The sequence below is a fragment of the Hyphomonas oceanitis SCH89 genome, from assembly GCF_000685295.1.
Lineage (GTDB): Bacteria > Pseudomonadota > Alphaproteobacteria > Caulobacterales > Hyphomonadaceae > Hyphomonas > Hyphomonas oceanitis.
The window spans coordinates 1-57,671 of record NZ_ARYL01000025.1; the positions used below are offsets into that span (position 1 = coordinate 1).

The window sequence follows — 57,671 nt, forward strand, 5'->3', positions numbered from 1 at the left end:
CACCACAAGGGCGGGCAGACCGGACGGTTACTTCTTTCAAGGCGCACGGACAAACGAATTCAAGGATGGTCGTGGCGTAGGCCTCGGCTTAACAGTGAGCCGTAAACTCGCGCGTCAGCATGATGGCGACGTCCTCCTCGACAGCCAGGAAGGCCGTGGCACTAGTGCTTTCCTAGTTATACCGTCCAGCCGCTGCGTTATTCCAGGCGACAAACACTCCGCGGACCAGGCGCAGGAAGCCATCTGATAGAGCGTTAGGCAGCGTCGTGCGCAGAGCCTGCGAGGGCGCGGCCTGTTTCCGATTCGGCGATCATCGCCACAAAGCTCGCGTCCAGCCGGGGGCTTTCCGCCGGCGCTCCCAGCTCTCTCGCGATCCCATCAATACCGATCTTGACCCCTTTTCGACCAATGATCCGCGCCAGCATGCGGCTGACAGCGACGGTCTCTCCCTCCATATTAATATCGTGGGTGTAGCAAACATAATTATCCTGCCAGCCGACAATCCGGGTGACGATCTCGACCTTCGCAGGACACCTCAGTTCACCTGACAGGCTGATCGTTTCGACCTGTATGATCGGCATCCAGCCGTTCTTCCGGATCAGCCGACCCAGTCCGATACGAATGACGGAGTTGATTGTCGCAAGATCGGTGAACGAGCGGATCCGGTGCAGTGGCACAGCAGGCGCAAAGGCCTGATCAAGCCGCCAAACCGGGACAGTCACCCTTGTCGGCGCCAAAGGATCGCTGGCAATGGGGCTGCGCAAGGCAGACAGCAAAACGATCATGAATCGCAAAAACAGGTTCATTGGAGCCCCTCCATCTGGCGTGCTTATCGCGGAAGGGTGCCCCGGCCTTCGGCGCGTGCTCGCCTAGGAAGTGATGGTATCAGATAAAACGGCGTAACGCCCACCATGAAACAGAAGGGGGCGCGCTTCATGATCTGCAGCAATGCGGATGACCTCGCCGAGGAATATCACATGGTCACCGCCGTCATGCTGGGCGTAGGTTCGGCACTCAAGGCGTGCGGCACTTCCGGGAAGTATCGGAACGCCGCCCGCTCCCGGTTCAAATTCCATGCCTTCGAACTTGTCGATATCGCTCATCGCAAAGCGCCGGGACAGGTCTTCCTGATTTTCCCGCAGTATGTGCACACAGAAATGTTGCGCTTTTTGGAAGGCGGAGACATTGCGCGACGCCCGGCTCAGCGACCAGAGGATCAAAGGCGGGTCCATGGATACGGAATTGAAGCTGTTGGCCGTCACGCCGAAGGGAACGCCCGCCTCATTACGCGCAGTGATGATGGTGACGCCCGTGACAAACAAGCCAAGTGCGTCCCGAAGAGAGCGGGTGTCGAATTCCATACGCCACATCTAGGGTGCTTTCGGTCTGGGTCAAAGGCGATTTTCCCGTGCCTTTATTGCGTTGACCGCGAGATGGAATGGCCTTGAATGCGCTGGCTGGCGGGCTTTTGACGCCCGGACGCATGTGAGGACGAGATGGAACACGAACAGGACGACCAGCCGTGGTGGCGTGGCGCAGTCATTTATCAGATATATCCGCGCAGCTATCTCGACACCAACGGCGACGGGATCGGAGACCTGCCGGGCATTACCGCGAAACTCGAATATGTTGCGTCGCTCGGCGTTTCGGGAATCTGGATTTCACCCTTCTTCACGTCGCCGATGAAAGACTTCGGCTATGATGTTTCGGACTATTGCGATGTGGATCCAATCTTCGGAACCCTCGCCGATTTTGATCGCCTCATAGAAGAAGCGCATGCGTTTGGCCTGAAAGTTGTGATCGATCAGGTCATGTCGCACACGTCGGATGCCCACGCATGGTTTGCCGAAAGCCGGAGCAGCCGAACGAATGCCAAGTCAGATTGGTACGTCTGGCGTAATGCGCGACCAGATGGGACACCGCCTAATAACTGGCAGGCTGTCTTTGGTGGTGCCGCCTGGACATGGGATGCGCGACGCCAGCAATATTACATGCATAACTTCCTCAGCGAGCAGCCGCAGCTGAACCTCCACAATGAGGAAGTACAGGACGCCTTGCTGGCCGCGTCCCGCTTCTGGCTTGAGCGCGGCGTTGATGGTTTTCGCCTCGATGCCATCAACTTTTCAATGTTTGATCCAGGGTTCCGGGACAATCCGGCCTGGGAGGTTGCCGACCGCACCATCACGCGCCCCTTCGACCTCCAACATCATGTGAACAACCAGTCGCACGCCGATATTCCGCTCTATCTGGAACGCGTGCGCGCATTGACGGACGAATTTGGCGCCGTCTTCACTGTCGCCGAAGTCGCCGGGCCTGATCCGCTGCCAGAAATGCGGGCCTTCACAGTCGGCGACAGCCGCCTTAACTCGGCTTACAATTTTGATTTCCTCTATGCATCAAGTTTGACGCCCGGTCGCGTTCGGCGTGCCCAATCAAACTGGATGGGTCCGGTCGAGGAAGGCTGGCCATCCTGGGCTTTCTCCAATCATGACGCGCCGCGATGCGTTAGTCGCTGGTATGATGGGGCAGACAGAAACCGTTTTGCCAAGCTGACCAATGCGCTGCTTTCATGCCTGAGAGGCAACCCGATATTGTATCAGGGTGAAGAGCTCGGCCTGCCTCAGGCGGAGGTGACGTTCGACAAACTACAGGACCCGGAAGCCATTGCTAACTGGCCGTTGACACTCGGCCGTGACGGGGCACGCACGCCGATGCCTTGGGTCTCAAGGGCGCCTGTGGGCGGTTTCACGACAGGAGTTCCCTGGTTACCTATGGGGCAGGGCCATCTTGAGGCTGCCGTTGACGTCCAGCATGGCGATTCTGAGTCCGTTCTGAACTTCACACGCCGTCTCTTGGCTGTCCGAGGGGCTTCGGGCGCGCTGACGGAAGGCGATATAGAGTTCGAAGAGGTCGCGGCGCCGCTGCTGACCTTCCGGCGCTCATCCGGCGGTGAGACCCTTCTCTGCATTTTCAATCTCGGAGCTTCGGCGCAGGCGAGGCCTTCATGCATGCCGGAGGACGCGCAGACGCTGCTGGCGTCGGGTTGGGACGCAGACGGCATGACTGGCGCTGTACCTGAATATTCGGTCTGGATTGGTCGCACTTAGGCGAGTCCACAGGATTCCCGGACAATGAGTTCAGTGGGCAGGCGTTCAGACTGCATCGGGACGCCGTCGCTGGCGGCTAGGAGCTTTGAGACAATCACACGCCCCGCTTTGCCCAGATCCTGCGAGATGGTGGTCAACGAAGGCAGGCTGTAGGCGGCAAGGCCGATATTGTCGTAGCCGACAACGGACACATCAGTAGGCACCTGGCGGCCGGCCTGTGACAGGCTGCGTATGGCACCCAGCGCCACAAGGTCACTGCTGCCAAATACGCCGTCAAAATTCCGGCCGTCCGAAAGCAACGCATTCATTGCTGCCTCAGCCGACTCAATCTCGAAACGGGCTGCGACGATGAGTGTGGGGTCAACCTCTTCTCCGGCGCGTGCGTGAGCTTCAACATAGCCTTCATAGCGTTGCAGCACCTCAGGCACACGAATATCGCCGATAAAGGCGATCCGTCGGCGGCCAAGGTTGAGCAAGTGGCTCGTTGCGCGCATGCCGCCCTTCACATTGTCCGATCCTACGGAACAGTACTTCTGCCCTTGCAGCTGCCCGCCCCAGACCACGAATCGAGTCTCCGTTTCCGCAAGCTTGTTAAACCGCTCGTGGAAAAGGCTCTGGCCAAGAAAAAATACTCCGTCAGCGCGGTTGGTCGACATCACATGCGCAAGGTCATCGGGGCTTTTGGGCGCGAGGTGGGAGATCAGAACATCGCAATCTGCGCTGCGCGCTGCATCACTGATCCCGCCAACGAGTTCCTGAAAGAAGGGGGTCAAAGCCTGAGTAGGGCGGCCGGGTGATGTTGGAATGATGAGTGCGATCGTAGCTGTGGCGCCGGAAATAAGGGCCGGCATGCTTGGCCGAAAGCTGTAATTCTGTTCGCGCGCGATTTTCCAGACACGCCGCTTTGTTTCGTCGTTGACTGCCGAACTATTGTTCAATGCGCGTGATACGGTGGCGATGGATACACCAGCGATTTCGGCAAGGTCTTCAAGTCGGGTACGGTTGCTGGACATTCTGCCTCAAGTTCGGAAAATCGTAGGGGAATTCTCACGCCCGGTCGCCAAGGTGAGCGCCGCAATCTAGAGGGGTATGAAAAATACTGCAAACTGCTATGCCGATGCAGTGGGATCTATAATAAAATTAGATAGCGACTGGTGTAAACCTGATCATGGGCGCTAAAATGATAGGCGCTAACACAGTCTGCTTTTGCATGTTCCGCAAAATACTATAAGTCAGAGCCGAATTCGCGCATTGGCGCGAACATGTCTGATCGGGGAGTTCGAAATATGGCCAAGTTTATTCCGGTCGATCCGTTCGACATTGTCATTTTTGGCGGCACGGGGGATCTGTCACGTCGGAAGCTTCTCCCCGCGCTTTATCACCGCTGGCTTGATGGACAGATTCCAGAATCCAGCCGCATTGTCGGCACCGCGCGTTCCGAGATGACGACAAAGGAATACCGCGAAATGGCGCGGGAGGCCTGCGAAACGGCGTCAGGCAAGAGCTGGGACGCCAAGGCCTGGAAGGTTTTTGAGAAGCTGGTTGAATATGTGGCCATCGATGCCACGAACCCGGATGCAGACTGGCCAACCCTGAAGTCCAAGCTTTCTGCCAATGACCATCCGTGCGTGTTCTATCTGGCGACGTCGCCGCGGCTCTATGTGGACATTTCTGAAGCCCTTGGCCGGGCCGGACTTGCCACACCCAATGCGCGCGTTGTGCTTGAAAAACCGATCGGCACGGATCTCGATTCCGCCCGTGAAATAAATGATGGCGTTGGCGCTGTCTTCGCCGAGCGGCAAGTGTTCCGGATTGACCACTACCTCGGCAAGGAGACCGTCCAGAACCTGATGGTTCTGCGGTTTGCCAACATGCTTTTCGAGCCGCTCTGGTCGCGCAACTATATCGATCACGTTCAGATCACCGTCGCTGAAGACCTCGGGCTGGAGGGGCGCGCCGACTATTATGACAAGTCCGGCGCGCTACGTGACATGGTTCAGAACCACATGCTCCAGCTGCTTTGTTTGACGGCGATGGAGCCGCCAAACCATCTCGATGACGATGATGTTCGAACAGAAAAGATCAAGGTTCTCAATGCGCTGACGCCAATCACGGGCGATGACGCGAAGCGTCTCACAGTGCGCGGCCAGTATAAGGCGGGTGTGCGCGGCGATGAGCCAGTCAAAGGCTATGTCGACGAACTGTCGTCAGATACCGAGAGCACGACGGAAACATTCGTGGCCATCAAGGCGGCTGTCGACAACTGGCGCTGGGCTGGTGTGCCGTTCTATCTGCGGACCGGCAAGCGTCTCCCTTACCGCCATTCAGACATCGTCATCCAGTTCAAGCCCACGCCACATCCGCTCTTCGGAGAGGGGAATGACGCGGTAAATCGGCTGGTCATTCGCCTCCAGCCTGATGAAGGCGTGCGACTCTATGTGCAGATTAAGGAGCCCGGTCCGGGTGGCCTGCGGGTTAAGTCGCTTCCGCTGAACCTTTCCTATGCCGAGAGCTTCACGGTCCGTTACCCGGATGCGTATGAACGCCTGTTGATGGACGTTGTTCGCGGCAACCTTTCCCTCTTCATGCGTCGCGATGAGGTTGAGGCGGCATGGACGTGGGTCGATGGCCTGATTGAGGCTTGGGATCGCGGCGGCGGCGCTCCGGAGCTTTACGCGGCCGGAAGTAACGGTCCGCTTGCGGCAGCCATGATGATGGACCGTGACGGGCGCGCCTGGTTCGAAGGAAAGTAGGGTTATGAAGCACGAATTCCTCGCCCATGCGACGCGAGAGGAGGCCGCAGACTTTGCGGCACGTATGGCGAGTGGCGTGCTCGCGGCGGCTATCGAGGATTCGGGCAAAGCAAGCTTCATGGTGTCTGGCGGATCAAGCCCCGCGCCCGTCTTCAATCGCCTGTCAAAAACTGATCTGGCTTGGGATCGGGTGACGGTCGGACTCGTTGACGAAAGGTGGGTTGGGCCGGAACATGCCGGCTCCAATGAAGCGTTGGTGAGGCAAAATCTACTTACAGGCAAAGCTGGTGCGGCTGGCTTCCTCCCTATGAAGACGTCGGCAGAAACTGCCGGCGAGGCGGTCGCGGATCGCGTGCTCGCATATCAGCCTCATTGCGATCCGATTGACCTCATTCTTCTCGGAATGGGCTCTGACGGTCATACGGCGAGCTGGTTTCCCAATTCGCGCGGCCTCAAGGCTGCCATGCATGCGGGTGAGGGCGCGACTGTGGCAGCTATTGACGCCACCGGCTGCGAGATCGCCGGGCAATATGCCGATCGCATGACGCTGACGGGGCCAGCGATCATCGATTCCGATGCCGCTATCTTGCTCATATTTGGAGAGGACAAGCGCGAGGTGCTAGATTTAGCCCTCAAGGCGTCGCCGGAAGACATGCCAGTCAGGTATGCCATTGATGGACTCGGACCGCGTCTCACAATCATATGGGCCCCATAATGCCAGACATGAACCCGACAATCGCTGAAGTTACGGAACGCATCAGGCTTCGTTCGAAGGACACACGCGCAGCCTATCTCGAGATGATCCGGTCGCGGCGACCGACGAACTTCGCTCGTTTGAAGATGACAGAGGGCAATCTCGCACACGCCTCTGCGGGCTGCGCGGTGATGGAGAAGGCCGAACTGCTGGGCGCGGGGTGGCCAAATATCGGCATCATCACGGCGTATAATGACATGCTCTCGGCTCATGCGCCGTTCGAGCATTATCCGGACATCATCCGTAAAGCTGCCCGCGAGGCTGGCGCCGTGGCGCAAGTCGCCGGCGGTGTGCCGGCGATGTGCGATGGTGTTACGCAAGGCCAGGAAGGCATGGAGCTGTCGCTGTTTTCGCGCGACGTGATTGCCATGTCGTCCGCGATTGGTCTCAGCCATGACGTTTTCGACGCCGCTTTGCATCTCGGTGTTTGCGACAAGATTGTCCCTGGGCTCGTGATCGCGGCCCTGCGCTTCGGCTGGATACCGTCCGTCTTTGTGCCGGCAGGCCCGATGCCATCCGGCCTGCCAAACCCAGAAAAAGTGCGCATCCGCCAACTGTTTGCAGAAGGTAAGGTTGGCCGCGACGAACTGCTCAAAGCCGAAGCCGAGAGCTACCACACCCAAGGCACCTGCACCTTCTATGGTACGGCCAATTCGAACCAGATGCTGATGGAAGTCATGGGTCTGCATCTGCCGGGGGCTGCTTTCACCAATCCAGGCACGCCATTGCGCGAGGCGTTGACGCGCGCGGCGACACAGCGGGCTGCGGCTATTACAGCGCAGGGCGATGATTACCGACCTGCTGGTGAACTGGTGGATGAGCGCTCGGTCGTGAATGGCATTGTCGGGCTGATGGCAACCGGCGGCTCCACCAATCACGCACTGCACATTCCGGCCATGGCCGCAGCTGCAGGCATTCAAGTCACGCTCGAAGATTTTGCCGACATAAGCGCGGTAACGCCGTTGCTTGCGCGCATTTATCCGAATGGTCCGTCCGACGTGAACCATTTCCACGCGGCGGGCGGCATGAGCTTCCTGATGCGCGAACTGCTTGGTGCCGGGTTGATGCATGGGGATTGTGAGGGCGTTGCCGGACCCATGTCGGGGTATTGCCGAGAGCCCTTCCTTGATGATGGCAAATTGGTGTGGCGCGATGCGCCGAACGAGAGCGCTGACCTTGAGATATTGCGCCCGGCCAGTGATCCATTTTCGAAAGATGGCGGATTGCGCCTGATGAGCGGCCAGCTTGGCAGGGGGGTGAGCAAGGTCTCAGCCGTGAAGCCTGCCAACCGCGTTCTTGAGGCGCCAGCGATTGTCTTTGATTCCCAGGCCGCGCTGAAAGCGGCCTTCGAGGCGGGCAAGCTCGATCGTGACTTCGTTGCGGTGGTTCGCTTTCAGGGGCCTGCAGCCAATGGCATGCCGGAACTACATGGCCTGACACCTGTGCTCGGCATTCTTCAGGACAGGGGTTTCAAGGTCGCGCTTGTAACTGATGGGCGAATGTCAGGGGCCAGCGGCAAGATCCCGTCGGCAATCCATATGAGCCCGGAAGCCGCACGCGGCGGTCCGCTCGCGAAAGTACGCGATGGCGACATGATCGCTTACGACTCGGAGAAGGGCAGTCTCGACATCAACGTGGATAGCGCCACATTTGATGCGCGCGAACCGGCGCAATTCCGCCCCAACGAGTCGTCGATGGGGCTTGGCCGGGAAATGTTCTCCTATTTCCGCCAGTTTGCTGGAACGGCCGATGCAGGCGCCAGCCAGTTCGCCTTTCTGGGCGAGGAGCGCTGAGTGACGGGACATGAACTTCTGGTCGGCGATGTCGGTGGCACCAATGTTCGATTCGCGATGGCGCGCCGTGTGGATGGGCGCTTTAAGATCGAATCCTTCGAAAAACTCAAAGGCGATGATTTCGGCTCTTTCGATGACGCGCTGGCGAGCTACTTGGATAACACTGGCCTGAAGCCGAGCATGGCGTGTTTCGCCATGGCAGGACCTGTGAGCAAGGGTGAGGTCGTTCTGACCAATCGCGGCTGGCAGGTCTCAGCCGGCCGGATCAGCCGGGCTTTTGATATCGGCAGCGTCCATCTCATCAATGATTTCGCTGCAATGGCGCGCGCTGTGCCGGAACACGGTCCCGAAGACTTTGAAACCATCATTGAGGGCACGCCGGTCGATAATGCGCCAATGCTCGTGGCAGGGCCCGGAACGGGTTTTGGCGTTGCCACTTTGCTGCGCAATCGGACCGGTGGTTGGTACGTGCTGAACGGGGAAGGGGGGCATATTGCCTTTTCACCGAGGGATGCGACGGAGATCGAGCTCACACGCGTCCTGCTGAAGCGCTATGGCTATGTGTCGAATGAGCTTGTCGCCTCGGGCAGCGGACTTGAAGCCGTGCACGAAGCTTTCTGCGAAATCTATGGTCGCGCGTATGAGGACGTCAGCCCGCAGGAAATGCGCCGGCTGGCTGATGACGGCGATGAAATGTTTCTGAAGCTCATCAAGGTGCGCGCCAACACTGTTATGAGTGCAGTCGGTGATCTGGTGCTGGCGAATGGAGCTCTCGGGGGTGTCGTTGTGGCAGGCGGTGTCAGCGAGCGTATTGCTGACTTCCTCAAGACACCCGAAGCATGCGAAAGGTTTGTTGAGCGCGGTCCGCTCAGCAAATACCTGAGCACATGCCCCGTTAAGCTGATGCACGACCCGGAAGCGCCCCTGATCGGCGCAGCTGCCTATCATGAACAGGAGACACTAAAGACATGACCTTCCCGCTGAAGTCACTTGTCGAGGCTGCGAGCAAAGCGCCTGTTGTGCCCGTTCTGGTTGTTGATCGTATCGAGATGGCTGCACCGCTGGCGCGTGCACTGGTCGATGGCGGCCTGACCATTGCTGAAGTGACGCTCAGGACTCCATCGGGGCTGGCCGTGATCGAAGAAATGAAATCTGCTGAGCCGGGTCTCAAGGTCGGCGCGGGCACGGTGTTGACGGAAGCCGATGTCGACAACGCCCTCTCGGCCGGATCTGACTTCCTAGTATCACCGGGGATGTCCCCGAAATTGCTGGCGGGACTGGGCAATCGGCGGCGACTGATGATCCCGGGCGTTGCGACGGCCAGCGAGGCGATGAGCCGACATGAAGACGGGTTTGACCTGCTGAAGCTGTTTCCGGCCACAATCGCAGGCGGTGTTGGGGCCTTGAAGGCCATTGCCGGCCCGCTGCCCCATCTGCGCTTCATGCCGACGGGGGGAATTACCGAGGCAGATGCTGGAAAATACCTCGCGCTGCCCAATGTTGTCGCCGTGGGCGGCTCCTGGATCGCCACCGGTGCGGATATTGCTGCTGAGGACTGGAAGGGAATCAGCGCCAAGGCGCGCAAGGCGCTTGCGGCGATCTGACGAAAAACATGCGATTCCCGGCTCTCGGGAAGTCGTTCGCGCAATAGGCGCCTGAGCGCCGCGCACAATAAATGGTTTCAGGCTCTATGTCGTGCCTGCGCGTGACGCACCGCCGCAGCTGATGACCCGTGAATTCAGGGCTTTAACAGTATAGAGTCTCCGCTGGAGATATAATGTGGCTGTCTGTTGCGCGATGGGCAAAACCGTCCTAATCCGGCGCCAGACAAGGTCAGGAGAAACTGCACATGACCGAGATTGAACGGCTCGCGCTGGATTATCTTCCGGTGATCATATTCCTGGTGATTGGCGCCGCTATTTCGGGGCTTTTTATCGTGGGAACAACGCTTCTGGCGCCCTCGAACCCAGATCCTGAGAAGAACTCGGCCTATGAGTGCGGTTTCAGCGCATTCGACGATGCGCGGATGAAATTCGACGTGCGATTCTATCTCGTCGCCATCCTGTTCATCATTTTCGACCTTGAGGTCGCATTCCTGTTCCCGTGGGCCATCACGCTTGGGACAATCGGTCTTGTCGGCTTCTGGTCAATGGTCGTTTTCCTCGGCGTGTTGACGATCGGGTTCATCTACGAATGGCGCCGTGGCGCGCTGGAGTGGGAATAATGGCTGACGACGGTTTCAAGAAATACGCGCTCGGCGCGGCACGTTCGGGCGTCGAGGGCGGCTTTGTTCCTCGCGCCGACGACCCGTTCTATAACGGCCTTTCGGACGAACTGGCCGACAAAGGCTATTTCACTGCCGCTGCAGACGACCTGATCGCCTGGGCGCGCACCGGCTCGTTGATGTGGATGACCTTCGGCCTCGCCTGCTGCGCTGTTGAAATGATGCACGCCGGCAACCCGCGCTACGATCTCGAGCGCTTCGGCATGGCGCCGCGTGGGTCACCACGCCAGTCCGATGTGATGATCGTCGCCGGCACGCTGACCAACAAGATGGCCCCGGCCCTGCGCAAGGTTTACGATCAGATGCCAGAGCCGCGCTATGTCATCTCCATGGGCAGCTGCGCCAATGGTGGCGGCTACTATCACTATTCTTATTCCGTTGTTCGCGGCTGTGACCGGATTGTGCCTGTGGACATCTACGTCCCGGGCTGTCCGCCGACCGCAGAGGCGCTGGTCTATGGCTTCCTGCAATTGCAGAAGAAAATCCGCCGCGAAGGCTCGATCGAGCGCTAGGGGAAAAGCATGAGTATCGAAGCACTGAAAGATCTCGCTGCCCATATCGAGGCAACGCACAGTGATTCTGTGCGGGCGTCCCAGATCGTCGTTGGCGAGCTGACCTTGCTAGCCGAGCGCGACCATATCATATCCTTGCTGCGTTTCCTGCGCGACGACCAGCAGTGCAACTTCGAGACGCTGATTGACATTTGCGGTGTAGACTACCCCGAGCGGTCCGACCGTTTTGAGGTCGTCTACCACCTACTGTCGATGCGCATGAACCACCGTATTCGCGTGCGCATCCGCACGGATGAAGAAACGCCTGTACCAAGCGCGACCGTTCTCTGGCCAGCCGCCAACTGGTTCGAGCGGGAAGCCTTCGACATGTACGGCATCCAGTTTTCTGACCACCCCGACCTGCGCCGAATTCTTACGGACTACGGTTTCGAAGGTTATCCGCTGCGCAAGGATTTCCCGCTGACCGGCAATTACGAAGTTCGCTATGACGATCTCGAAAAGCGGGTTGTCTACGAGCCTGTGAAGCTGACCCAGGAATACCGCAACTTCGATTTCCTCTCGCCGTGGGAAGGCATGACCAGCCAGATCCCGGGCGATGAGAAAGCCGTCTCCGAAGAGGCATCCGAATAATGGCTGACACGATCCACACCTCAATCGAAGACGAGCGCAAGTTCACGCTGAACTTCGGTCCGCAACACCCGGCCGCTCACGGCGTGCTCCGCATGATCATGGACCTCGATGGCGAGGTCGTGACGCGTATTGACAGCCATATCGGCCTGCTTCACCGCGGCACTGAGAAGCTACTTGAGTACAAGACCTACTTGCAGGGCATGCCTTACTTTGATCGGCTCGACTATTGCTCACCGATGAACCAGGAACACGCCTGGTGTCTGGCAATCGAGAAGCTTCTGGGTGTTGAGGTTCCGCGCCGCGCCAGCCTCATCCGCGTGATGTACTCGGAAATTGGCCGCATCATGTCGCACCTTCTCAACATTGGCACAGGTGTGATGGACGTTGGTGCGCTGACGCCAATCACATGGTGCTTTGAAGAGCGTGAAAAACTATGCGTCTTCTATGAGCGCGCTTCCGGCAGCCGCATGCACGCCGCCTATTTCCGTCCCGGTGGAGTCCATCAGGATCTGCCTCAGGCGCTGATTGATGATATCGCGTCGTGGTGCGAGTTTTTCCCCACAGCGATGGATCGTGTGGAGTCCCTCGTCACAGAGAACCGCATCTTCAAGCAGCGCAATGTCGATATCGGTGTTGTCGACATTAAGACCATCATGGAGTGGGGCTTTTCCGGCGTCATGGTGCGCGGTTCGGGCCTCACCTGGGACCTTCGGCGTTCGCAACCCTATGAGTGCTACGACGAGCTCGACTTCAAGATTCCGGTCGGCAAGAACGGCGACAACTATGATCGCTATGTTTGCCGCATGGAAGAAATGAAGGAATCGACCAAGATCATCCAGCAGTGCATTGAGCTTCTGGCCAAGGAAGGTCCCGGACCGGTCCTGCCACGGGACTCCAAGCTCTCACCTCCCCGACGTGGTGAAATGAAGAACTCGATGGAAGCGCTGATCCATCACTTCAAACTCTACACCGAAGGTTTCCACGTTCCTGAAGGCGAATGTTACGCTGCTGTCGAAGCGCCAAAGGGTGAATTTGGCGTCTATCTCGTCTCGGACGGCACCAACAAGCCGTATCGCGCCAAGATTCGTGCACCGGGCTATCCGCACTTGCAGGCGATGGATCACCTTTCGAAGGGGCATATGCTGGCAGACGTCTCGGCCATTCTCGGTACGCTCGATATCGTGTTCGGGGAGATTGACCGTTGAGCGCATCAACCGATCTCGTACAGCGCCAACTTGATGCCTACAATGCGCAGGATATTGAGGCCTTTATGGCGTTCTATACCGAGGACGCTGAACTGGCGGGCTTCAACGGCTCCGTGAACCAGGCAGGGCATGCAGCCATTCGTGCCCGTCACCTTGAGCTGTTTGCAGAGTTTCCGGAGAACCGCGCCGACGTGGTCAACGAAATCGACCTTGGATCCATCGTCATGGTGCATGAGCGGGTTGCGCGCACACCGGGCGGTGACAGTTTTGAAGTCGCGGCCATCTATACACTCCGCGACGGCAAGATCTCCCGCGTCGACTTCGCGCGAGGCGGCTGAGCCATGGGCGCGTTTCCGGAACAGCGTGTATCGATCATCACCATCGGGGTCAGCGACCTCGCTGGCATGATCCATTTTTACACGGACGTTCTGGGTTTCGAGGACCGGGGCGTAAAGGGCGAGATCGCATTCTGTAATGCTGGCGGAATGGTGCTTGGCCTTTGGGACAGGGCGAAGCTCGCCGATGACGCCGGAATGGCGGCAGGTAGCGGCGAAGGATTCAAAGGCTTTGCGCTGGCATTCAATGCGCGGTCTGCCGATGAGGTTGACGAGATTTTCGGTAGGCTGGAGCGCGCAGGCGCGCGCATTTCCAAGCCACCGCACAAGACATACTGGGGCGGATATTCCGGCTACTTTGCAGACCCTGAAGGGAATGCCTGGGAAGTCGCGCACAATCCGTTCTGGCCAATTGACGAAGCAGGACACGTCACTGTGCCGCTTGCGAAGGAGCAGTAGATGGCATTGCGCCGGTTCGACATCGAGGCAGGCGGCGACAGCTTCGCCTTCAAGCCTGAAACAGAAGACAAGATCACCTTCTGGCGTGCCAAGTATCCGGCGGACCGCCAGCGCTCGGCTGTCATCCCGCTGCTTTGGCTGGCCCAGAAAGACAATAACGGATGGTTATCCGAGCCGGCGATGCGTGAAGTCGCTGACCGTCTTGAGATGCCGTATATCCGCGTCTACGAAGTCGCGACGTTCTACACGATGTTCCGCATGCAGCCGGTTGGCAAGTTCCACATTCAGCTTTGCGGCACGACACCTTGCATGCTGCGCGGTTCTGAATCGCTACGCGAAGTGTGCAAGAAGGAAATCGGCCCTGCGATGTACGTCACCGACGACAAGCGCCTCTCTTGGGAAGAAGTCGAATGTCTTGGTGCTTGCGTGAACGCTCCCATGGCGCAGATCAATGACGACTATTTCGAAGACCTGACCGCTGACAGCTTCAGCAAGATTCTTTCCAAGCTCAAGAACGGCGCCGACGTACAGCCGGGCCCGCAGATCGACCGTATCAATAGCGGTCCTGAGGGCGGTACGACCGTGCTGACTGAACCGCACCTCTTTGATGGCTCGCGCAACGAGGTTTCGGTGCTTCCGAACCTACCGGCTGCTGAACCTGCAGCGGATGCCGAGGGCTCCAAGGCGTTGCCGAAAGAGGATGCGCCGACCAATACGAAACGTGAAACACCAGAGGCAAAGCCGGGTACGAAAACGACCCTGCTGCCCAAGAAGGGTGATGAGGACTAGGACATGTTGCTCGACAAGGACCGCATCTTCAGCAATCTCTACGGGCTCCATTCACCGAGCCTGGAAGCCGCCAAAAAGCGCGGTGCGTGGCACCTCACGCGCGAAATGCTCGCCATGGGGCCAGACTGGATCTGTGATCAGATCAAGGCCAGCGGCCTGCGCGGCCGTGGCGGCGCGGGCTTCCCGACCGGCCTGAAATGGACCTTCATGCCGAAGGAAGTGCGCGAGCGCCCGCACTACCTCGTCGTGAACGGTGACGAGTCCGAACCGGGTACGTGCAAGGATCGCGAGATTATGCGGCACGACCCGCATCTTTTCATCGAAGGCTGCATGGTCGCGAGCCGCGCGATGCGCGCGCACAAGTGCTATGTCTACCTGCGCGGTGAATACATTGCTGAACGCCATGCCATGGAACTCGCGATCAAGGAGGCCTACGAGGCCAAGCTGATCGGCCAGGACAATGACAATGGCTGGGACTTTGATATCTACGTCCACCACGGCGCCGGCGCCTATATCTGCGGCGAAGAAACCGCGCTGCTCGAAAGCCTTGAAGGCAAGAAGGGCCAGCCGCGCATGAAGCCACCATTCCCGGCCAATGCCGGGCTCTATGGCTGCCCGACGACCGTGAACAATGTGGAATCCATCGCCGTTGCGCCGACCATCCTGCGCCGCGGCGCCGAATGGTTCGCAGGCTTTGGTCGTCCGAATAACTCCGGCACGAAACTTTTCTGCATCTCCGGCCACGTGAACAAGCCGTGCAATGTGGAAGAGGAGATGTCGATTACCTTCCGCGACCTGATCGAAACGCATTGCGGCGGCATTCGTGGCGGATGGGACAATCTGAAGGCGGTCATCCCGGGTGGTTCATCCGTGCCGATGGTGCCTGCCGAACAGATCATGGACGCCTACATGGACTTTGACACGCTGCGCGACCTGAAATCGGGTCTCGGCACAGCGGCCGTCATCGTGATGGACAAGGACACCGACCTGATCAAGGCGATCGCGCGCCTAGCATATTTCTACAAGCACGAATCCTGCGGCCAGTGCACGCCGTGCCGTGAAGGCACCGGCTGGATGTGGCGCGTCATGGAACGCATGGTCAAAGGCGAAGCCGAGCATGACGAGATCGACACGCTGCTCGACGTAACCAAACAAGTCGAAGGCCACACGATCTGTGCGCTTGGCGACGCAGCCGCCTGGCCAATCCAGGGCCTGATCCGCCATTTCCGGCCTGAAATTGAAGACCGCATCAACCAGTATCGTCTGCCTCGCGCCATGGTGCAGGGCGCGGTAATCGCGGCGGAGTAAGAAGACATGTCCGACACGTTCAAACTGAATATCGATGGCCAGGACATTGAGGTCCCCAAGCACTACACGCTGATGCAGGCGTGTGAGGAAGCCGGCGCCGAGATTCCGCGCTTCTGCTATCACGAGCGCCTGTCGGTTGCCGGTAATTGCCGCATGTGCCTCGTCGAATGGGAAGGCGCGCCGAAGCCGATTGCATCCTGCGCGCAGACCGTTGGCGACATGCGCCCCAACCGCGACGGCTCCGCGCCGAACGTGCGCACCAAGGGCGACTATGTCCAGAAGGCTCGTAACGGCGTGATGGAATTCCTGCTGATCAACCACCCGCTCGATTGTCCGATCTGCGACCAGGGCGGTGAGTGCGACCTGCAGGACCAAGCCATGGCCTATGGCCGTGGCGGCAGCCGCTATGAAGAGAACAAACGCGCGGTCGACGACAAGAACATGGGCCCGCTGGTCAAGACGATCATGACCCGCTGCATCCAGTGTACGCGCTGCGTCCGCTTCGTGGCCGAAGTTGCAGGCGTGGAGGAGATCGGCATGATCTCGCGCGGCGAGAATGCCGAAATCACGACCTATCTTGAAAAGTCGCTGACATCCGAACTTTCGGGCAATGTGATCGACCTCTGCCCGGTCGGCGCGCTGACTTCCAAGCCTTACGCTTTCAACGCGCGCCCATGGGAGCTGCGCAAGACCTCGTCCATCGACGTCATGGATGCGATGGGCGCGTCAATCCGCGTTGATGCCAAAGGCGATGGCGTTATGCGCATCCTGCCTGAAACCAATGAGGAAGTGAACGAAGAGTGGATTTCCGACAAATCCCGCTTCGTGTGGGATGGCCTGGCCCGCCAGCGTCTCGACACGCCTTATGTCCGCGTCAACGGCAAGCTCGTTCCGGCAACCTGGGGTGAAGCTTTCGAAGCCGCCAAGACTGCACTGGCAGCGCCCGCCGACAAGATTGGCGTCGTCGCAGGCGACCTCATCGAAGTCGAACAAGCCAAGGCCGCGCTGGACCTGTTCCGCGCCATGGGGGTCCAGAACACAGACTGCCGCCCCGCTGGCGCCGTTTACGGCACCGACGGCGTGCGTGAGCGCTACATCCTCAACCCGACGCTTATGGGCGTTGAAGAGGCCGATGCGCTACTCCTGATCGGCACCAATCCGCGTGTTGAGGCAGCCGTCTGGAACGCCCGTATTCGTAAGTCCTGGCTTTGGGGCGAACTGAAGGTTGGCGTGATTGGCGAAGCGGTCGATCTGACCTATGATTATGACCATCTCGGCGCCGGTGGCGACGCGCTCGCGAATGTCGCAAGCAGCGATTTCTTCAAAGTGCTGAAAGATGCCAAGCGTCCCATGGTCGTCGTCGGCGAGGGCGCCCTTTGCCGTGCAGACGGTCAGGCCGTGCTGGATGCGGCGCTGAAGCTTGCTCAAGATGTTGGCGCAGTGGCGGATGACTGGGCCGGGTTCGGTGTCCTGCATAATGCGGCTGGCCGTGTTGGCGCGCTGGATGTCGGTTTTGTGCCGGGTGAAGGTGGGAAGCCAACAGCCGAGGTTCTCGGCGGCGGCATGGAGACCGTTGTCCTGCTCGGCGCTGACGAAGTCGACCTGTCAGGTATTGGCAGTGCGAAAGTTATCTATGTCGGCTCCCATGGCGACGCTGGCGCCGCGCGCGCTGACATCATCCTGCCTTGCGCCACCTATACCGAAATGGATGCCACTTACGCCAATACCGAAGGCCGCATTCAGATGACGACCCGCGCGGTCCAACCGAAAGGCGAGGCGCGCGAAGGCTGGGCAATCTTCCGCGCCCTGTCACAAGTCGTTGGCAAAACGCTGCCTTATGACACCGCTGCCGCACTACGCGCCAGCTTGCGTGGGTCGGAAGGCGAAAACACGGTCTTCTCCGGACTGGGATTCGCGCCGGGAGCCAGTGGCGCGTCAGCACTCCAGGCTTCTGGTTCGGGCTCGGCTGGGACTATCTCCGCAGACGCCTTCAAAGCGCCCATCGAGGATTTTTACCTGACAAACCCGATCGCAAGAGCGTCGAAGACCATGGCGGAGTGTTCATCGCTCAGCACGGCTCTGGACACTCCGGTAGCAGCGGAGTAGGGCGGCGGCATGAGCAATCTCATCGAGTCTTTCGGCGATTTCACGGGCTTCTGGATGGTGCTTGGCCAGATTGCCTTGTTCACGCTTGTCCTGCTGATTTCCATCGCATTCCTGCTCCTGCTCGATCGCAAGATCTGGGCTGGCGTGATGATGCGCAAAGGCCCGAACGTGGTCGGGCCGTTTGGTCTGTTCCAGTCATTCGCGGACTTCGGAAAGTTCCTGCTGAAGGAAATCGTCATTCCGGCGGGCGCCAATAAGACCGTGTTCATTCTCGCGCCGATCCTGACCTGTACGCTGTCATTCGTCGCATGGGCTGCAATCCCCGTCGCGCCGGGTACGACATCCGGCACAAGCTGGGTTGTCTCGAACCTCAACGTGGGTGTGCTTTACCTCTTCGCCATCAGCTCGCTGGGTGTCTACGGCATCATCATGGGCGGCTGGGCCTCGAACTCGAAGTATCCGTTCCTCGGGGCGCTGCGCTCGGCTGCGCAAATGGTCTCTTATGAAGTGTCCATCGGCTTCATCATCGTCACGGTGATCTTGCTGACCGGGTCCATGAACCTGAGCGCAATTGTCGAGAACCAGTCTGGCGGCTTCTGGAACTGGCACATCTTCAGTTTTCAGTACTTCCCGATGATTTTTGTCATGTTCCCGATGTTCGTGATGTTCTTCATCTCGGCGCTGGCTGAAACAAACCGCCCACCGTTCGACCTTCCGGAGGCGGAATCAGAACTCGTGGCTGGCTATCAGGTCGAGTATGGCTCCACGCCGTACCTCCTCTTCATGCTGGGCGAGTATCTGAATATCGTCCTCATGTGCGCCATGATGACCATCATGTTCCTCGGCGGCTGGCACGGCCCGTTCGATCTTGGCGACGTGGTGAAAGACTGGCCACCGCTGCTGCTCAGTCTGTCCGGCCTGTTCTGGTTCATGCTGAAGATCCTCTTCTTCTTCTTCATGTTCGCCATGGTGAAGGCCATCGTGCCCCGCTATCGCTATGACCAGCTGATGCGTCTCGGCTGGAAGATCTTTCTCCCCACATCGCTTGCAGCCGTCCTCATCGTTGCAGGCTATGTTGTTTATACCGGAGTGCAGGCATGAGCATCGCACAGACCATCCGCGGCGCGCTATTGACCGACTTCCTTGGCGCATTCTGGACCGCCCTTGGCGAGATGTTCCGTCGCAAGGCGACCGTGAACTATCCCTTCGAGAAGAACCCGCTCAGCCCACGCTTCCGGGGTGAGCATGCGCTGCGCCGCTATCCGAGCGGTGAAGAGCGCTGCATCGCGTGTAAGCTGTGTGAAGCCGTGTGCCCGGCGCAGGCTATCACGATCGAGGCCGAACCACGGGCAGACGGCGCGCGCCGCACGACGCGCTACGACATCGACATGGTGAAATGCATCTATTGCGGTTTCTGTCAGGAAGCCTGCCCGGTGGATGCCATCGTCGAAGGACCAAACTTTGAGTTTGCGACGGAAACACGCGAAGAGCTGTTTTACGACAAGGATCGCCTGCTAGCGAATGGTGACCGTTGGGAACGACTGATCGCGAAAAACCTGGAGCTGGACGCGCCTTATCGATAGGGGCGTGCCTGTAGAATGACTGAACCGGAGCGGCAGGGCAGAGGCCTCGCTGTTTCACCAAATAGGGGCTTTGAGGGCTTTGGCAGTTTACGCTTTCTGGATTTTGGCCACGATCGTGGTCTTGTCCGCCGTGATGGTGATCGCGGCGCGCAACCCCGTGCACTCGGTTCTCTTCCTGATCCTCGCCTTCTTCACGTCGGCGGGGCTGCTCGTGCTGATCGGCGCTGAATTCCTCGCGATGCTGCTCGTCGTTGTCTATGTCGGCGCGGTCGCGGTACTCTTCCTGTTTGTCGTCATGATGCTCGACGTGGATTTCGTCGAGCTGAAGCAGGGCTTTCTGAGCTATCTGCCTTTTGGCCTGCTGGTCGGCGCAGTCTTCCTCGCGGAAATCGTGATGGCGTCGTTTGCTGGGCTCGAAAACCATGTCGGCACCTTCGATGCTTCGCCGGGCGCAGAAACGAATGCCGAGGCCATCGGTCAGGTCATGTATACGCAGTATATGCTGCTGTTCCAGCTCGCGGGAATCGTGCTTCTCGTCTCCATGATCGGCGCCATCGTGCTGACGCTTCGTCATCGTCCCGGGGTGAAACGTCAAAGCATCGCTCACCAGACAGCACGGCGCCGTTCTGACGCCTTCGAATTGAAAGACCCGAGCTCCGGGCAGGGGATCTGATATCATGGACCTTGGACTTTCCCATTATCTCGCCGTATCGGCGGCCCTGTTCACGATCGGTGTCGTCGGCATCTTCGTGAACCGGAAGAACATCATCGTCATTCTCATGGCGATCGAACTGATCCTTCTGTCGGTGAACATCAACATGATCGCCTTCTCGGTGTTCAATGGTGACATCACCGGGCAGATCTTCGCCATGCTTGTCCTGACCGTCGCCGCCGCTGAAGCGGCCGTCGGTCTCGCCATCCTCGTCGTGTATTTCCGCAATCGCGGCGATATCGCGGTCGAGAATGTTGACCTGATGAAAGGGTAACGGACACATGCTGCCGGACTTCCTCATCCTTTTCATCGTCCTCGCGCCCGGTATCGTAGCGCTGTCGGGTCTTGTTCATAAGCAGATCGGCGATGCGCCGGTGATGATCCTGACGACAGGTACGGTCCTGCTCGCGGGCGCCCTGTCGCTTTACCAGCTGTTTGCCTATGCCGCCGGAATTCATGGCGCTGAAGGTCATGCCGAGGAAGTCGGTCATGCGGTTGAGGCTGTCGCCACGAATGGGGCACATGTCATCACCCTGATGCCGTGGATAGACGTCGGCGCGTTCCACGCAAACTGGGCGATCCGTATCGACACGCTGTCCATCGTGATGATGGCCGTTATCACAGGCGTCTCCGGCCTCGTGCACCTCTATTCCTGGGGCTATATGAGCGAAGATCCGCACCGTTCGCGTTTCTTTGCCTACCTGTCGCTGTTTACGTTCGCGATGCTGTCGCTGGTCGTGGCGGACAATTTCATCCAGCTCTTCTTTGGCTGGGAAGGCGTGGGCCTCGCGTCATACCTGCTGATCGGTTTCTGGTACACGAAGAAGGCGCCGAACGACGCCTCCATCAAGGCCTTCGTTACCAACCGCGTTGGCGACTTCGGTCTGGCGCTTGGCATCATGGCCGTGTTCTTCGTGTTCGGCTCGGTCGAGTTCGAGCCGGTCCTGACCGCGATCCGCGAGAATGCGATCGTGACGCCACTCGCCTTTGCCAGCGCGGCGCCAGCCCAGGATCTCGCGATCGACTTCCTGGGACAGCACGTCTACGCGCTTGAACTGATCGGCGTGCTTCTCTTCATCGGTGCGATGGGCAAGTCGGCCCAGTTCTTCCTGCACGTCTGGCTGCCGGACGCTATGGAAGGCCCAACGCCGGTGTCCGCACTGATCCACGCCGCGACCATGGTGACGGCAGGCGTCTACCTCGTCTGCCTCATGTCACCGCTCTATGAGCACACGCTTTATGCCGCCGGCATGATCACGATCATCGGCGCAGTAACCTGTCTCTACGCCGCAACGGTCGGCATGGCGCAGAACGACATTAAGCGCGTCATCGCCTATTCGACCTGTTCGCAGCTCGGCTACATGTTCTTCGCGGCAGGCGTCGGCGCCTATGAGGCCGCCATGTTCCATCTCTTTACGCACGCCTTCTTCAAGGCGCTCCTGTTCCTCGGTGCCGGCTCGGTCATCCACGGTATGCACCACGAGCAGGACATGCGCCGCATGGGCGGTCTCGCGAAATACATGCCGTTGACCTATGCGGCGATGATGATCGGTACGATTGCCATTATCGGCCTCGGCATTCCGCATACGCTGATCGGCTTCTCCGGTTTCTTCTCGAAGGATGCCATTCTGGAGAGCGCCTTCGCGGCGGGCGAACATCATGTCATGTTCGGCCAGGTGGCTTTCTGGTTCGGTATCATCGCGGCCATGTTGACCAGCTTCTATTCCTGGCGCCTCATCTACATGACGTTCCATGGTCCGATGGCCTCTGCGGAGCACGATGACGATCACGCGGATCACGCGCACGCTGCCGCGAACGATCACGGCCATGACCACGCACACGATGATCACGCCCATGAGCCACACGAGAGCCCGGCCATCATGCTGGTGCCGCTCGCGCTACTCAGCCTGGGTGCCATGTTCGCAGGCTTCTACTTCCACGATTGGTTTGTCGGGGATGCCGAGAGCGCTTTCTGGGGCAGCTCGATCTATTCGGCGGTCGACAACCATGTCCTGCATGACCGCCATGATGTGCCTGAGTGGGTGATCCTGGCCCCGCTGGTGGTGACCGTCATCGGTTTCCTGATCGCCACGTTCACCTATTTCTTCAATCGCGGCTTCGGCAAACGTATCGCCGACAGCGGTGGTCCACTGCACGCCCTATTTGCGAATAAGTGGTATTTTGACGAGATCTACAACGCGACGCTTATCAAGGGCTCGGCTATGCTGGGTAACCTGTTTTGGAAGGCCGACAAGAAAGTCATCGACCGTCTTGGACCCGATGGCGTCACATCCCTTACCCGCTGGAGTGCGCGCCGCCTGTCGGCCATGCACACCGGCTACCTGTATCATTACGCCTTCGTGATCATCGGTGCGGCGCTCGTCTTCGGCGCTGTGATGTGGTTGCGGGCTGGAGGAGCTAACTAATGGGCGGGTTCCCCATCCTTTCAGCAGTCGTTTTCCTGCCACTGATTGGCGCGCTCATCATCATGGGCGTCCGCACGGCCACGGCCGGCAGCTTCAGCAAGGAGGAGGCCGGTAAAGACAACCGCGCAGCCCTGCTTGCCGGCATGATCATCTCCGGTGCGACCTTCATTGCTTCGGTAGCAGCGTTCCTGACATTCGATTCAAACGCAGCCGGCTACCAGCTGGTCGAGCACTATGCCTGGTATGGCGCCGTGACCTACAAGGTCGGTGTCGACGGCCTCTCGATGCCGCTGATTCTGCTGACGACATTCCTCACGCCGATCTGCCTGCTGGCGAGCTGGAACTCGATTCATACGCGGGTCACCGAATACGTGGTCGCCTTCCTTGTGCTCGAAACATTCATGCTCGGCGTTTTCGCGGCGCTGGACATCGTTCTCTTCTACATCTTCTTCGAGGCTGGCCTGATCCCGATGTTCCTGATCATCGGTATCTGGGGCGGCAAGGAGAAGATATACGCGGCCTTCAAGTTCTTCCTCTACACGCTGCTTGGCTCGCTATTGATGCTGGTTGCCGTCGTTTACATGTTCCAGGCGGCTGGCTCGTCGGACATTGAAGTTCTGGAGAAATTCGCCTTCCCGCCACACGTGCAGACATGGCTCTGGCTGGCGTTTGCGGCATCCTTTGCCGTGAAACTCCCTATGTGGCCGGTGCATACTTGGCTGCCTGATGCGCACGTTCAGGCACCAACGGCCGGCTCTGTTATCCTGGCAGGCGTGCTGCTGAAAATGGGCGGCTACGGCTTCCTGCGATTCTCGTTGCCGATGTTCCCGGATGCGAGCCACCTGTTCCAGCCGGCGATGTTCGCACTGGCCGTTATTGCGATCGTCTACACGTCGCTTGTCGCGTGGCGCCAGACCGACATGAAGAAGCTGATCGCGTACTCATCTGTTGCGCACATGGGCTTTGTCACCCTCGGCATCTTCTCGTTCAACGAGGTCGGTGTTCAGGGTGCCATCTTCCAGATGCTCAGCCACGGCCTGATCTCCGGCGCGCTCTTCCTGATCGTCGGAGTGGTTTACGACCGCATGCACACACGCGAGATCGCTGCCTATGGCGGCCTCGTCAATCGCATGCCGGTTTACGCAACCCTGTTCATGCTCTTCACGATGGCAAACGTGGGCCTGCCGGGCACCAGCGGCTTCATCGGTGAAATCCTGACCATGGTTGGCGGTTTCCAGGCGTCGACCTGGGCGGCTGCCGGAGCAGCCCTCGGCGTGATCTTCTCGGCTGTCTATATGCTGACGCTCTACCGTCGCACCGTGTTCGGCGAGATCACCAATCCGAAACTCGAAGGCATCCGCGACATGAGCATGATCGAACTGGTCTGTATCGTGCCGCTGGCCTTGCTTACCTTGCTGTTTGGCGTGGCGCCGAACCTGATTTTCCACATTACTGAAGGGGCGACCAACCGCATTCTGTCCCTGATGGTCGGAGGCTGACGGCCCATGCTCGACTATACTGCTATGATCCTGGCAATCGGACCGGAGCTTTGGCTTGCGGCAGCTGGCCTTGTGGGCGTCCTGCTGGGCGCCTTGCTCAAGGACCGGTTCAACAGCCTGTCATTCAAATACGGCGCGCTGGCCCTGTTCGGCGCTGCGGCAATCACGCTCATCTTCTATGAGGGCGGTGAGGCGTTCGGCGGCCTCGTGAGAACGAACACGTTCGTGAACTTCGCAAAATTCGTCAGCTTCTCTGTTGGCGGCTTCGCGCTGATCATGTCCGAGGGCTTCCTCAAGCGTCATGACACGATCCGTTACGAATACGTCCTGCTGACGATTTTCGCGTCGCTCGGTATGGGCATCATCCTGTCCGCTTCAGACCTCATGACCCTCTATATGGGCATCGAGACGCTGAGCCTCTCGTCCTATGTGCTGGCCGCGTTCCACCGCGACTCTGCGCGCTCTTCCGAAGCGGGCCTCAAGTATTTCGTACTGGGCGCACTGGCATCCGGCATGCTGCTCTATGGCGCTTCGCTTGTGTACGGCTTTGCAGGCACGACGAGCTATGCCGGCATCTTCACGGCTGACACATCCATTGGGCTCCTCTTCGGCATGGTCATGATGATTGTCGGCCTGGCCTTCAAAGTGTCTGCTGCCCCTATGCACGTCTGGACGCCCGACGTTTACGAAGGCGCCCCCACGCCAGTTGGCGCTTTCTTCGCGACCGCGCCCAAAATGGCCTCCATGGTCGTCTTCGCGAATGTCATGTTCACGGCCTTCGGCAACATTCTCGACCAGTGGCAGATGGTCATTTCGATCATCGCCGGCATGTCGATGCTTGTGGGTTCGTTCGGCGCGCTGACGCAGACCAACATCAAGCGCCTTCTTGGCTACTCCTCGATTGCCAACATGGGCTACGCACTTGTGGCCGTTGCTGCAGGACGTGAGACCGGAGCAGGGGCCCTGCTGATCTTCATGACCCTCTACGTGATTTCATCGCTCGGTCTATTTGCCGGCGTGCTGGCGATGCGACGCCGCGGTGGCATGGTTGAGAGCATTGACGAGCTTGGCGGCCTGATGAGCTCGCGCCCATGGCTGGCGATCGCCCTGTCTATCCTGATCTTCTCGATCGCAGGCCTTCCGCCTTTCGGTGGTTTTTTCGGGAAATGGGAAGTCTTCAATGCGGGCATTCAGGCAGGTCTTATGCCGCTCGCGATCATTCTGGTGGTCGCGTCGGTTGTGTCGCTGGGATACTATCTCCGCGTCGTCAAGATCATGTGGTTTGATGAACCGAAAGAGCGCTTCGAGCCGATTGACGGTTCGGTGACGCTCACTGTTCTGGTCTCGGCCTTTGTGGCGGGCATCGTGTTCCTGATCTTCATCAACGCGCTAGCCGAGTGGGCCAATACGGCCGCGTTGGGACTGCCCTCTTGAAGTTTGACTGGCCCGTCCATCATCTCGGCACGATAGACAGCACCAATACCGAGGCAAAACGCCGTGCCGCGACAGGGGGATTCACCGACTGCTGGCTTGTTGCCGAAACTCAGACAGCTGGTCGCGGACGGCTTCAGCGGAACTGGCTGTCACCGCCGGGAAACCTTTTCACGACAGTGCTCTACCGCGAACCAAGCGGCCTGGCTGTCGCCTCCCGTACACCGTTTGCCGCAGCGCTGGCCGTCAGTGATATGGCGCTGCAGTTCGCGCCTGATGCCGCTGTTCAGGTCAAATGGCCAAATGACGTACGTATCCATGGCGCGAAACTGTCCGGCATCCTGATCGAAACCGGCATGTCAGGCCCTGATACGTGGGTAGCCGCTGGCATGGGTATCAATGTCACACATGCGCCAGAGGGCGCAGGCCAAAGCGCAACTTCAATTGCAGCTTTGCGCGGAGACACGGTCATTACCGCGGCCATGGTGTTTGATGCACTGAGAGACGCCTTTTCAGCACGCCTCGTCGAGGCTCGCTCGGGCTTCTCAACGCTGCGAAAAAGCTGGCTGGAACGTGCGGAGGGGCTCGGTGGGACTATACGTGTAAACGCCTCGGCAGAGCCTGTTGAAGGCATTTTCGAGGACATGGACGAAACGGGTGCCCTTATACTCAGATTGCCCGATGGCACGCGGCAGACCATAAGGGCTGGAGACGTTGACCTGATAGGGAGAGTATAAGCGCGATGCTGCTTGCGATTGACGTAGGTAACACGAACACTGTTTTCGGCGTGCACGATGGCGACAAATGGGTCGTCCAGTGGCGCAGCGCCACTGATGCCCGCAAGACGGCCGACGACCATGCGGCATGGCTCTGGCGCCTGGCGGACATGCACGGCATGGATCTAAGCAAAATCAATGGCTGCGTGATTTCGACCGTTGTGCCGCAAGCGGTGTTCAACTTCCGCAACCTTGCACGCCGTTATCTGAATGTAGAGCCAATGTTCATTGGTGATCCAGCGCTCAAATCGGGCGTCGAAATCCGTATTCACCGCCCCGAGCAAGTCGGTGCCGACAGGATTGTCAGCGCGCTCGGTGCGCATGTCACCTATCCGGGCAACCTGATCGTCATCGATAGCGGTACGGCGACAACGTTTGATATCGTTGCAGAGGATGGCGGCTTTGAGGGCGGCATTATCTCCCCTGGTATCAACCTTTCTGTCAGCGCCCTGCACGATGCCGCAGCGCAATTGCCGCGCATCGCCATTCAGCGCCCCGCGCGGGTAATTGGCCAGGATACGATCAGTGCGATGCAGTCCGGTGTGTTCTGGGGTTATATCGACCTGATTGACGGGCTGGTGCGACGCATCAAGGCCGAGTATGGAAAGCCCTTGCAGGTGGTTGCGACCGGCGGCGTTGCCTCGCTTTTTGAAGGCGCCAGCGAAACGATTGACCACTATGACCCGGATATTCTCATCACGGGCCTCCTCGAAATCTATAAACGTAATAAATAGGACCTTATGGCCGATTCAGCACAAATCAGCGACGAACTCGTTTTCCTCCCACTAGGGGGATGCGAGGAAATCGGCATGAACCTGAACGCCTACGGCTATGGGCCGGCCCATGCGCGCCGCTGGATCCTTGTCGATGTGGGCGTCACGTTCGGATCGCTGGATACGCCGGGGATCGACCTCATCTGCGCCGATCCTGACTATCTCATCGGCGAGCAGATCGACGCGATCTTCCTGACCCATGCCCATGAAGACCATATCGGCGCTGTCGGCCTGCTTTATCCGCGCCTGCAGACCAAGGCGCCTATCTATGCGACGCCGTTCACAACGGAACTCGTGCGCTCCAAGATGCTGGAGCGCGGTGTCGATCCGCGTTGGCTGAAGCCGGTTGCGCTGGGCGGCACGGTCGTTGCCGGGCCGTTCTCGGTCACTTACGTGACCCTGACCCACTCCATCCCTGAACCCAACGCGCTGGCCATCGAGACCCCGGCAGGCATGATCCTGCACACCGGCGACTGGAAGATCGATCCCGATCCACAGATTGGCGGGCCGACGGACATCAAGGGCCTTACGGCGCTCGGTGATCGCGGCGTGCTGGCCATGGTCTGTGATTCCACGAACGTGTTCGAGGAAGGCGAGTCCGGCTCTGAAGAGACCGTGAAGCAGGGCCTGATCGAACTCATCGCCGAACAGAAGCAGGCCGTTGCCGTCACGACCTTTGCGTCCAACGTGGCGCGCGTGAAATCCATCATCGAGGCGGCTGAACTGGCCGGTCGCAGCGTCTGCCTCGTCGGGCGCAGCATGCACCGCATCACTGATGCCGCAAAAGCCGTCGGCATCCTGCCGCGCAATATGGAATTCGTGAACGAGGCGGACGCCAGTTCCATTCCGGCCGAGAACATTCTCTATCTCTGTACTGGTAGCCAGGGCGAGGCACGCGCCGCACTCGCTCGTATCGCCCGCAAGGACCACCGCAACGTGTCGCTTCATGAGGGCGACTGCGTGATCTTCTCGTGCCGCATCATTCCCGGTAATGAGCGCGAAATCTTCCAGCTCCAGAACTCGCTCGCCGACCAGGGCGTGCGGATCATCACGCCGCGCATGGTGAAGGATCCGATCCACGTCTCCGGCCACCCGTGCCGCGGCGAGCTGCAGCGCATGTACCAGTGGGTACGGCCCGAGATTGCCGTGCCTGTCCATGGCGAGCGCCGCCACATCGTGGAACACGCCGCATACGCCAAGTCGCTGCAGGTGCCGCAGTCAATTGCCCCGCGCAATGGCAGTCTTGTGCGCCTCGCGCCGGGAAAGGCCGAGATCATTGATCTTGTCCCTGCCGGGCGCCTTTATCTCGATGGCAAGTTCCTCGTGCCGGAAGGCGCGCAGGGCATAAACGAGCGCCGCAAACTTGCGGAGAATGGTTTCGTACTTGCCAGCGTCGTCATCGATGAAGCCGGTGACGTGATTGACGGCCCGGTCGTGGTCGTTCGCGGCTTCTCTGAAGCTGACGGGCGCCTTGCTGACGAAAGCCTCGATGAGCTGGATGAGGCAGCGGAAAATGCTGTCCAGAAAATGAAGCGCAAGACCCGGCTTGAAGATGATCTGGTTGAACGCGAGATCGGCCGCGCGTTGCGCAAGGCCTGCGATTCCACGTTCGGCCGACGCCCGATGATAGATGTGACCGTATTGAGGAGTTGAACACGATGAGCGAATTCAAACTGGGCCCGCTGAACCACGTTGGCGTTGCCGTTCCGGACCTTGAGGAAGCCTGCGAAACCTATCGCACCCTGTATGGCGCAACCGATATCACCACACCTTTCGACATGCCGGAGCAGGGCGTCAAAGTCTGCTTCGTCAACCTGCCCAACGCGCAGATCGAACTGATTGAGCCGCTGAACGCCGAATCGCCTATCGCCAATTTCATCACGAAAAACCCCAAGGGTGGACAACACCATGTCTGCTTTGAGGTGGATGATATCAACCAGGCCGTGGACGAGATGAACAAACGCGGCGCGACAGTGCTCGGCAAGCCGCGCATCGGCGCACATGGCACCATGATCATCTTCGTGCACCCGAAGAACTCGAACGGCGTTCTGATCGAGCTGATGGAAACGCCGAAAGGCCACCACTAATGACCATAGCGAGCGGCGTTGTCGTCTTCGTGTTGTGTTGGTGGATCTGCTTCTTCGCAGTCCTGCCGATTGGCGTTCGCGGTCAGTTCGAGGATGGCGCGCACACACCGGGCACCGAAGAAGGCGCGCCTGTCCGCCCCATGATCTGGAAGAAAGCGCTGTGGGCCAGTATCGGCGCAGCAGTTCTGACAGCCATTGCCGCCGTCGTTGTGCCGCTGCTCCTTGCGGAGTAGGGGCGGCTGCGGCTAGTTGAGCGCCAAGTCCATCGATAACGGGGAATTCATGCGCCTTTCCAAGTATTTTCTGCCGGTCAGCAAAGAGGCCCCGGCAGATGCGGCCATCGCATCGCACAAGCTGATGCTGCGTACCGGCATGGTTCGCCAGAACGGCGCCGGTATCTACACGTGGCTGCCGATGGGTCTGAAGGTTCTGACGCGGATCGAGCAGATCGTGCGCGAGGAGATGAACCGCGCGGGCGCCGTTGAAATGCTGATGCCGACGCTGCAGCAAGCCGATCTATGGCGCGAATCCGGACGCTATGACGACTATGGCAAGGAAATGCTGCGCATCACCGACCGGCACGACCGCGAGATGCTCTTCGGCCCGACCAATGAAGAGCTGATCACGGACGTGTTCCGGGCCTATGTGAAAAGCTACAAGCAGCTGCCGCTGAACCTTTATCACCAGCAGTGGAAGTTCCGCGATGAGGTCCGTCCGCGCTTCGGCGTCATGCGCGGCCGTGAATTCCTTATGAAGGATGCCTATTCCTTCGACCTGACGGAGGAAGACGCGCGCGTATCTTACCGCAAAATGTTCTGTGCTTATCTCAATGCCTTTGACCGCATGGGCCTCACGGCCATTCCGATGCGTGCCGATACCGGCCCCATCGGCGGCGACATGAGCCACGAATTCATCATCCTGGCCGATACGGGCGAAAGCGCCGTGTTCTGCGACAAGGCCCTGTTGGACCTGCCGCCGCCCGGACTGGACCTGGATTTCGACAGCGACCTGAACGCCGAAGTCGAAAAGCGCACGCAGTATTATGCCGCGACCGAAGAGATGCACGATGAGGCAGCCTTCGCGGCCATCCCGGCTGAAAGCCGGGTGTCTGCACGCGGCATCGAAGTTGGCCATATTTTCAACTTCGGTACCAAGTATTCGCTGCCCATGAACGCGGTTGTGCAAACGGCAGACGGCCAGATGGTGCCCGTGCAGATGGGCAGCTACGGCATTGGCGTATCCCGCCTTGTCGGCGGCATCATTGAGGCCTGCCATGACGAGAACGGCATCGTGTGGCCGGAATCGGTGGCCCCTTGGCATGTCGGCCTGATCAATATGCGCGTTGGCGATGCAGCCTGTGACGCCGCCTGCGACGACGCCTATAAGGCGCTGACGGACGCAGGCATGGACGTGCTCTATGACGACACGGACGAGCGCGCGGGCGGCAAGTTCGCCCGGATGGAACTGATCGGACTGCCATGGCAGATCGTTATCGGGCCGCGCGGCATCGAGAACGGGGTTGTCGAGGTCAAGCACCGCAAGACGGGCGAGAAGACCGAGATGCCCTTTGCGGAAGCGATCAAGAAAGTGGCGCCAAAATGAGCGAGCTGGGTCATCGCGCCGCGCCGTTCGGCATGCTGGAACGCACGCTGGCCTGGCGCTACCTGCGCGCCAAGCGGGAACATGGCGGGGCGTCGCTGATCTCGATCATTTCTTTCGTCGGCATCTTCTTCGCCGTGGCTGCGCTGATCATCACCATGTCCGTCATGAGCGGTTTCCGGGCGACCCTGCTGGATGCGCTGCTCGGTGGCCAACCCCATGTCTATGGCGTGGTCAGCAGCTATACGGAAGACGAGGCCAACGCCCTCGCTGCCAAGATCCGCGAGATCGACGGCATCACGAGCGTGACGCCCTATATAGAGGAATACGTCCTGATCACGGCCAATGGCCGCAAGACGGGCGCTGCAGTCCGGGCGATCCGCAATGAAGACCTGGCGACGATGCCCTTCCTCAAGGACGGTGGCAAAGCCGCCGTCGATGCTGGCTTCGGTGAGGGCCGCAATGGTGGTGACGTCATTATGCTGGGTGCCTTCCTCGCAGCCGGGCGCGAAGGCCTGGGCGTTCGTCCGGGCGACAAGGTTGAGATCATCACCTCGCAGCAAACTGCTGGTCCGATGGGCGGCACACCGCGCAGCAAGTCATACGTCGTCGGCGATATCTTCAAGACAGGCAGCGTCGAACTCGACAGCCTCTATGCCTTCATGCCGATGGAACAGGCGCAGATCCTGTTCCAGTCCAAGGGCCACTATTCCATGCTGGATATTAGGCTGAAGGACCCCGAAAAAACACACGAAGCCATGGCGGCCATCGCCAACGCGACCGGCAATGCGCTCTACACATTCGACTGGAAGAGCCAGCGCGAGAGCTATCTGAACGCATTGCGCGTTGAGCGCACGATGGTGCGCCTCCTGGTCATGGTCATCATGGCGATTGCGACACTTAACATCATCGTTGGCGTGGTGATGCTGGTGAAGAACAAATCCCGTGATATCGCGATCCTGCGCACAATCGGTCTCGGCCGGGGCGGCGTTCTGCGTGTCTTCCTGCTTGTGGGCACAGTGCTGGGCACGGCTGGGGCGCTTCTCGGCGTGCTTGTGGGCGTTCTCGTGGTGCTCAACATCCATTACGTGGAAGCCTTCATCAACCTGTTCGTCCAGGGCGAAGTCTTCGATGCGGAAACCTATGGCCTTGAAGGCCTGCCTGCGATCCTCGACTGGCATGAAGTGATCCGCACTGGTCTCTATGCCCTCTTCATGTCGATGGGCGTCTCGATCATTCCGGCCTGGTGGGCCTCCCGCCAGGATCCGGTCAGCGCCTTGAGGTTCGAATAATGTCCGGTCCCGTCCTCGAACTCATCGGCATCGACCGAACCTACCGGACCGAAGCGGGCGAACTGCCGGTCCTCCGAGGGACCGAGTTACGCCTGAATGCGGGTGAGCTTGTCGGCCTTGTCGGGCCATCAGGGTCAGGTAAATCCACGCTGTTACACACGGCGGGCCTGCTGGAGCGCCCGGAAGGTGGCAAGGTCATGCTCGATGGCATCGACTGCCTCTCACTCGACGATCGGGGCCGCACCGCTGTTCGGCGCAACAAGATCGGCTTCGTCTACCAGTTCCACCATTTGCTTCCGGAATTCAACGCGGCGGACAATATCGCCATGCCGCTGATGATTGCCGGCGTGAAGAAGAAAGCCGCGCGCGAGAAGGCTCAGGCGCTACTGGAAGTCATGGGTCTCGCTGATCGCGGCCATCACCAGCCGGGCCAGATGTCCGGCGGCGAGCAGCAGCGCGTGGCGATCGCCCGCGCACTGGCCAATGACCCGCGCCTCGTGATTGCCGACGAACCGACCGGCAACCTTGACCCTGTCACGACTGAGCGCGTCTTCGCGACCCTCATCAAGATGGTGCGCAATGAAGGCGCGGCGGTTCTGGTGGCAACGCACAATTTCGCGCTGACACAGCATATGGACCGCGTCCTCACCCTACAGGACGGCCAACTGGTCGATTACAAGCCGGAATAAGCTGTGGAACAGCCGTCGCTGACGGGTGGTCTGGTTGCGGCAGCAGCGGCATTGTACACTCTCCGCAGGAGAAATCGCTTTGCCTGAGTCGCCCTTCATCCACCTTGCCGTGCGGTCGAGCTATTCTCTGCTCGAAAGCATGATCACGCCCAAGGGCCTGAAAGGCTGGCTGCTGGAACACGGCATGCCGGCGGTTGCGGTGACGGACCGGAACAACCTCTTCGGCGCACTCGAAATCTCGCTCACCATGTCGGATGCCGGCATCCAGCCCATCATGGCCTGCTGCTTCGACCTGACGGACGGCGCTCATCGCAGCGAACCGAGCCGTATATCGCTCTACGCCCAGGACGAGACCGGCTATCAGCGGCTGATGCTGCTGTCGTCGCGCGCGTATCTCGATGCCGACGACGGTGTGCCGAAACTGCACCGCGACCTGCTGCTGAACGACACGGACGGCCTGATCGTTCTGACCGGTGGCTCCGAAGGAGAAATCGCCCGTCACTTGCTGAAGGGGAGGGTTGCCGATGCCCGCACTGAACTTTCGACGCTTGCGAGCGCCTTTCCCGGCCGCTGCTATGTCGAGATCACACGCCATGGCATGCCGGACGAGGTGGCCGTTGAGCCCGGACTGATCGATCTGGCCTATGAGCTGGACCTGCCACTGGTCGCCACCCACGACGCGCGCTTCATGAAGCCGACCGATGCCACGGCGCACGACGCACTGATGTGCATCGCCAATGGCCAGTATCTTGGTCAGGAAGACCGCAAACGGGTCTCCACGTCGCAATATCTCAAGTCTGCCGCTGAGATGACGGAGCTGTTCGCAGACCTGCCTGAAGCCATTGAGAACACGGCTGAAATCGCGCGGCGCTGCTCGGTCAAATCCGTCACCCGCGCACCGATCCTGCCTTCGTTCAGCAATGAGGGCCGCTCGGAGATCGAGGAGTTGCGCAAGCAGGCAACGGAAGGCCTCGAAGGCCGTCTCGAAGCGGCGAGCAAGCTCTACGCCGAGCGGGAGACCTATTTCAAACGCCTTGATTACGAACTCAGCGTTATCGAACGGATGGGCTTTCCCGGCTACTTCCTGATCGTTTCGGACTTCATCAAATGGGCCAAGGAGCAGGGCATCCCGGTCGGGCCGGGCAGGGGCTCGGGTGCTGGCTCGCTCGTCGCCTGGTCGTTGCTGATCACTGACCTCGACCCGCTTCGCTTTGATCTCCTGTTCGAACGCTTCCTGAACCCAGAACGCGTCTCGATGCCCGACTTCGACATCGACTTCTGCCAGGAGCGGCGCAGCGAAGTGATTCGCTATGTCCGCGACAAGTATGGCGCCGACAGTGTGGCCATGATCATCACGTTTGGTACGCTCCAAGCCAAGGCTGTGGTGCGCGACGTCGGCCGCGTTATGCAGATGCCGTATTTCCAGGTCGACCGGCTCGCCAAGCTGATCCCTTTTAATCCGGCCAAGCCGCCCAAGCTGCAGGAAGCCATCGACGACGAGCCGAAGTTCGATGACGAGATCGAGGCTGACCCGCGCGTCGGCGAGTTGATCAAGATCGCGCTCGCGCTGGAAGGGCTTTACCGGAACGCGGGCACGCACGCCGCAGGTGTGGTGATCGGCGACCGTCCACTGGTCGAGATTGCGCCACTCTACAATGATCCGAGAGCGGACCTGCCGGCCTCGCAGTTCAACATGAAATATGCCGAGATGGCCGGGCTCGTGAAGTTCGACTTCCTCGGCCTGAAAACCCTCACGGTGATCGACCGCGCGCTGAAGCTGATCCGCCGCGATGGCCGCGACGTGGGGCCTGAGTGGGAGAACCTCGACGACAAGGCGACCTATGACCTGATGGCGAGCGGTGACACGCTTGGCGTGTTCCAGCTCGAAGGCGCGGGCATGCGCGACACGCTGCGCAAGGTCCGCCCGAACAATATCGAAGACGTCATTGCCATCATCTCGCTCTACCGCCCTGGCCCGATGGAGAATATCCCGGTCTATGTGCAAGGCAAGGAAAACCCGGAGGGCGTGCGATATGCCCACCCGGACCTGAAACCGGTCCTTGAAGCCACCTATGGTGTTCCGGTCTATCAGGAACAGGTCATGCGGATGGCGCAGGAAATCGCTGGCTACTCGCTTGGTGAAGCGGATCTTCTGCGCCGCGCCATGGGTAAGAAAAAACTTGAAGAGATGATCGCTCAGCGCAAGCGCTTCGTTGAAGGTGCGGCAGCCAGCAAGGACATGGACGAGCCGCTCGCCAACGAGATCTTCGACACGATGGAGAAGTTTGCCGGTTACGGCTTCAACAAATCCCACGCCGCCGCCTATGCACTGATCGGCTACCAGACGGGCTACCTCAAGCGCCATTTCCCGGTCGAGTTCCTCGCTGCCTCCATGAGCCTTGATCTCGGGAATACTGACAAGCTCGCTGCCTTCTTCCAGGAAGCGCGAAGGCTGAAGATTCCAGTTCTGGCGCCGGACGTGAATTCCTCGACCGCGGACTTCGATGTCCGCGACGGCGCTGTGGTCTACGCGCTGGGGGCGCTAAAGGGCGTTGGCCTTGAAGCCATGCGTCATGTGGAAGCCATCCGGAACACAGATGGCAAGTTCGACAGTCTCTATGATTTCGCCGAACGGGTGGACCCGCGTCATATCAACAAGAAGGCCTTCGAATCCCTCTCCAAGTCCGGCGCGCTGGATGGGCTCGACGCAAACCGGGCCAAGGTGCTCGCGGCGGCGCCAATCCTGGCCCAGATGGCCAACAAGTCAGCCGAAGACCGTCAAGGCGGGCAGGGGGGCTTGTTCGGTGAGGCCGAGCCGGCCCTGCGGCCGTCGCTTCCCACGGCCAAGGCCTGGAACGGCCAGCAAAAGCTGGACGAGGAATTCAAATCCATCGGATTCTACTTCTCGGGTCACCCGTTGGACGATGTGCTCGAGGGCATCGACCGGGACCGTGTCACGCTCGCCATCGAGATTGAGGAACGCGCCAGCGACGGCAAGCCGCTCGAACTGATCGGCGTCGTGCGCATGCGTAACGAGAAACCGGCCCGCAATGGCGGCAAGTTCGCCTTCCTCACCTTGTCTGACCCAACGGGCGAAGTGGAGATGATGGTCTTTCCGGAAACGCTGCAGCAAAGCTATGACCTGCTACAGGTGGGCAATGCCGTGGCCATTACGGTCGGCGTGAAGCGCACCGGCGACGAGATCAAGCTGAATGCCGAGCGGATCGTCCAGCTCGAATCAGCGCGCCTGTCCAAATCCATGGGCGCCCTCAAGGTCCGGCTCGCTGTCGGGGCCAAAACCGACGATATCGTGGGTATTATCAGCCATCTGGGACGCCTGCAGGACCATGAACGGGGGGCGATTCTGGTCGAGATGCCGCTTGAGGATGGCCGGATTGTGCTCCTGCGCCTCGCGGATACATATACGATCGGCCTCAAGGCCCAGCGGGCCCTCAAGGATGCCCCCGGTGTCGAGCGCGTCGAACCCATGAAGGCCGCGTGACAAAAGCGCATCTGGGCGGCTTGCCGAAGGTGCGGTTTTCTGTATAAGCCGCCTCATCTGAAACCAATTCCCGGGTGCATCCGGTGCGGAAAGCCATTTTGGCCCAACGTTCCACCCGCGAAGGCTAACCGGATGGAGAAAATTGATGGCACTACCTGACTTCACAATGCGTCAGCTGCTCGAAGCTGGCGTTCACTTCGGTCACCAGACCCACCGCTGGAACCCGCGCATGAAGCCGTACATCTACGGCGAGCGTTCCGGCATCCACATCATGGACCTGTCCCAGACCGTCCCGTCGCTGCACCAGGCGCTCGTTTTCGTGCGCGACACGGTTGCCAAGGGCGGCCGCGTTCTCTTCGTCGGCACCAAGCGCCAGGCGTCTGATCCCGTGGCAGAAGCAGCCCAGCGCTGCGCCCAGTATTACATGAACCACCGCTGGCTCGGCGGCACGCTGACCAACTGGACCACCGTGTCCAAGTCGATCAAGCAGCTGAAAGAGCTGAACGCGATGTTCTCGACCGGTGGCGGCGAAGGCCTCACCAAGAAAGAGCTTCTCGACCTGGAGCGTCGCCGCGACAAGCTTGAGCGCGCCCTCGGTGGTATCTCGGAAATGGGCGGCCTGCCGGCTGCCATGATCGTGATCGACACGAACAAGGAAGCTATCGCCGTCATGGAAGCCCGCAAGCTGGGTATCCCGGTTGTGGCTGTTCTCGACACGAACTGCGATCCTGCAGACGCTGACTACGGCTTTGCCGGCAACGACGACGCGGCGCGCGCCATCTCGCTCTACTGCAACCTGTTCGCAGATGCAGTGCTCGATGGCCTTGCAGAGTCGACGGCTGGCCTCGGTGTTGACCTCGGCGCCCTCGAAGACCTCGATGGCCTGGCCGATGCTGATGTCGCTGCTGCTGATGGCGAAACCACGGAAGATGCAACGGGCGCCTAAGCCCTCCGAGTTGAACTCTTACACTGAAGGATAACCGCAATGGCCCAGATTACTGCTGCGCTCGTCAAGGAACTGCGCGAGAAAACCGGCGCAGGCATGATGGATGCGAAAAAAGCCCTCGTTGAGAATGACGGCGACGAAGAAGCCGCCATCGAGTGGCTGCGCGCCAAAGGCCTGTCCAAAGCTGCCAAGAAGTCGGGCCGCACCGCTGCTGACGGCCTCGTGGCTGTGAAAGTGTCGGCTGACGGCAAGTCCGGCGCGATCGTCGAACTGAACGCTGAGACCGACTTCGTAGCCCGCAACGAAGGCTTCCAGAAAGCCCTCGCCGGCATCGCTGAAGCCGCACTCGGCACCGGTGGTTCGGTTGAAGCTGTCGCCGCTGCGCCTGCACCAGACGGCAACGGCACGGTTGACGACATGATCAAGCGCATGATCGCCACGATCGGCGAGAACATGACGCTGCGCCGTTCGGCCAAGGTCTCGGCTGACAAGGTTGCTTCCTATATCCACAACGCCGAAACGGCTGGCATGGGTAAAGTCGGCGTCCTGGTGGCCCTGTCGGGTTCCGGCGATCTGGAAGATATCGGTCGCAAGATCGCGATGCACATCGCTGCAACGTCGCCGGCTGCTGCCACGACGGACGAGCTCGACCCGGCTCTGGTTGAAACCGAGAAGCGCGTGCTGACCGAGCAGGCCCGCGAAAGCGGCAAGCCTGACAATATCATCGAAGGCATGATCAAGGGCCGGATGCAGAAGTTCTACAAGGAAGTTGTTCTTCTCGAGCAGCCCTTTGTCATGAACCCTGACCAGACGGTTGCCGCCTATCTGAAAGATCAAGGCGCGACATTGACGGGCTTCGTTCACTTCAAACTGGGTGAAGGTATTGAAAAAGCTGCGGATAACTTCGCAGATGAAGTGGCTTCCCTCACAAAAGGCAGCTGATCGGGCTTGCCTTTAGCCCCACGTGAGGCCTTAAACAGTCCCGGCTGCCCATGACAGGCAGCCGGGAATCTTTTAGGAGCTCTATTCAGGGCTTCAAGTGACGGAGAAAGCTATGCCAGGCGAGAATCCGGAGACCAGCCCGCTAAAATACAAGCGTGTGCTCCTCAAACTGTCCGGCGAGGCCCTTATGGGCCCCGGCCAGTTCGGCATCGACATCCCCACCGTTGAACAGTTCGCCAAAGCCATTGCAGGGGCCCGCACAGCCGGAGCCGAAATCTGCCTCGTCATCGGGGGTGGCAACATCTTCCGGGGCATGGCGGGCGCTGCCAAGGGCATGGAGCGGGCGCAGGCTGACAGCATGGGCATGCTGGCCACGGTCATGAACGCCCTCGCCATGCAAAGCGTGCTCGAAAGCCAGGGCGTGCCAACGCGCGTCCAGTCGGCCATCAACATGGACCAGATCTGCGAGCCCTACATCCGTCGCCGCGCCCAGCGCCACATGGAAAAGGGCCGCGTCGTTATCTTCGCCGCCGGCATCGGCAACCCCTTCTTCACAACGGACACGGGCGCTGCCCTGCGCTGCATCGAAATGAATTGCGACGCGCTTTTGAAGGGCACACAGGTCGACGGCGTCTATACGGCCGACCCCAAGCTCGACAGCACCGCGACACGGTATGAGAAGGTGGCCTATCAGGAATTGCTGGCCAAAGACCTGCGAGTCATGGATTCGTCAGCCGTCAGCCTCATGCGTGACAACAATGTCCCGATTGTGGTTTTCTCGCTCAAGGAAGAAGGTTCGCTCCTGAATGTCCTGCACGGGCGGGGCACATCGACAACGATATCGAACGAAGGAGGGGTCGCGAAATGACCTATGAAAAGAAGGATCTTGAACGCCGGATGGAAGGCGCGCTGACGTCGCTGTCGACCGAGTTCAGCGGCCTGCGTACGGGCCGGGCTTCGGTAAACCTGCTCGATTCGATCAACGTGCCCGCCTATGGCTCGACCGTGCCCCTGTCCCAGGTCGCTTCGGTGTCCGTCACCGACATGCGCATGCTGTCCGTCAACGTGTGGGACAAGACCGTTGTTGGCGCTACGGACCGCGCCATCCGCGAGTCCGGTCTGGGCCTCAACCCGATCATGGATGGCCAGACCCTGCGCATTCCGATCCCACCGCTCAACGAAGAGCGCCGCGTGGAGCTGACCAAGATTGCTGGCAAATATGCCGAAGCCGCAAAAGTCGCCGTGCGCAACATCCGCCGCGACGGCATGGACAGCCTGAAGAAGATGGAAAAGGACGGCGAGATCAGCGAAGACCGCCTCCACAGCCTCTCCGATGAAGTCCAGAAGCTGACAGATGCCTTTGTTGGCCGTGTGGATGACGCGCTTAAGGCTAAAGAAACGGAGATCATGCAGGTCTAATGTCTGCCGTATCCGCCTCTGATGTCACCAATGTTGTATCGGGGCAGCAGCCGGGGCTCTCCCATGTCGCGATCATCATGGATGGCAATGGCCGCTGGGCCAAGGCGCGCGGCCTTCCGCGTGCAGCGGGTCATGAGCGCGGCGTTGAGGCCCTGAGGCGCACGGTTGAAGCAGCTGGTGAGATCGGCATCCGCTACCTCACCGTATTCTCCTTCTCCACTGAGAACTGGCGCCGTCCTGCCGCCGAAGTGAACGCGCTGTTCGGCCTGCTGAAAGCCTACGTCCAGCGAGATTTGGCCCGGCTGACACAGGAGGGCGTTCGCGTTCGCATCATCGGCCAGCGCGAAGGCCTGCCGGCGGATGTCGCAGCCCTCGTCGACAAGGCTGAGCGCACGACGGCTGCGAACACCAAATTCTTCCTGACAATCGCCTTCAATTATGGTGGCCGCGAGGAGATCACCCGCGCTGCCCGCCGCATGGCCCGCGCAGTTGAAGCGGGTGAGCTGAAGGCCGACGACATCGACGAAACGCGTCTCGGCCACTTCCTCGATACGGAAATGCTGCCAGACCCCGATCTTCTCATCCGCACCAGCGGCGAATACAGGCTCAGCAATTTCCTGCTCTGGCAGTGCGCTTATGCAGAACTCGTCTTCATGGATGTCCTGTGGCCGGACTTTGATCGTGCCTCCCTCGAGGAGGCTCTGGCGAAATATCAGGAGCGCGAACGCCGGTTCGGCGCGGTCACGCCTGGGGCCTACTAATGGGCGACTGGACGCCGCGCGACCGGCGGTTCTCAGAGCTTGGCCTGCGCCTGATGTCTGCGGCAGTGCTCATTCCCGTGGCCGTTGCGATGGTCTGGGCAGGCGGCTGGTGGCTTGGCATAGGCTGCGCCGTCTTTGCAGCAGCCATGGCCCATGAGTGGAGCCAGATAAGCGTTTTCCCGCGTCCGCGCGCCATGTCGGCTGCGGCGGCGCTGTGCCTGCTGTCGCTCCCGCTCGGCCTCGTCTGGGTCTCAGTGTTGGTTTTCGCTGCCGGGATGGTGTTTTGCGCCGTCGCAGCGGGCGGGACGCCGCGCTTTCGCAGTACAGCCATGTTCGGCCTTCTCTACGTCTCCGGCATGGCGGCCGGCCTCTATTTTCTCCGTTCTGGCCCATGGGATGGTCGCGCCGCGGCCCTGTTTTTCATGTCCCTCGTTTGGGCGTCTGATGCCGCCGCCTATTTCACCGGGCGCGGCCTCGGCGGACCCCGTCTGCTGCCAAGCGAGAGCCCGAACAAGACCTGGAGCGGTGCGCTGGGTGCCGTGACAGCCTGCGGCCTCTGCGGCCTCGCTATCGGCGACATCGAAATGGCGTCTTATCCTGTATGGATTGCAGCAGGCGTGGGCACGTCCATCGTGGCCCAGGTCGGGGATCTCTTCGAGAGTGGCATCAAGCGCCGCTTCAAGGTCAAGGATGCGGGCACATTGTTGCCGGGACATGGCGGCGTGCTGGACCGTGTGGACGGCCTGGGTGCTGTTTGTATTTTCGGATCGCTAGCGCTCTATGCCATACCGGGGTTCGCAGAAACGCTTGGATTCTAGTTTATGGCCCACCCCCGTCGTATTTCCATTATGGGCTCGACAGGCTCGATAGGGACGTCTGCCCTTGATGTCGTGGCGCAGGCCAATGCTGCAGGCGATACATCCTTTGAAATCGTCGTACTGGCAGCGGGCAGGGATGCTGCATCCCTTGCAGAGCAGGCGCTGGCCGTCAGACCGGAAATCGCCGTCATCGCTGACGAGAGCCAATTGCCGGAGCTGCGGGACCGTCTGGCGGGCACTGGCATTGAAACGGCCGGCGGAACCTCGGCCATCACAGAATCAGCGACACGTCCCTGCGACCGTATTCTGGCAGCCATCGTGGGCGCAGCAGGGCTGGCCTCGACGCTCGCCGCCGTGCGCCAGGGTACGGATGTCGCCATCGCCAACAAGGAAAGCATTGTCTGCGGTGGCAAGCTGATCCTGTCAGAAGCCGCCAGGTCCGGCGCGCGTATTCTCCCTGTTGATTCGGAACATAGTGGCATATTCCAGTCCATCGGCGACGGTCGGTCGCTCGAGAAGCTCAGCATCACAGCCTCCGGCGGCCCGTTCCGCACTGCGTCGCTGGAACAAATGGCCGGGGTAACGCCCGCTGAGGCGGCCGCCCACCCCAACTGGGCGATGGGCATCAAGAATTCCATCGATAGCGCGACCTTGATGAACAAGGCCCTCGAATTCATCGAAGCCGCTTACCTGTTCGACGTGGATGCGGCGCAGATTGAAGTCCTCGTGCATCCACAATCCATCATCCATGGCATGGCCCATTTTACGGATGGCTCGGTGATCGCGCAGCTGAGCATGCCCGACATGCGCGCCCCGATTGCTTATGCTCTTGGCTGGCCGGACCGGTTAACCACGAATGTCGCCCGGCTCGACCTGGCGGCGTTGGGGCGCCTCGACTTCGAACCTGTTGATCCTTCGCGCTTTCCGGCCATCGAACTCGCCCGCCGCGCGATAAGTCTCGGTACGGGCGGTACTACGGTATTAAATAGCGCTAATGAATCAGCCGTTTCTGCATTTATTGCGGGTCAATGCGGATTTCTGGACATAAGCTGGGTCGTAGAAGAAGCCTTGAGTCGCTTTTCTTCCGGTAATATGGCCTCTTTGGCCTGTGACACGCTGGACGAAATAGCTTATCTGGACCAGTTCGGCCGTGATACGGCGACCGAATTGTTAAGAATGGCCCCTAGCCGGGCAGGAGGGTAAGTCGTTTGGGTCAGCTGCTTAGCCAGGGTCCGCTCTTCATCGTATGCCTCGTCTTCATGATGGGCATCGTCGTGATCATTCACGAGCTTGGACATTTCCTCGTGGGCCGCCTCTTCGGCGCCGCCGTCGAGTCCTTTTCCGTTGGCTTTGGTCGTCCCATTTTCGAACGCAAGGACAAGGTCGGCACGCGCTGGCGCGTCAACTGGATCCCGCTTGGCGGTTTCGTGAAATTCGTCGGCGAAAGCCAGCTGGCCGGTGATGTCGGCAAGATGGAGCAGGGTCCTGTAGGGAAGGCGTATAAGAGCCTGACCGTCTGGCAGCGCATGCTCGTCAGCCTTGCGGGGCCGCTGGCCAATTTCGTCCTCGCAAGCCTGATCTTCGCACTCATCCTGGGTACGCATGGCCGGACGAATTATTCCATCGGCATCGCTGACGTGGTGGCAGACTCACCCGCTGAACGCGGCGGCATGAAGGCTGGCGACGCCTTTGTCAGTGTCAATGGCCATCCGGTCACGGATGCGAGCAGCATCACCATTCCGATCATGCTCAATCCGAATGAAGAAATGACGTTCGAAGTGCTGCGCGATGGCGCGCCCGTTGCCCTGAAAGTGACGCCGGACGAAGTGGTTCGCGAAAACGAATTCGGCCAGATGGTGCCGCAGGCAACCATCGGCATCGCCATGGCGCGCATCGCGGTTGGCGAACGTGTCAAATACAACCCCGTCCAGGCGCTTGGCGCTGGGGTGGTGGAAACCGGCGCTACGATTGACCGGACCGTGACCATGCTGTCGCGCATCGTGACGGGCAAAATGTCCGTGCACACGATGACAGGCCCGGTTGGGATCGGTGATATTTCGCGGCGTGTCGTCAACAAGGTCTGGGAACAGCCGGACGTCAGCCAGACGGCTAAGCTGGAACAACTGTTCTGGATGCTCCTCAGCATCTGTGCCGCCATTTCCGTGGGTGTCGGCTTCTTCAACCTTCTGCCACTGCCTGTGCTGGATGGCGGACACCTCGTCTTTCATGCTTATGAGGCGATTGCGGGCAGGGAACTGCCAGAGAAAGTGCAGGAGATGAGCCTGACATTCGGTCTGATCCTGTTATTGGGGATGGTAGTGGTGATCACATGGGGTGACATCATGGAGACCGGCTTGTTCGGGGGAACGGGCGGCTGATACGGCTGCCTCAGAAATAACAAGAAAGATTTGTCCACAATGCGTAAGTTCCTTGCAGCAACCCTTATGGCGACCAGCGTCTTTTCGTTTGTCGTCCTGCCGGGACTGACCAATACCGCCGAAGCGCAGGAAGACAGCCGCTATGGCGGTACGATCCGGTCCATTCTGGTTGAGGGCAACCAGCGTATCGAAGCGCGTACTGTGCAATCGTATCTCTTGGTCGAGCCGGGTGATCCGTTTGATCCGGAACGTATCGATCTCTCCCTGAAGACCCTGTTCGCCACGAACCTTTTCGCTGACGTCTCCATTGACCGAAGCGGGGATGACCTGCTCGTTCGCGTCGTTGAAAACCCCATCATCAACCGCGTGATCTTCGAGGGTAACAAGGCCCTCAAGGACGACAAGTTCAAGGAAGAGGTTCAGGCAGCCCCGCGCGGAATCTTCACCGCCGCACGTGTTCAGGCCGACGTTCAGCGCATTCTGGAACTGTACCGCCAGTCCGGTCGGTTCGCCGCCAAGGTCGAGCCGCAATACAAGCCGCTGGAGCAGAACCGCGTCGACCTCGTGTTCGAAATCACGGAAGGCCCCGTCACCGGCGTTCGCTCGATCAACTTTATCGGCAACAAGGCCTATTCCGACTCCCGCCTGCGTAGCGAGATCGTGACCCGCCAGTCCCGCCTGTGGCGCTTCTTCAGCTCGAATGACAACTATGACCCTGGCCGTCTCGAATATGACCGCGAGAAGCTGCGCGAGTTCTACCAGAACAATGGTTATTACGATTTCCGCGTGGACTCGGCTGTCGCCGAACTGACGCCGGACCAGAAAGACTTCTACATCACGATGACCATCGATGAAGGTCGTCAGTATGATTTCGGTGAAGTGAAGGTCGAAACCGCGCTTGAGAAACTGGACGCCAAGGCCCTTCGTGCGGCCGTACCGATCCAGACGGGCGATCTCTTCCGCGGCAACCTGATCGAAGAAACAATCGATACGCTGACATATGCTGCCGGTATCGCAGGCTATGCCTTCGTTGATATCCGTCCGCAACTTGATGTGAACCCGGATACGGGCCGCATCGATGTCACCTTCGCCGTGGATGAGGGGCCGCGCGTTTATATCGAGCGCATCAATATCGTCGGCAATACGCAGACACTCGACCGCGTCATCCGCCGTGAACTGCGCATTTCCGAAGGTGACGCCTTCAACCGCATCCTGCTCGACCGTTCCAAGAACCGTGTCCGCGCGCTTGGCTTCTTCAAGGATGTTGAGATCGTCGAAAACCCGGGTGACGGTCCGGACAAGAGCATTGTCGACGTGAAGGTCACAGAGCAGCCAACCGGCGAGCTCTCCTTCGCAGCGGGCTTCTCTTCGGTCGACTCCTATCTCTTCGATCTGAGCGCCTCACAGCGCAACCTGCGGGGCCGTGGCCAGTCGGTCGTCGCCCGTGTGTCGACCTCCAGCCGCCAGCAGGTCGTTGACCTGCGCTTCACAGAGCCCCGCTTCCTTGATCGCAACCTGTCGGCTGGCGTCGATCTCTACGCCACAAAGCAGGACTTCAAGAAGTATGGCAGCTACACCGCCGAGACGATTGGTACCGGCCTGCGCGTCGGCTTCCCGCTCAGCGAGCGGATGCAGATGGGGCTCAGCTACAAGATCCAGTCTGATGACGTTCAGATCCCGGACCGCAACATTATCATTGATACGACGACCGGATTTCAGTCGGGTCGATTGGTCCAGACAGCGGGTGCCGACACACCTAACGATGCGACGGATGATAAATTCCGCCCTGCGACACCGGAAGATTTTCCAGGCGAGCTTCTGATCGTCGACCAGTGTGATCCGCTCTACCTTCTGCGCGATTCCAGCTGCCGCTCCGAGCGCAGCGAACTGTCCAGCATCCTCGGCTACAGCTTCTTCTGGGACCGCACGAACGATCCAATCCAGCCGACGCGCGGCTTTGACTTCCGCTTCAGCCAGGAAGTCGCCGGTCTTGGCGGTGATGTGAAATACCTTCGCACCGAAAGCAGCGCCTCACTTTACCGCGGTATCTGGAAAGACATCATTGCCAGCGCCCGTTTCTCGGGCGGCTATATCTTCCCTCTGGAAGACGGCCAGGGCATCCGGATCAACAACCGCTTTTTCCGCGGTGGCAGCACGTTCCGGGGCTTCGACGTGGCCGGCCTCGGCCCACGTGAGATCGTGCGGGTTTACGACCCGGAGACCGGTGAACTCCTGTCGACGCGTCGCGGCAACTCGCTCGGGGGCAACCTCTACTATCAGGGTACGTTCGAACTCACCCTGCCAAGCGTGTTCCCTGAAGAGTACGGCATCAAGAGTGCCCTCTTTGCAGATGTCGGTGCTGTGGGAACGCTTCGCGGTCCTGATGTCAGCCCAACCGTCTACTACGAGCCAGGCGACGGCACGACCGCTGTCCGCCTGACCAAGGATGCCACAGCCCTGCGGGCATCGGCCGGTCTGAGCGTCTTCTGGGATTCCCCATTCGGGCCCATCCGCTTTGACTTCTCGCAGATCCTTCGCAGGGAAGACTATGACCGAACCGAAACTTTCCGGTTCTCAACCTCTACACGTTTCTAATCCAGAAATGCCAAACAGGAGACGGACCATGTCCCTATTCAAACACATGCTTTTTGCCCTTTCGCTGGTTGTCAGCGCTGCGGCCGTTACGGCCCCTGCAGCGTCTGCCCAGAGCGCGACCGTCGTCATGATCGACGAAGGCCGCATTCTCAGCGACAGCAAGGCTGGCAAGGACATCCAGACCAAACTGAAGAACCTTGAGACCCAGATGAAGAACGAACTGGAGCCAACCCGCGCCACGCTCGAAACCGACGGCAAGGCGCTTCAGGCCAAGGTCGAAGGCAAGACCCGTGAAGCGGTTGCTGCCGATACGGCGCTCGTCTCGCAACTCACCGCTTACCAGAACCGGGCCAATGCCTTTGCCCAGAAGCGCCAGACCGTCAGCCAGGAATTCCAGCTGACCGAGCGAGCCGCTCTGATCGAGTTCAACAAGGCGATCGAACCCGTCCTGATGGAAGTCGTGAAGGAGAAGAATGCCCAGGTCGTCATGTCGAAATCCCAGGTCATCTACAGCTCGGATGCAATCGACGTAAGCGCTGCGGTTATCTCCAAGCTGGATGCTAAGACGCCGACGATCACGGTCACACGCCAGCGCGCGCCGGCCCAACCCGCACAATAGGACGAATGGCTAGGTGACGGTCGATCCACGCTTCTACGCACCGCAAGGCGCTCTGACGCTTGGCAAGATCGCGGAGCTGACGGGCGCCGTCCTGAACGGTGATGCGTCAGTTGAGATCACGAGTGTCTCCGCAGCGGCCACAGGTCGCCGCGGAGACCTCGCCTTCCTCGATGGCGACGGCAAAGGCGACGTCTCCGTCGGTGCTGACGTCTCGGCCCTCATTGTCAACGAAGCCAATCTCAAGCATGCGCCCGAAGGTGTTCCTTGTCTGGTAACGCCGCTACCGCGCCACTTTCACGGCCTCGTGGCCTACGCGCTGTTCCAGCCGCGTCACCTGATCTGGTCGGGCGACGACCGGATTTCTCCTGAGGCCAAGGTGCACCCCGGCGCGATTGTATCGCCCGGCGCGGTCGTGGGGCCCGGTGCAACGGTCGGCGAAGGCACGGTGATAGGCGCGAATGCGGTGATTGGTCCGGGTGTCCAGGTCGGTCGAAATTGTCGTATCGGCGCGAATGTCTCGCTGATCTGCGCGCTTGTCGGTGATAAGGTCACGCTCCTGTCCGGCGTACGCATTGGCGAGGCCGGGTTCGGTGTCACCGGTGGTCCGGCGGGCATGGAAGACGCGCCCCATTTCGGCCGCGTCATCCTGCAGGACAATGTCACGATCGGCGCGAACTCCTGCATTGATCGCGGCGTGTTCGACGACACGATCATTGGCGAGCGCACCAAGATCGATAATCTCTGCCAGATCGCCCATAATGTCGTTTTCGGACGCAGCGTCGTCATGGCAGCGTTCGGGGGCATTTCGGGCTCCGTGACTGTCGGCGACGGCGCGCGGATCGGTGGGCGCGTCGGCATTGCTGACCATGTCGTCATCGGTGACGGCGTAAACCTCGCTGCCTCGGCAGGTGTTTTCCGCAATATCGAGGCAGGCGAAACATGGGGGGGAACACCAGCCAAGCCCATCCGTCAGTGGATGCGGGAAGTTGCCTGGTTGCAGAAACAGGCAAATCCGAAGAAAACCACCTGAACGCGGCTGCACCGATCTTCCCTCAACCGCAGCGCCCGGATCCGCCCATGCCCGTCGAAATCCATCCTACCGCCTATGTCGAGACCGGCGCCGAGCTTGGCGAAGGCACACGCGTTGGCCCGTTCTGCCATGTCGGCCCGCATGCCGTGATTGGCGCTGGCAGCGAGCTGCGTTCGCATTCCGTTGTTATCGGGCACACAACGCTGGGCGAGAACAGCGTCCTGCACCCCCATGCGGTCGTCGGTGGCCCGCCGCAGGTGATCGGCTTTCAGGAAACGCCTGAGTCGCGCCTGCAAATCGGCAACAATTGCACCTTCCGGGAATATGCGACGGCCCATACCGGCATCCCGAAATTTGGCGGCCTGACCCAGGTCGGCGATAATTGCTTCATCATGATCGGCGCGCACATCGCGCATGACAATCACATCGGCAACAGTGTCGTCATGGCGAACAATGTCTCGCTCGCTGGTCACATCACCGTGGGCGACAATGTCTGGTTCGGCGGGCTGGCGGCCGTGCACCAGTTCACGCGCATTGGCCGCAATGCCTTCATCGGCGGTGGCGCGATCCTCGTGGAGGACGTCATCCCTTTCGGCTCCGTCGTCGGCAACCATGCCAAGCTTTCCGGCCTCAACATGGTCGGCCTCAAGCGGCGTGGCTTCGACAAGTCCCAGCTTCAGGAAATCCGCAGCGCCTACAAGGCGGTCTTCACGGGCGAGGGCCTGTTCAAGGACCGCCTGGCGCAGGCTGCTGTAACCTTCGCGGGCAAGCCGCTGGCCATGGAAATGATCGACTTCATCCGACAGGGCGGCGACCGGCCGATCTGCAAACCCTGATGTGCGCGTCATGACTGCCCCTCTCGGATTGATCGCAGGATTGGGCGACCTGCCTGTCAGCATCGCGGAGAATGCCGTTCAGACGGGGCAGGGCGTCTATGTCCTTCGGCTCAAGGGCTTCGAGGAACCACGCCTCGCCGCCTATCCGGGCGATGTGGTCGGCCTCGGTGAAGTCGGCAAACTCTACACGCTGCTCAAGAAGGCTGGCTGCAAAGACGTGCTGTTTGCCGGCATCGTGAAGCGCCCAAACTTCAAGGACCTTAAGCTGGACCTTCGCGGCGCGGCTCTGCTTCCCAAGGTCATTGCCGAAGCCGGGAAGGGCGATGACGCCCTCCTGCGCCTGCTGGTCAGGGAAATGGAGAAACAGGGTTTCAACGTGGTAGGCTCCGATGAGGTCAATGCCGGCCTCCTAGCACCTTCTGGCCTGATCGCCGGCCCACAGCCGACTGAAACGGCCCTCGCTGACATCAAGCGCGGGGCACATGTCGTGGCCGCTCTGGGCGATCTCGATATCGGGCAGGGCTGCGTGGTCTGCGACGGCCTCGTGCTGGCTGTTGAGGCACAGGAGGGTACCGACGCGATGCTCGCGCGCATCGCAACCCTCCCGGAAGCGATCCGGGGCACGCCCAACGCGCGACGTGGCGTACTCGTAAAACGGCCCAAACCCGGTCAGGAACGCCGCATCGACCTGCCCACGGTTGGTCTTTCAACGGTCGAGCATGTCGCAGCGGCGGGCCTTGCAGGCCTCGCGGTCGAGGCTGACGGCGCCCTTATGCTCGGGCGGGACAAGATGCAGGCCGCCGCTGAGCGCCTCGGCATCTTCATCTACGGATTCGAGGCATGACGGCGCCCCGGCTATACTTCGTCGCGGCTGAGTCCTCAGGCGACCTGCTGGCCCGCGAAGTGATTGAAGCTATCCGGACCCGCCAACCTGACGTGTATGTCTCGGGCATTGGCGGTGCCGAGATGGCGTCCCTCGGCATCGTCTCGCCACTGGATATCGCGCCACTCTCCGTTCTCGGCCTGCTGGAAGGCCTTAAGGCTTATGGCACCGTCGTGAAGCTCGCCGATGTGGCCGCTGATGCCATCGTTGCGGATGCACCCGACGCCGTCATCCTGGTTGATTCATGGGGCTTCATGTTGCGCGTTGCGCAGCGCGTCCGGGCGCGGGCGCCCCACATTAAACTGGTCAAGCTGATCGGGCCGCAAGTGTGGGCTACGCGCGCAGGCAGGGCGAAAACGCTCGCCGCGACCGTGGATCATCTCCTTTGCATGCACGAGATCGAGGCGCCGTATTACGAGCCGTTCGGTCTGAAGACGACGGTTATCGGCAACCCGGCCCTGTCTCGCCACCAATGGGGAAATGGCGAAGCCTTCCGCGCCGCCCACGGCATTCGTGCCGATGCGCAGGTCGTGCTCGTCTTGCCGGGCAGCCGCTCGAGCGAGATCAAGCGCGTGGCGCCGGCGCTCGTAGAGGCGGCGCGCATCCTCAAGGACTCCGACCCCGAGCGGACGATTGTCATGGCGCCCGCCGCCAGCGTGGCCGCTCAGTTCGCCGAGGCTTTTCCGGATGTCACGGAATGGGCAACCGTTTCAAGCAATCCCGCCGAGCGCTATGACGCGATGGCGGCGGCCGATCTGTCGCTCGCCTGTTCCGGTACGGTGACGAGCGAACTGGCCATGCAGGGCACGCCGATGATCGTCGCCTACAAGACGGGCTGGGTGACCTGGTCGCTCGCGCGCGGCTTCCTCTACAAGAGACGCCATATCACGCTGCTGAACATCGTCAGTGATGACGAAGAGATCGTGCCGGAGTTTGTCCAGACACAGCAAAAGCCGGAGCTTATTGCATCCCAGGCGCTGCAATGGCTGACCAATCCGGAAGCCCTGGCCGAACAGAGGGCCGAACAGCAAATCGCCCTCTCCCGAATGAAAGAGGGCGATCGCGATGCAGCCGAAATTGCGGCTGAAGTGATCCTTGAGGAAGCTGGCGCCTAGCGCTTGTCCATCGGAACATAGTCGCGCATGGCGTGACCGGTATAGATCTGGCGCGGACGGCCGATGCGCTGCGTCGGGTCGTCGATCATTTCGTTGAGCTGAGCAACCCAGCCAACGGTGCGCGCGAGTGCGAAGAGCACGGTGAACATCTGCTTGGGGAAGCCCATCGCATCAAGGATGATGCCGGAATAGAAGTCGACGTTCGGATAGAGCTTCTTCTCGACGAAATACTCGTCTTCGAGTGCAATGCGCTCCAGCTCCATGGCCACTTTGAGGATTGGCTGATCGCGCAGACCGAGCAGGTCGAGCACTTCGTGAGCCGATTCCCGCATCACAGTGGCGCGTGGATCGTAGTTCTTATAGACGCGGTGACCGAAGCCCATGAGGCGGAAGGGATCGTTCTTGTCCTTGGCCTTCTCGATATATTCCGGAATGCGATCAACCGTGCCGATCTCGTGCAGCATGTTGAGGCAGGCCTCGTTGGCGCCGCCATGGCTTGGGCCCCAGAGGCAGGCAACGCCTGCAGCGACAGCCGCGAACGGGTGTGCGCCCGAAGAACCGGCGAGGCGCACGGTGGACGTCGAGGCGTTCTGTTCGTGATCGGCGTGCAGGATGAAGAAGCGGTCCATCGCCTTGGCGATTTTCGGATCAACCTTGTAATCCTCGGCCGTGACCGAGAAGCACATGTTCAGGAAGTTCTCGGCATAGGAGAGCTCGTTACGCGGATCGACGAACTTCTGGCCCATATTGTACTTCAGGATGCGGGCGCAGAGCGTTGGCATCTTGGCGACGAGGCGGATTGAACCGAGGTGGCGCTCCACTGGGTCTTCGCTGTCGATGGCGCCAGGATAGAACGAGGCCATCGCGCCAACTGCGCCGGTCAGCATCGCCATAGGGTGGCTGTCGCGGCGGAAGCCTTCGAAGAAGCGGTCCATCTGCGTGTGGAGAAGGGTGTGTTGCTTGATTTCGGCGTTGAAGACGTCGAGTTCATCTTTCTTGGGCAAAGCACCCTTCAGGATGAGGTGGCAGACTTCCGGAAAGGTCGACTGTTCGGCCAGCTGGCCAATCGGGTAACCACGGTGGAGCAGCACGCCTTCGTCACCATCGATGAAAGTGATCTGGCTTTCGCAGCTGGCTGTCGACGTGAAACCAGGGTCGAAGGTGAAATGGTTGGATTCCGCGTAGAATTTGCGGACATCGACAACATTTGGCCCGTGCGTTCCGGACAGGACCGGCAGATCATACGATTTGCCAGCGACTTCCAGCTTGGCGGTCCCGGCATTCTTAGTCTTGTTTTCCATCAGCATTTGCCCTTCATGTTCAGTGTCTGTCCGGCGTGGCCTAGCTGCCAGCCTGGACGAGTTGATCGTCAATTCGCCCGAGCGCTTCCTCTTTGCCGAGCCATTCCAGCACCGGCGCAATGTCGGGTGCGGGAAGGCCGCCAGTGAGCGCGGCGCGAAGCGGTTGACCTACCTGCCCCATAGATAGGTCTTGTGCAGTGCAATACGAAGTAATCGTTCCCGAAATTTCTTCAGCTGTCCACTGCGATATCGACGCCAGTTCGTGACGCAACCCGGCGAGCCGGTCAAGCCCTTCCGGGGAAAGCGCCTTCCTGGCGTTCTTGTTCATATTCAGTGGTCGCTGGGCCTGCAGGAATGCAAAAGCGGATGCCAGCTCTGACAGCGTGCTGCCACGGTCCTTCAGATGCGGAAGGGCGCGGAGAATGCGCGCCTGTTGTTCTGGCTGTAGTGCGCCATCTGCCTCGAAGAGTGGCTTGAGCAGGCCGAACAGGCGGTCATCGTCTGCAAGGCGCATGAAGTGGGAGTTGATCTGGCCCAGTTTCTCCAGGTCGAGGCGGGCTGGCGCACGTCCGATACCGGCGAGATCGAAGAGGGAAATAGCCTCTTCCTCGGTGAAGATTTCCTGGTCGCCATGGCTCCATCCGAGACGCAGCAGGTAGGCTTTCATCGCTTCCGGCAGATACCCCATCTCGCGATAGGCGAGTGTGGAGAGTGCGCCGTGGCGTTTGGACAGCTTGGCGCCATCCGGCCCATGGATCAGCGAGACATGCGCGAAGGCAGGAGCCTGCCACCCCATGGCCTCATAAATCGGGATCTGGCGGAACGTGTTGCGCAGATGGTCGTCGCCGCGGATGACCTGCGTCACGCCCATGTCATGGTCGTCCACCACGACGGCCAGCATATATGTCGGCGTGCCGTCGGCGCGCAGCATGATGAGGTCATCAATCTCACTGGCCTGAATGCGCACAGTGCCCTGAACACCATCTTCCACGACACGGTCGCCATCATCCGGCGCGCGCAGGCGGATCGTATAGGGGGCGTCTGGCGCAGGCGCGGCGGCGCCATCACGCCATGGCGAACGATAGGGCGCAAGCAGGTCATTAGCCTCGGCCAGCAGGGCCGCGCGTGCCTCATCGCTGAGGCCATCAGCCTTGGCGGCCTGGCGCTTCTCCTCGCCAAGGTCGCGGCGCGCCTGCAGCTCTTCCGGTGTGGCGTAGCATTTGAACGCAGTGCCGCGCGACAGCATCTCGGCGGCCACTTCGGCATGGCGCGCTTCACGGCTGGATTGCATCAGCGGTGCCTCATCGGCGTCTAAGCCGAGCCAGGTCATGCCCTCAAGGATGGCGGCTGTCGCTTCGTCCGTCGAGCGGGCGCGATCTGTGTCTTCGATACGTAGCAGGAAGCGGCCGCCATGGTGACGGGCAAACAAGTAGTTGAAAAGTGCGGTCCTTGCCCCTCCAATGTGCAACATGCCGGTGGGAGAAGGGGCAAATCGCGTGACAACGGTCATAAGGGCGTCAGGCTCCAGGTAAATGCAGGTGGATACTTCATCTGTGGTGCACAAACACAAGGTTGCGCCGGAAGGCAAGGGGGCCGCCCCGGCCTGGCGCACCCGGTGGACAGGCATGTGGTCACTGGCCGCGATTGATGCGCGCCCGCTCCTCTTCGCCTTTTCCCTCTGCGCGGGAGCGGCGACCTATTTTCTGGCCCCCGAAGAGCCGTCGCTTTTGGCCTGTCTTGGCGCGTGGATTGGGGCAGGGCTGCTCCTGCTTGCGGCGCGGCGCTTAGTGACGTGGAGCTTCCTTTATGTGCTGATGGTGGCTGGTTTCGGGGTCGTCACAGGATTCACGGCGGGTGCCGTGCGTACCCGTTTGGTCGATGCACCGGTGGTGACTGAAGCGACGCGCCCGGTCATGCTGGAAGGCTGGGTGGCGGGCGTGGAGCCCGGCAAGAAGGGGCCACGTCTCCGCCTCGAAGTCCATGCCATTCAAGGCTTCGCGCCGGAGGACCAGCCACGTTTCGTGCGGCTGACGCATATGGCGCGGCTGGAAGTGGCGCCGGGCCGCTTCGTGCGCTGCTGGGCCGTGCTGAGGCCGCCGCCTGCGCCCGTCCTGCCTGGCGATTATGATTTTCAGCGACAGGCGTATTTCGAGCAGCTGGGCGCCGTGGGCTATGTGCAGGGCCGCTGCCGGGGCGGGACGCTCGGCGCGCCGACGGGGATTGCGGATCGGCTTGGCATCAGCCTCTCGACCTTTCGGCGGAACCTCGCCGCTCATGTGAATGTGGCGGCAGGCGAGCGCGCAGGCGGGTTCGCGGCGGCGCTGATCTCGGGCGACCGCAGCTTCATGGCGGAGGAGGACCAGGAGGCGCTGAGAGGATCAGGTCTTGCCCACCTGCTGGCCATTTCCGGCCTGCACATGGGCATTGTCGGGGGACTTGTGTTCTTCCTGACGCAAAAGGCCCTCGTCCTGTTCGAGCCTTTGGCGTTGCGCGTGCCGGTCCAGAAGCCGGCGGCCGTGACGGCCCTGCTGGCGAGCCTTGCCTATCTCGTCCTGTCTGGGGCGAGCGTTTCGACGCAGCGGGCCTTTATCATGTCGGCGGTGGTGTTCGGCGCTGTGCTGTTTGACCGGGCGGCGATCTCGATGCGCTCCTTTGCGATTGCGATGATCGCTGTGGTGCTGCTGCAGCCGGAGAGCGTGATGACGCCGGGGTTCCAGATGTCGTTTGCGGCCTCGGGGGCGTTGATTGCGACCTATGAGGCGTGGTCGCACCGCAGGGCGGGGCGGGAACGCGTTCTGGGGCCGATCCCCTTTGCGTGGGCCTCACTGGTGATGACATCTGTTGTCGCTGCAGTGGCGACAGCACCCTTTGCGCTCTACCATTTTGACAGGCTGGCGGGGCTGGGGCTGATTGCGAACCTTTTGGCCATGCCGGTGATCAGTTTCGTGAGTGCGCCGTCTGCGGCGCTGGCACTGCTGCTGACGCCGTTCGGGCTGGGCGATGTGGGGCTGAGGCTGTTTGGCTATTCGCTGGAACTGGTGCTGATGATTGCGCATGGGTGCGCCGATATGGCGCCGTCCAAAGTGTCCCTCCCGTCGGCGATGCCGGGGGCAAGCATGGCGCTGTTTGCGGTCTCGCTGGCCCTCGTGACGACCGCTCGTGGGGCAGGTCGGGTACTTCTGTGTGCACTCGCGGTCCTTCCGGCGGTCTATTTGTGGACAGAGAGCCCGCAACTGGTCCTGCACTGGTCTGCTTCCGGCGAGGTTTTCGCCAGAACCAGCGAGGGCGGCATGAAGCGTTTCGACTTCGCGGATGGCGATGGGCTGGCGCCGCTGCGCTACAGCACGCTGGAGGCGGCAAGCTGCGGGGAGTTGCCTTGCGAACTGGAGACACCTGCCGGACGCCTTGAACTGAGCAACGAGGGCAATTGCCGGCCTCTTCATGAGGCGGTCCTGCAGCTGTCGCTAACGGCGCCCGGAGAGGCGTGCGCGTTCAATCACAATTGGGAACAGGTTAGCCGAGTAGGCGGGCTTTCCGTTTGGCAGGGCAAGTCTGGAATGATTGTCCAGGCCGGCGCGGTATGCCGCGACCGGCCATGGAGGCAGTGTCAGTCGTAGCGGCGGACGAGGGCGACGAGGCGGCCCTGAATCTGCACGCGGTCGGGACCGAAAATGCGGGTTTCGTAGGCCGGGTTGGCGGCTTCAAGGGCAACGGAGGCCCCCTTGCGACGCAGGCGCTTCAGCGTCGCTTCTTCGCCGTCGATCAGGGCGACAACGATGTCGCCCGTATTGGCGGCTTCGGTGCGGCGGAGGATGACGAGATCGCCCTCGAGGATGCCGGCCTCAATCATGGAATCGCCTTTGACCTCGAGTGCGAAGTGTTCTTCGCCCTCGGCAAGGTCATCCGGCGCAGTGATATGGCCATTGTCCTGCTGGATGGCGGAGATGGGCACACCGGCCGCGATACGCCCCAGAATGGGGATGGCACGGGGGGCACGCGCCTCGGTCGGCAGGCCGGTGGCGACGAGCGCTGGCTTGAAATCCTTGCGGCCGCGAGCGGCCTGCGTGGGAATCGCGGACTCAGGCATCTTGAGCACTTCGAGGGCGCGAGCCCGATGCGCGAGACGGCGGATGAAACCGCGTTCCTCAAGCGCCGAGATCAGGCGGTGAATGCCGGACTTGGAAGCAAGATTGAGCGCTTCCTTCATTTCATCAAAAGAGGGGGAAACACCGGTCTCCTTGATCCGCTCATTGATGAAGAGCAGCAGCTCTTTCTGTTTACTGGTCAGCACGGGTGATTCCTTCCGTCCGAATCTATGTTCTCATATGTTCTACATGCGTTCATGTTTCGGGTCAATTGGAACGGGCTTTTCTTAACCCTGTCACCGCGGATTCACGTAATAGGTTCATCTTCATCAGGCTTTCCCCAATGAGGAAGCGCCGGGCGCCAGACGCTCGCAACCGAATGATGTGATCTGTCGTGGATATGCCGCTTTCGGCGATCAGGTGACGATCTGAGGGGACCAGAGGGGCCAGCCGCTCAGTGGTGGTAAGGTCGGTCACCATGCGCTTCAGGTCGCGATTATTGACGCCGATCAGGGGCGACGGAAGGCGCAGCGCACGTTCCAATTCGGCCTCGTCATGGGTTTCAATGAGAACATCCATGCCGAAACCGGTTGCGGCAGCTGAAAGCTCGCCAGCCAGCACGTCATCAACGGCCGACAGGATGACGAGGATGCAGTCGGCGCCATGGGCGCGGGCTTCGGCGACCTGAATGGTGTCGACGAGGAAATCCTTGCGCAGCATGGGCAGGCTGACGGCGCTGCGGATGGCGGCGAAATCGGCGAGCGATCCGCCAAAGCTGGGCCCATCGGTCAGCACCGAGAGACAGGCCGCGCCGCCGGACTCGTATTCCCGGGCAATGGCGACAGGGTCAGCGCCGGGCAGGATTTCGCCAGCAGATGGGCTCTTGCGCTTCAGTTCGCAGATCAGGGCGTTTTCGTCTGTCGCCGTGATGCGGTCCATGGCTGCCGCAAAGCCGCGGATGGGGCTGGCCTCGCTGGCCATGCGCGAGAAGCTTTCGAAGGATTCGCCGCGCTTCAGCGCGGCCACTTCGTCATGCTTGTAGGCGATGATGCGGTCGAGGGCGGTGCTCATGCCGGTTCCTGCCCGTTGGAGAGGGCGGCGAGGCGGCGCAGCGTGTCGCGGGCCTTGCCTGAGTCAATGGCTTCGGTCGCCATGGCCGCGCCCTGTTTCAGGTCAGACGCGAGGCCGAGGACGTGGAGCCCGGCGGCGGCGTTGAGCAATACAGCGTCGCGGAACGGGCCCTCCTGGCTGTCGAGCAGGTCGGTGATGGCCATGGCGTTGTCCTGCACGCTGCTGCCTTCAAGGCGCGAGAGCGGGCTGGTGTCGAGGCCGGCATCGGCGGGATGGATTTCGAATTCGCGGATGGCGCCGTTTTCGACTTCGCAGACATGGCTGGCGCCAGCGATGGACAGCTCGTCAATGCCGTCGCGGCCGTGAACGACCCAGGCTTTAGTGGTGCCGAGCGCGGCCAGCGCTTCGGCCATGGGCCGGGTCCATTGCGGGGCGAAGACGCCGAGGACCTGGAATCGCGCGTCGGCC

The 57,671-nt window shown here is 60.4% G+C and carries 55 protein-coding genes (1 of these 55 running past the window's edge); 47 read left to right on the top strand and 8 right to left on the bottom strand.

Annotated elements, in window-relative coordinates:
• Positions 1-247: ATP-binding protein (locus HOC_RS14690; protein WP_035539923.1), on the top strand; the 247-nt coding region annotated here is incomplete at its 5' end.
• A 7-nt stretch (positions 248-254) separates the two neighbouring features.
• Here the strand turns inward: HOC_RS14690 and HOC_RS14695 are convergent.
• Positions 255-806: a thioesterase family protein gene (locus HOC_RS14695; protein WP_035539925.1), complete on the bottom strand. Its 552-nt coding sequence runs from the start codon at positions 804-806 to the stop codon at positions 255-257.
• Between the two features lie 63 nt (positions 807-869).
• The gene (locus HOC_RS14700; RefSeq protein ID WP_206741583.1) at positions 870-1,361 is read right to left on the bottom strand and encodes a flavin reductase family protein; all 492 of its coding nucleotides are present in this window, start codon (positions 1,359-1,361) and stop codon (positions 870-872) included.
• A 135-nt stretch (positions 1,362-1,496) separates the two neighbouring features.
• On the opposite strand from HOC_RS14700, the gene HOC_RS14705 reads away from it, so the two are divergent.
• Positions 1,497-3,107, top strand: coding sequence for an alpha-amylase family glycosyl hydrolase (locus HOC_RS14705; RefSeq protein WP_035539929.1), 1,611 nt, complete (start codon positions 1,497-1,499; stop codon positions 3,105-3,107).
• On the opposite strand, the gene HOC_RS14710 is transcribed toward HOC_RS14705, so the two are convergent.
• Positions 3,104-4,120, bottom strand: coding sequence for a LacI family DNA-binding transcriptional regulator (locus HOC_RS14710; RefSeq protein WP_035539930.1), 1,017 nt, complete (start codon positions 4,118-4,120; stop codon positions 3,104-3,106). The genes HOC_RS14705 and HOC_RS14710 overlap by 4 nt on opposite strands.
• 273 nt (positions 4,121-4,393) lie before the next feature.
• On the opposite strand from HOC_RS14710, the gene zwf reads away from it, so the two are divergent.
• From zwf to HOC_RS14930, 44 genes are all read left to right on the top strand, one after another.
• Positions 4,394-5,860, top strand: a complete 1,467-nt coding sequence (zwf, locus tag HOC_RS14715) for a glucose-6-phosphate dehydrogenase (protein WP_035539933.1) — start codon at positions 4,394-4,396, stop codon at positions 5,858-5,860.
• A 4-nt stretch (positions 5,861-5,864) separates the two neighbouring features.
• Positions 5,865-6,575, top strand: coding sequence for a 6-phosphogluconolactonase (gene pgl / locus HOC_RS14720; RefSeq protein ID WP_035539937.1), 711 nt, complete (start codon positions 5,865-5,867; stop codon positions 6,573-6,575).
• Positions 6,576-6,583: 8 nt separating this feature from the next.
• A complete protein-coding gene (edd, locus tag HOC_RS14725; RefSeq protein ID WP_206741584.1) occupies positions 6,584-8,407 on the top strand; it encodes a phosphogluconate dehydratase in 1,824 nt (607 codons plus the stop codon).
• Complete coding sequence (locus tag HOC_RS14730) at positions 8,408-9,379, top strand: glucokinase (RefSeq protein WP_035539942.1); 972 nt, start codon at positions 8,408-8,410, stop codon at positions 9,377-9,379.
• Positions 9,376-10,011 (top strand): bifunctional 4-hydroxy-2-oxoglutarate aldolase/2-dehydro-3-deoxy-phosphogluconate aldolase, encoded by a 636-nt coding sequence (locus HOC_RS14735; RefSeq protein WP_035539943.1) that lies wholly within the window; start codon positions 9,376-9,378, stop codon positions 10,009-10,011. The genes HOC_RS14730 and HOC_RS14735 overlap by 4 nt, the downstream gene beginning before the upstream one ends.
• A 245-nt stretch (positions 10,012-10,256) precedes the next feature.
• Positions 10,257-10,631 (top strand): NADH-quinone oxidoreductase subunit A, encoded by a 375-nt coding sequence (locus HOC_RS14740; RefSeq protein WP_035539945.1) that lies wholly within the window; start codon positions 10,257-10,259, stop codon positions 10,629-10,631.
• Positions 10,601-11,203, top strand: a complete 603-nt coding sequence (locus HOC_RS14745) for a NuoB/complex I 20 kDa subunit family protein (RefSeq protein ID WP_162174863.1) — start codon at positions 10,601-10,603, stop codon at positions 11,201-11,203. The genes HOC_RS14740 and HOC_RS14745 overlap by 31 nt, the downstream gene beginning before the upstream one ends.
• A gap of 9 nt (positions 11,204-11,212) precedes the next feature.
• Positions 11,213-11,833 carry an NADH-quinone oxidoreductase subunit C gene (locus HOC_RS14750; RefSeq protein WP_035539947.1) on the top strand — a complete coding sequence of 207 codons (621 nt, stop codon included), beginning with the start codon at positions 11,213-11,215 and terminating at the stop codon, positions 11,831-11,833.
• Positions 11,833-13,038 carry an NADH-quinone oxidoreductase subunit D gene (locus HOC_RS14755; protein ID WP_035539950.1) on the top strand — a complete coding sequence of 402 codons (1,206 nt, stop codon included), beginning with the start codon at positions 11,833-11,835 and terminating at the stop codon, positions 13,036-13,038. Before HOC_RS14750 ends, HOC_RS14755 begins: the two co-directional genes overlap by 1 nt.
• Positions 13,035-13,376, top strand: a complete 342-nt coding sequence (locus HOC_RS14760) for a nuclear transport factor 2 family protein (RefSeq protein ID WP_035539952.1) — start codon at positions 13,035-13,037, stop codon at positions 13,374-13,376. Before HOC_RS14755 ends, HOC_RS14760 begins: the two co-directional genes overlap by 4 nt.
• Positions 13,377-13,379: 3 nt before the next feature.
• Positions 13,380-13,832: a VOC family protein gene (locus HOC_RS14765; RefSeq protein ID WP_035539954.1), complete on the top strand. Its 453-nt coding sequence runs from the start codon at positions 13,380-13,382 to the stop codon at positions 13,830-13,832.
• Entirely contained in the window at positions 13,833-14,621 is a 789-nt protein-coding gene (gene nuoE / locus HOC_RS14770) for an NADH-quinone oxidoreductase subunit NuoE (protein WP_051624939.1), read from the top strand.
• Between the two features lie 3 nt (positions 14,622-14,624).
• A complete protein-coding gene (gene nuoF, locus HOC_RS14775) occupies positions 14,625-15,929 on the top strand; it encodes an NADH-quinone oxidoreductase subunit NuoF (RefSeq protein WP_035539956.1) in 1,305 nt (434 codons plus the stop codon).
• Between the two features lie 6 nt (positions 15,930-15,935).
• Positions 15,936-18,035, top strand: coding sequence for an NADH-quinone oxidoreductase subunit NuoG (gene nuoG / locus HOC_RS14780; RefSeq protein WP_035539959.1), 2,100 nt, complete (start codon positions 15,936-15,938; stop codon positions 18,033-18,035).
• Between the two features lie 9 nt (positions 18,036-18,044).
• On the top strand, positions 18,045-19,136 hold the full coding sequence (gene nuoH / locus HOC_RS14785) for an NADH-quinone oxidoreductase subunit NuoH (RefSeq protein ID WP_035539960.1): 1,092 nt from the start codon (positions 18,045-18,047) through the stop codon (positions 19,134-19,136).
• Complete coding sequence (gene nuoI / locus HOC_RS14790; protein WP_035539961.1) at positions 19,133-19,618, top strand: NADH-quinone oxidoreductase subunit NuoI; 486 nt, start codon at positions 19,133-19,135, stop codon at positions 19,616-19,618. Before nuoH ends, nuoI begins: the two co-directional genes overlap by 4 nt.
• A gap of 133 nt (positions 19,619-19,751) precedes the next feature.
• Positions 19,752-20,291, top strand: a complete 540-nt coding sequence (locus HOC_RS14795; protein WP_418887185.1) for an NADH-quinone oxidoreductase subunit J — start codon at positions 19,752-19,754, stop codon at positions 20,289-20,291.
• A gap of 4 nt (positions 20,292-20,295) precedes the next feature.
• Positions 20,296-20,604, top strand: coding sequence for an NADH-quinone oxidoreductase subunit NuoK (nuoK, locus tag HOC_RS14800; RefSeq protein WP_035539963.1), 309 nt, complete (start codon positions 20,296-20,298; stop codon positions 20,602-20,604).
• A gap of 7 nt (positions 20,605-20,611) precedes the next feature.
• Positions 20,612-22,756 (top strand): NADH-quinone oxidoreductase subunit L, encoded by a 2,145-nt coding sequence (gene nuoL / locus HOC_RS14805; RefSeq protein WP_035539964.1) that lies wholly within the window; start codon positions 20,612-20,614, stop codon positions 22,754-22,756.
• Positions 22,756-24,255: an NADH-quinone oxidoreductase subunit M gene (locus HOC_RS14810; RefSeq protein WP_035539965.1), complete on the top strand. Its 1,500-nt coding sequence runs from the start codon at positions 22,756-22,758 to the stop codon at positions 24,253-24,255. The genes nuoL and HOC_RS14810 overlap by 1 nt, the downstream gene beginning before the upstream one ends.
• 6 nt (positions 24,256-24,261) lie before the next feature.
• A complete protein-coding gene (gene nuoN, locus HOC_RS14815; protein WP_051624940.1) occupies positions 24,262-25,689 on the top strand; it encodes an NADH-quinone oxidoreductase subunit NuoN in 1,428 nt (475 codons plus the stop codon).
• On the top strand, positions 25,686-26,423 hold the full coding sequence (locus HOC_RS14820; protein WP_035539968.1) for a biotin--[acetyl-CoA-carboxylase] ligase: 738 nt from the start codon (positions 25,686-25,688) through the stop codon (positions 26,421-26,423). The genes nuoN and HOC_RS14820 overlap by 4 nt, the downstream gene beginning before the upstream one ends.
• Positions 26,424-26,428: 5 nt before the next feature.
• Complete coding sequence (locus HOC_RS14825) at positions 26,429-27,196, top strand: type III pantothenate kinase (RefSeq protein WP_035539970.1); 768 nt, start codon at positions 26,429-26,431, stop codon at positions 27,194-27,196.
• 75 nt (positions 27,197-27,271) lie between these two features.
• A complete protein-coding gene (locus HOC_RS14830; protein ID WP_241767044.1) occupies positions 27,272-28,888 on the top strand; it encodes a ribonuclease J in 1,617 nt (538 codons plus the stop codon).
• Positions 28,889-28,893: 5 nt separating this feature from the next.
• The gene (gene mce, locus HOC_RS14835; protein ID WP_035539973.1) at positions 28,894-29,322 is read left to right on the top strand and encodes a methylmalonyl-CoA epimerase; all 429 of its coding nucleotides are present in this window, start codon (positions 28,894-28,896) and stop codon (positions 29,320-29,322) included.
• A complete protein-coding gene (locus HOC_RS14840; RefSeq protein ID WP_035539975.1) occupies positions 29,322-29,555 on the top strand; it encodes a DUF1467 family protein in 234 nt (77 codons plus the stop codon). Before mce ends, HOC_RS14840 begins: the two co-directional genes overlap by 1 nt.
• A gap of 49 nt (positions 29,556-29,604) precedes the next feature.
• The gene (proS, locus tag HOC_RS14845) at positions 29,605-30,924 is read left to right on the top strand and encodes a proline--tRNA ligase (protein WP_035540025.1); all 1,320 of its coding nucleotides are present in this window, start codon (positions 29,605-29,607) and stop codon (positions 30,922-30,924) included.
• Positions 30,921-32,213 carry an ABC transporter permease gene (locus HOC_RS14850; RefSeq protein ID WP_035539978.1) on the top strand — a complete coding sequence of 431 codons (1,293 nt, stop codon included), beginning with the start codon at positions 30,921-30,923 and terminating at the stop codon, positions 32,211-32,213. The genes proS and HOC_RS14850 overlap by 4 nt, the downstream gene beginning before the upstream one ends.
• Positions 32,213-32,902: an ABC transporter ATP-binding protein gene (locus HOC_RS14855; protein ID WP_035539980.1), complete on the top strand. Its 690-nt coding sequence runs from the start codon at positions 32,213-32,215 to the stop codon at positions 32,900-32,902. The genes HOC_RS14850 and HOC_RS14855 overlap by 1 nt, the downstream gene beginning before the upstream one ends.
• 79 nt (positions 32,903-32,981) lie before the next feature.
• Complete coding sequence (gene dnaE, locus HOC_RS14860) at positions 32,982-36,404, top strand: DNA polymerase III subunit alpha (protein ID WP_051624941.1); 3,423 nt, start codon at positions 32,982-32,984, stop codon at positions 36,402-36,404.
• 145 nt (positions 36,405-36,549) lie between these two features.
• Positions 36,550-37,350, top strand: a complete 801-nt coding sequence (rpsB, locus tag HOC_RS14865; RefSeq protein ID WP_035539982.1) for a 30S ribosomal protein S2 — start codon at positions 36,550-36,552, stop codon at positions 37,348-37,350.
• A 39-nt stretch (positions 37,351-37,389) separates the two neighbouring features.
• A complete protein-coding gene (gene tsf / locus HOC_RS14870) occupies positions 37,390-38,292 on the top strand; it encodes a translation elongation factor Ts (protein ID WP_035539985.1) in 903 nt (300 codons plus the stop codon).
• A 112-nt stretch (positions 38,293-38,404) separates the two neighbouring features.
• Positions 38,405-39,160 carry a UMP kinase gene (gene pyrH, locus HOC_RS14875; protein ID WP_035539987.1) on the top strand — a complete coding sequence of 252 codons (756 nt, stop codon included), beginning with the start codon at positions 38,405-38,407 and terminating at the stop codon, positions 39,158-39,160.
• Complete coding sequence (frr, locus tag HOC_RS14880; RefSeq protein WP_035539990.1) at positions 39,157-39,711, top strand: ribosome recycling factor; 555 nt, start codon at positions 39,157-39,159, stop codon at positions 39,709-39,711. Before pyrH ends, frr begins: the two co-directional genes overlap by 4 nt.
• Positions 39,711-40,472, top strand: a complete 762-nt coding sequence (locus tag HOC_RS14885) for an isoprenyl transferase (RefSeq protein WP_035539993.1) — start codon at positions 39,711-39,713, stop codon at positions 40,470-40,472. The genes frr and HOC_RS14885 overlap by 1 nt, the downstream gene beginning before the upstream one ends.
• The gene (locus HOC_RS14890) at positions 40,472-41,290 is read left to right on the top strand and encodes a phosphatidate cytidylyltransferase (RefSeq protein WP_035539996.1); all 819 of its coding nucleotides are present in this window, start codon (positions 40,472-40,474) and stop codon (positions 41,288-41,290) included. Before HOC_RS14885 ends, HOC_RS14890 begins: the two co-directional genes overlap by 1 nt.
• A 3-nt stretch (positions 41,291-41,293) precedes the next feature.
• Positions 41,294-42,493 carry a 1-deoxy-D-xylulose-5-phosphate reductoisomerase gene (gene dxr / locus HOC_RS14895; protein ID WP_035539998.1) on the top strand — a complete coding sequence of 400 codons (1,200 nt, stop codon included), beginning with the start codon at positions 41,294-41,296 and terminating at the stop codon, positions 42,491-42,493.
• A gap of 5 nt (positions 42,494-42,498) precedes the next feature.
• Positions 42,499-43,668 carry a M50 family metallopeptidase gene (locus tag HOC_RS14900; RefSeq protein WP_035540000.1) on the top strand — a complete coding sequence of 390 codons (1,170 nt, stop codon included), beginning with the start codon at positions 42,499-42,501 and terminating at the stop codon, positions 43,666-43,668.
• A 39-nt stretch (positions 43,669-43,707) separates the two neighbouring features.
• Entirely contained in the window at positions 43,708-46,263 is a 2,556-nt protein-coding gene (gene bamA / locus HOC_RS14905; RefSeq protein WP_035540003.1) for an outer membrane protein assembly factor BamA, read from the top strand.
• Positions 46,264-46,291: 28 nt separating this feature from the next.
• The gene (locus tag HOC_RS14910) at positions 46,292-46,882 is read left to right on the top strand and encodes an OmpH/Skp family outer membrane protein (protein WP_035540005.1); all 591 of its coding nucleotides are present in this window, start codon (positions 46,292-46,294) and stop codon (positions 46,880-46,882) included.
• 13 nt (positions 46,883-46,895) lie between these two features.
• Complete coding sequence (lpxD, locus tag HOC_RS14915; RefSeq protein WP_035540006.1) at positions 46,896-47,912, top strand: UDP-3-O-(3-hydroxymyristoyl)glucosamine N-acyltransferase; 1,017 nt, start codon at positions 46,896-46,898, stop codon at positions 47,910-47,912.
• Between the two features lie 47 nt (positions 47,913-47,959).
• On the top strand, positions 47,960-48,748 hold the full coding sequence (gene lpxA / locus HOC_RS14920) for an acyl-ACP--UDP-N-acetylglucosamine O-acyltransferase (RefSeq protein ID WP_035540007.1): 789 nt from the start codon (positions 47,960-47,962) through the stop codon (positions 48,746-48,748).
• Positions 48,749-48,758: 10 nt separating this feature from the next.
• Positions 48,759-49,592 (top strand): LpxI family protein, encoded by an 834-nt coding sequence (locus tag HOC_RS14925; protein WP_035540031.1) that lies wholly within the window; start codon positions 48,759-48,761, stop codon positions 49,590-49,592.
• A complete protein-coding gene (locus HOC_RS14930; RefSeq protein ID WP_035540009.1) occupies positions 49,589-50,746 on the top strand; it encodes a lipid-A-disaccharide synthase in 1,158 nt (385 codons plus the stop codon). The genes HOC_RS14925 and HOC_RS14930 overlap by 4 nt, the downstream gene beginning before the upstream one ends.
• Here HOC_RS14930 and HOC_RS14935 read toward each other — a convergent pair.
• Both HOC_RS14935 and gltX read right to left on the bottom strand, forming a co-directional pair.
• Entirely contained in the window at positions 50,743-52,047 is a 1,305-nt protein-coding gene (locus tag HOC_RS14935; protein ID WP_035540033.1) for a citrate synthase, read from the bottom strand. The genes HOC_RS14930 and HOC_RS14935 overlap by 4 nt on opposite strands.
• A 40-nt stretch (positions 52,048-52,087) precedes the next feature.
• Positions 52,088-53,557, bottom strand: coding sequence for a glutamate--tRNA ligase (gene gltX / locus HOC_RS14940; RefSeq protein WP_035540011.1), 1,470 nt, complete (start codon positions 53,555-53,557; stop codon positions 52,088-52,090).
• Between the two features lie 28 nt (positions 53,558-53,585).
• Here gltX and HOC_RS14945 point away from each other — a divergent pair, with 28 nt between their 5' ends.
• The gene (locus HOC_RS14945; RefSeq protein WP_162174864.1) at positions 53,586-55,664 is read left to right on the top strand and encodes a ComEC/Rec2 family competence protein; all 2,079 of its coding nucleotides are present in this window, start codon (positions 53,586-53,588) and stop codon (positions 55,662-55,664) included.
• Here HOC_RS14945 and lexA read toward each other — a convergent pair.
• From lexA to trpD, 3 genes are all read right to left on the bottom strand, one after another.
• A complete protein-coding gene (lexA, locus tag HOC_RS14950) occupies positions 55,655-56,338 on the bottom strand; it encodes a transcriptional repressor LexA (RefSeq protein WP_035540013.1) in 684 nt (227 codons plus the stop codon). The two genes, HOC_RS14945 and lexA, sit on opposite strands and share 10 nt — an antisense overlap.
• A 61-nt stretch (positions 56,339-56,399) precedes the next feature.
• Positions 56,400-57,203 carry an indole-3-glycerol phosphate synthase TrpC gene (locus HOC_RS14955; RefSeq protein WP_035540015.1) on the bottom strand — a complete coding sequence of 268 codons (804 nt, stop codon included), beginning with the start codon at positions 57,201-57,203 and terminating at the stop codon, positions 56,400-56,402.
• On the bottom strand, positions 57,200-57,671 hold the 3' portion of the coding sequence (trpD, locus tag HOC_RS14960) for an anthranilate phosphoribosyltransferase (RefSeq protein WP_035540017.1). Its footprint extends 560 nt past the window's final position; the window shows 472 of its 1,032 coding nt (coding positions 561-1,032); its start codon lies off the right edge, out of view; the stop codon is at positions 57,200-57,202. Before trpD ends, HOC_RS14955 begins: the two co-directional genes overlap by 4 nt.

What these genes read in the sequence shown, in the direction of transcription:
- HOC_RS14695 (WP_035539925.1), bottom strand. Translation starts at nt 806, where the DNA reads ATGAACCTGTTTTTGCGATTCATGATCGTTTTGCTGTCTGCCTTGCGC.
- HOC_RS14700 (WP_206741583.1), bottom strand. Translation starts at nt 1,361, where the DNA reads ATGGAATTCGACACCCGCTCTCTTCGGGACGCACTTGGCTTGTTTGTC.
- HOC_RS14705 (WP_035539929.1), top strand. Translation starts at nt 1,497, where the DNA reads ATGGAACACGAACAGGACGACCAGCCGTGGTGGCGTGGCGCAGTCATT.
- HOC_RS14710 (WP_035539930.1), bottom strand. Translation starts at nt 4,120, where the DNA reads ATGTCCAGCAACCGTACCCGACTTGAAGACCTTGCCGAAATCGCTGGT.
- zwf (WP_035539933.1), top strand. Translation starts at nt 4,394, where the DNA reads ATGGCCAAGTTTATTCCGGTCGATCCGTTCGACATTGTCATTTTTGGC.
- pgl (WP_035539937.1), top strand. Translation starts at nt 5,865, where the DNA reads ATGAAGCACGAATTCCTCGCCCATGCGACGCGAGAGGAGGCCGCAGAC.
- edd (WP_206741584.1), top strand. Translation starts at nt 6,584, where the DNA reads ATGAACCCGACAATCGCTGAAGTTACGGAACGCATCAGGCTTCGTTCG.
- HOC_RS14735 (WP_035539943.1), top strand. Translation starts at nt 9,376, where the DNA reads ATGACCTTCCCGCTGAAGTCACTTGTCGAGGCTGCGAGCAAAGCGCCT.
- HOC_RS14740 (WP_035539945.1), top strand. Translation starts at nt 10,257, where the DNA reads ATGACCGAGATTGAACGGCTCGCGCTGGATTATCTTCCGGTGATCATA.
- HOC_RS14745 (WP_162174863.1), top strand. Translation starts at nt 10,601, where the DNA reads ATGGCGCCGTGGCGCGCTGGAGTGGGAATAATGGCTGACGACGGTTTC.
- HOC_RS14750 (WP_035539947.1), top strand. Translation starts at nt 11,213, where the DNA reads ATGAGTATCGAAGCACTGAAAGATCTCGCTGCCCATATCGAGGCAACG.
- HOC_RS14755 (WP_035539950.1), top strand. Translation starts at nt 11,833, where the DNA reads ATGGCTGACACGATCCACACCTCAATCGAAGACGAGCGCAAGTTCACG.
- HOC_RS14765 (WP_035539954.1), top strand. Translation starts at nt 13,380, where the DNA reads ATGGGCGCGTTTCCGGAACAGCGTGTATCGATCATCACCATCGGGGTC.
- nuoE (WP_051624939.1), top strand. Translation starts at nt 13,833, where the DNA reads ATGGCATTGCGCCGGTTCGACATCGAGGCAGGCGGCGACAGCTTCGCC.
- nuoF (WP_035539956.1), top strand. Translation starts at nt 14,625, where the DNA reads ATGTTGCTCGACAAGGACCGCATCTTCAGCAATCTCTACGGGCTCCAT.
- nuoG (WP_035539959.1), top strand. Translation starts at nt 15,936, where the DNA reads ATGTCCGACACGTTCAAACTGAATATCGATGGCCAGGACATTGAGGTC.
- nuoH (WP_035539960.1), top strand. Translation starts at nt 18,045, where the DNA reads ATGAGCAATCTCATCGAGTCTTTCGGCGATTTCACGGGCTTCTGGATG.
- nuoI (WP_035539961.1), top strand. Translation starts at nt 19,133, where the DNA reads ATGAGCATCGCACAGACCATCCGCGGCGCGCTATTGACCGACTTCCTT.
- HOC_RS14795 (WP_418887185.1), top strand. Translation starts at nt 19,752, where the DNA reads ATGGTGATCGCGGCGCGCAACCCCGTGCACTCGGTTCTCTTCCTGATC.
- nuoK (WP_035539963.1), top strand. Translation starts at nt 20,296, where the DNA reads ATGGACCTTGGACTTTCCCATTATCTCGCCGTATCGGCGGCCCTGTTC.
- nuoL (WP_035539964.1), top strand. Translation starts at nt 20,612, where the DNA reads ATGCTGCCGGACTTCCTCATCCTTTTCATCGTCCTCGCGCCCGGTATC.
- HOC_RS14810 (WP_035539965.1), top strand. Translation starts at nt 22,756, where the DNA reads ATGGGCGGGTTCCCCATCCTTTCAGCAGTCGTTTTCCTGCCACTGATT.
- nuoN (WP_051624940.1), top strand. Translation starts at nt 24,262, where the DNA reads ATGCTCGACTATACTGCTATGATCCTGGCAATCGGACCGGAGCTTTGG.
- HOC_RS14825 (WP_035539970.1), top strand. Translation starts at nt 26,429, where the DNA reads ATGCTGCTTGCGATTGACGTAGGTAACACGAACACTGTTTTCGGCGTG.
- HOC_RS14830 (WP_241767044.1), top strand. Translation starts at nt 27,272, where the DNA reads ATGAACCTGAACGCCTACGGCTATGGGCCGGCCCATGCGCGCCGCTGG.
- mce (WP_035539973.1), top strand. Translation starts at nt 28,894, where the DNA reads ATGAGCGAATTCAAACTGGGCCCGCTGAACCACGTTGGCGTTGCCGTT.
- HOC_RS14840 (WP_035539975.1), top strand. Translation starts at nt 29,322, where the DNA reads ATGACCATAGCGAGCGGCGTTGTCGTCTTCGTGTTGTGTTGGTGGATC.
- proS (WP_035540025.1), top strand. Translation starts at nt 29,605, where the DNA reads ATGCGCCTTTCCAAGTATTTTCTGCCGGTCAGCAAAGAGGCCCCGGCA.
- HOC_RS14850 (WP_035539978.1), top strand. Translation starts at nt 30,921, where the DNA reads ATGAGCGAGCTGGGTCATCGCGCCGCGCCGTTCGGCATGCTGGAACGC.
- HOC_RS14855 (WP_035539980.1), top strand. Translation starts at nt 32,213, where the DNA reads ATGTCCGGTCCCGTCCTCGAACTCATCGGCATCGACCGAACCTACCGG.
- rpsB (WP_035539982.1), top strand. Translation starts at nt 36,550, where the DNA reads ATGGCACTACCTGACTTCACAATGCGTCAGCTGCTCGAAGCTGGCGTT.
- tsf (WP_035539985.1), top strand. Translation starts at nt 37,390, where the DNA reads ATGGCCCAGATTACTGCTGCGCTCGTCAAGGAACTGCGCGAGAAAACC.
- pyrH (WP_035539987.1), top strand. Translation starts at nt 38,405, where the DNA reads ATGCCAGGCGAGAATCCGGAGACCAGCCCGCTAAAATACAAGCGTGTG.
- frr (WP_035539990.1), top strand. Translation starts at nt 39,157, where the DNA reads ATGACCTATGAAAAGAAGGATCTTGAACGCCGGATGGAAGGCGCGCTG.
- HOC_RS14885 (WP_035539993.1), top strand. Translation starts at nt 39,711, where the DNA reads ATGTCTGCCGTATCCGCCTCTGATGTCACCAATGTTGTATCGGGGCAG.
- HOC_RS14890 (WP_035539996.1), top strand. Translation starts at nt 40,472, where the DNA reads ATGGGCGACTGGACGCCGCGCGACCGGCGGTTCTCAGAGCTTGGCCTG.
- dxr (WP_035539998.1), top strand. Translation starts at nt 41,294, where the DNA reads ATGGCCCACCCCCGTCGTATTTCCATTATGGGCTCGACAGGCTCGATA.
- bamA (WP_035540003.1), top strand. Translation starts at nt 43,708, where the DNA reads ATGCGTAAGTTCCTTGCAGCAACCCTTATGGCGACCAGCGTCTTTTCG.
- HOC_RS14910 (WP_035540005.1), top strand. Translation starts at nt 46,292, where the DNA reads ATGTCCCTATTCAAACACATGCTTTTTGCCCTTTCGCTGGTTGTCAGC.
- lpxA (WP_035540007.1), top strand. Translation starts at nt 47,960, where the DNA reads ATGCCCGTCGAAATCCATCCTACCGCCTATGTCGAGACCGGCGCCGAG.
- HOC_RS14925 (WP_035540031.1), top strand. Translation starts at nt 48,759, where the DNA reads ATGACTGCCCCTCTCGGATTGATCGCAGGATTGGGCGACCTGCCTGTC.
- HOC_RS14930 (WP_035540009.1), top strand. Translation starts at nt 49,589, where the DNA reads ATGACGGCGCCCCGGCTATACTTCGTCGCGGCTGAGTCCTCAGGCGAC.
- HOC_RS14935 (WP_035540033.1), bottom strand. Translation starts at nt 52,047, where the DNA reads ATGGAAAACAAGACTAAGAATGCCGGGACCGCCAAGCTGGAAGTCGCT.
- gltX (WP_035540011.1), bottom strand. Translation starts at nt 53,557, where the DNA reads ATGACCGTTGTCACGCGATTTGCCCCTTCTCCCACCGGCATGTTGCAC.
- HOC_RS14955 (WP_035540015.1), bottom strand. Translation starts at nt 57,203, where the DNA reads ATGAGCACCGCCCTCGACCGCATCATCGCCTACAAGCATGACGAAGTG.